The sequence below is a fragment of the Rugosimonospora africana genome, assembly GCF_016862975.1.
Classification (GTDB): domain Bacteria; phylum Actinomycetota; class Actinomycetes; order Mycobacteriales; family Micromonosporaceae; genus Rugosimonospora; species Rugosimonospora africana.
Window position 1 is genome coordinate 1 of record NZ_BONZ01000019.1, and the last position, 42,720, is coordinate 42,720.

Consider the following 42,720-nt stretch of genomic DNA (forward strand, 5'->3'; position numbering starts at 1 on the left):
CCTGCCACATCTTTCAGGACGCGCCCCCAACGGGAATCGGGGCGCGGCCAGCGGCCGCGCCCCGATCGCTCCCAGGCCCTCCCGGGCTGGTGTGGCAGCTGCGATCCCCCGCGACCTTCGGACCGACCCGATACGGACTGGACGCCCGCACCTGGCCGTTGTCTACTGGCCGCGTTTAACCCCCTGCCCGTACCACCGATGCAACGACAGGCTCATCTCGCCCCGCCAACCTCCACCCGCTGGACCTGGCCGTCGCGGCGGCTGGTTCGCCGTCGCTCGACCAGCGGATGAAGGGACCACACAAGCCGCAGTCGCTTCCCGAAGTAGGACCAGATGACGGTACGCGCTGCCCCCCGGAGGCTGTCAACGGGTACCCAGGTATCGGGCACAAGGACACGGCGTGTCGCAGCGGGCGTGTCCGGCCCGGTAGCGCTACGTAGATCGTTAGGTTCGTGGATCCGGGGCGCGGCATGCTGTCCGGATGCACTGCTGCCAGTCCTGCGACAGCCAGGTCGCCATGGAGCCCCGCGACGGGCACGCCGTCTGCCCCGAGTGCGGTCGCGTCGACAGCGCCGCCGCGATCAGGCCGCTGTTCATCGTCACCGGCGCTTCCTGCTCCGGGAAGACTGCCGTGCTCGATCCGCTCACCCGCAGGTTGGCCGGTCGCTGCGTAACCTTCGACGTCGACTGGCTCCTCGACGCCGTGGGCACGCTCAGCGGCGACCAGCCGATCAACTGGCCCGCATTCCGTGACGCGTGGCTGGCCGTTGCCCACGGCGTCGCCCAGTCCGGGATGCCCACCGTGCTGCTCGGCCCGCTCATCCCCGCCCACCTCGAAACGCTGCCCGGGAGGCGCTGGATCGCGGACATCCATTTCCTCACGCTCGACTGCCCCGACGAGTTGCGGCGCGCCCGCATCAACGCCCGCCCTCGCTGGCGAAAGCGCGACATCGACGAACAAGTCGAATTCGGCCGATGGCTCCGTGACAACATCGCCGATCGAGTCGATACCAGCAGCGGAACACCGGAAGACACCGCGGCACGCGTCGTCGCCTGGATCGATCGCCACCTCACGGGCGGGCAGCGCTAGAGCGACGCGAGCCGTACGGCGGGTAGCCGCGAACGCAGCAGAGCGGTCGCCGCATCCGGGTGGTCCCCGGCGAGCAGGCCGGCCACCGCGAGTACCCCGTCAGAGTCGACGACAACCTCCGCCGACCGCGGCGGCGCCCACCCCCCGGCGTGATCCGACAGCGCCGCCGCCAGTACCCGCGCCGCCATTCCCGGCGGCGCGTGCCGCAGCACGCCACCCGAGCCGATCACCAACCGCACGTCCCGCAGGTCCCGGCCGCCGCTTCCACCCGGTCCGCCCCGCGCGTGCCGACGCAGCGCGACGGTCGTCGCCAGCTCAGCGATGCGGGCGTCCACCGCCCACCCCGCCTCGTCGGCGGCGAGCAGCCCCGGGTCCGCCGTTCGCGCCGCCGCGGCCTCGTGCAGCGGGCCGGCTTCGCCGTCCGCGAGCAGCCGCTGCGCGGCGGCCGCCTCGACCACGCCCGCGGCGCCGTGGCGCATGCCGAGGTCGCCCTCCACGGTCCGGCTGCGCCACAGCGTGCCGGCCACCGCGCGCCGCGGTCCGCTGTCCACATCCGCGTCCGGGGTCAGCACGGAGTAGACGTCCGTGGTCGCGCCGCCGACGTCGACCACCGCCAGGTCACCACCGAGCCGGTCGGCCAGCAACTCCACCCCGGTCAGGACGACCTCCGGCGTGGCGCCCCGCACCAGCGACCCGAACCGGCGGCCCCGGGACAGCCGCTTCCCGCCGATGACGTGGCGCAGGAACACCTCCCGGATCGCCGCCCGGGCCGGGCCGGGATCCAGTACCCCGATCCGGGGCAGGACGTTGCCGGTGGCCACCACCGGTACCCCGCCCGCCGACAGCAGCGCCACCACCTCGTCGCTGGCATGTGCGTTGCCCGCCGCCACGACCGGTACCCGCAGCCGGGCCCGGGCCAGCCGCCCGGCGTTGTGCAGCAGCACCTGCGCGTCGCCGCCGTCGGTGCCACCGACCAGCAGGATCACGTCCGGCCGCGACGCGCGCAGCTCGGCGATCCCGGCCGCGTCCAGGTCACCGGCGCACACATGCACCACCCGGGCACCGGCCGACAGCCCGACCCGCTCGCCAGCCGTCGCGGTCACCAGCCGCTCGTACCCGACCACCGCCAACCGCAGCCCGCCACCGGCGCTGGAGCACACCCGCAGCGGGTACCCGGTGCCGCCGGCGGCGGCGACCGCCGCGTCCAGGCCGTCCAGCACGTCGGTACCGGTCGTCGTGCGGTGCGCCGCCGCGCCGGCCAGCTCACCGGTCGCCAGGTCGACGACGAGGACCTTCGTGAACGTCGACCCGACGTCCGCGCAGGCGACCAGCCCGCTCACCGGGCCACCGACCGCGGCCCGATCCCGGCCGCCGGCGACACGGTCAGCGGCACGGCCGGCAGCACGGCGACGACCGTCACGGTACGACGACGATGCCGGTCGCCTCGACCGCCAGCAGTGGCGGGTCCAGCACCTCGGCCGCCGACTCCCGCCGCTCCGGCGTGCCACGGCACACCACCGAACAGGAGAACTCGATCGTCCGGCTGCGGTTGCCGACCCGGACCACCCGGCCGGTCGCCTCCACCACGTCGCCCGCCCGTACCGGGGCCACGAACCGGATCTGCGAGTACCCGGCGAACAGCCCCTCGTCGCCGTCGGTGCGGATGCACAGCTCGGTGGCCACGTCCCCGAACAGGCCCAGCGCGTACGCGCCGTCGACCAGGCCACCCGCGTAGTGCGCGTGCCCGTACGGCACGTACCGCCGGTGGGTCACCACAGTTCCCTCGCTCATCCGGCTGCCACCTTCTCCCGAACCGTTCCGCCCGCCAGGGCGTGCACCAGATAGCTGGCAACCTCGCGGGGCGTCGTACCACGACCGAAGATCCGGTCGACACCCAGCTCGGCCGCCATCAGCTCGTCGAAACGCGGCCCGCCGACCACCAGCAGCGGCCGGCGGCCGGCCGGCAGAGCCTCCCGGAACGCGGCCGACATCTCCCGGGTGTTGTGCATGTGCGCGTCCCGCTGCGTCACCACCTGCGACACCAGCACCGCGTCGGCGCGCTCCGCCGCCGCCCGCTCCACGAGGTCCGGCACACCGACCTGGGCGCCCATGTTGACGACCCGGAACTCCCGGTAGGACTCCAGGCCCTTCTCCCCCGCGATGCCCTTCACGTTCAGGATCGCGTCGATGCCCACGGTGTGCGCGTCCGTACCGATGCACGCGCCGACGACCACCAGCTTGCGGCGCAGCCGCCGCCGTACCAGCGCGTTGACCTCCTTCGCCGCCAGTACCGGGAAGTCCCGCTCCACGACCTGTACGGCGTCCACGTCCACGAGGTGGTTGACCCGGCCGTACACGACGAAGAACGTGTACCCGTCGCCGATCGGCCGCGAGTGCACCACCATCGCCGGGTCCATGCCCATCTTGGCGGCCAGCTGCAACGCAGCACCCTCCGCCCGCCGGTCGGAGGCCACCGGCAGCGTGAACGACAGCTGCACCATCCCGTCGCCGGTGGTGTCCCCGTACGGCCGAACGATCCTGCTCATTCAACCGCCTCGCCGCGCTCGCCGGTCGCATGAGGCACAGCGGCACTGCAACCCTGCGCTCGCTCGCGCTCGCTCATCGTTCCTCCAGGATCTCCGTCGCCGGGTTGTAGTAGTCCGGCTCGTGCCTCGCCACGCCCGCCAGGCCCTTACCGCCGTCCGCCGGGCGCTTCATGATGCCGAACGTGCCGGCCCCGATCGCCTCCAGCAGCCCGTCGTCGACGATCCGGCGCAGCAGCTCCACCGACTCGTCGAGCACCTGGTGCGCCCGGCGCTGGATGAACCCGCCCGGCGCCGGTACGAAGTCCTCGTGCAGCCCGCCGCAGGCGCCCAGCACGTACCGCACGTTGGCCAGCGCCGTGTCCCGGTCGGACAGCCACGGCGTGACCACCGCCTCGGTCATCATCCCGACCAGCAGGATGCTCTGCCCGGTCATGGTGCCGGCCAGGTTGAAGAACCCGTCCAGCAGGTTGCCGCGGAACACGTCGCCGGTCATGTGCTTGGTCGGCGGCATCCACTTCAGCGGCGCCTTCGGGAACAGCTCCCGGGCCAGCAGCGCGTGCGCCAGCTCCAGCCGGAACGAGTCCGGCAGATCCGGATTGATCTCGAACGCGTGCCCCAGGCCCAGCTGCCAGTCCTCGAGCCCCGCCTCCTTCGCGAAGTACTCGTTGAGCAGCTGCGACACCGTCACCGTGTGCGCCTCGTCGACCGCGTCGGCGGTGGTCAGGTAGTTGTCCTCACCGGTGTTGATGATGATCCCGGCCCGGGCGTGGATCTGCCGGGAGAACCGCTGGTCGACGAACGTCCGTACCGGGTTGATGTCGCGGAACAGGATGCCGTACATCGAGTCGTTGAGCATCATGTCCAGCCGCTCCAGCCCGGCCAGCGTCGCGATCTCCGGCATGCACAGTCCGGAGGCGTAATTCGTCAGCCGCACGTACCGGCGCAGTTCCCGCGACGTCTCGTCCAGCGCGGCGCGCATCAGCCGGAAGTTCTCCTGCGTCGCGTACGTGCCGGCGAACCCCTCCCGGGTCGCGCCATCCGGTACGTAGTCCAGCAGCGACTGCCCGGTCGACCGGATCACCGCGATCACGTCCGCCCCTGCCCGGGCCGCCGCCTGGGCCTGCGGGATGTCCTCGTAGATGTCGCCGGTCGCCACGATCAGGTAGATCCACGGCCGGCGCGGCGGATCGCCGTACCGGGTGACCAACCGCTCCCGCTCCGCCCTGCGCCGGTCGATCTGCCGGATCCCGGCCGCGACCGCCTTGCGCGCCGCCCGGCGTGCCGCGGTCGCCGCCGACCCACCGGGCGCCTCGAACCGCACCGAGCCCGCCGCGGCCTTCTGGGCCAGCAGGGTCAGGTCGTGCGTACCCGACGCCGCCAGCGCGTGGAACGCCGGCACCGCCACCCCGTACCCCAGACCGACGTCGGCCACGACCGCGTCCACCAGCCGGTTCACCCAGGGAATGCCGTCCGGGTCCGCGCCCGACACGCCGGCGAGCCGCAGTACCGCCCGCTCCACCGCGACCGTGGTGTGGCTGCGCGCCAGGTCCACCACCGGCTTCCCGGCCCGCCGGGCCAGCTGTCGTGCCTGGCGTACCCGGGCCCGATCCAGGTCAAGCTTGTTCGCTATCAAAGATCACCTCACCACGCAGCACCGTGCGGCGGCACACCGGCAACGCCGGTACCGGATCCTCCGCCCCCGCACCCAGCAACACCGGCAGCCCATCGGCAACCGCTTCCACGTCCCACACCGCGAACGTCGCCGGCGCACCCGGCGCCAGCACACCCTCGTCGTCCCGGCACACCGCACGCCAGCCGCCTCGGGTGTGCGCCGCGAACGCGGTCCGGATGCCCACCCGGTACACCGGGTTGTGGTGGGTCATCGCCGCCCGGACGGTGCCCCACGGATCCAGCGGAGTCACCGGCGAGTCCGACCCGAACGCCAGCGTCACCCCGACCCCGGCCAGCGCCGCGATCGGGTTCGCCCCCATCGACCGGGTCACGCCCAGCCGCTGCGCGTACATCCCGTGCTCGCCGCCCCACAAGCGGTCGAACGCCGGCTGCATGCTCGCCACCACCCCGAACGACACCAGGCCGGCGATCAGCTGCTTGTCCACGATCTCCACGTGCTCGATCCGGTGCCGTGCGTCCCGGATCGCGTCCATCCCGACCTCCGCCGCGGCCAACCCGAACCCGGCCATCACGGTGGCGATCGCCTTGTCGCCGATGGCGTGGAAGCCGCCCTGTACGCCCAGCCGCGTGCAGTCCACCAGGTGCCGCGCGACCTGCTCGGCGCTCAGGTACCCGTGCCCCGACGTGTCCGCGTCCAGGTACGGCACCCGCAGGTGCGCCGTCTGCGAGCCGAGCGCTCCGTCCGCGTACAGGTCGCCACCGGCACCGACCGCGCCCAGTTCCCGCGCCTTGGCCGCCGCGCCCAGCTCGCCCCAGTACCCGTACACCTCGGGCAGCCCCTGGCCGCTGCACGCGAGCACGCTGGTGAAGTCGTCCTCGCTGGAGGTGCCCGGACCGCCGCACTCGTGTACCGCCGCGATGCCCAGCGACGCCGCGTGGCGCAGCGCCACCGACTGAGCTTCACGCCGCTGGGCGACGGTCAGCGAGCCCATCGCCACCTCGCGTACCGCGTGGTGCGCGTCGCGCCGCAACCAGCCCTCGCCGTTCCAGCCGGCCAGCGACTGGTCGGCCTGCACCAGCAGCGGCGTGGACACCACCGCCGAGTGCACGCTGGCCTGAGACAGGTACGCCCGCCGGCCGCCGACCGCCCGGTCCAGCTCGACCGCGGTCGGGGGCTGCCGCACCGACCACCCCGACTCGTCCCAGCCGTGCCCGATGACCACCGCGTCGCCGGGCATCCCGGCCGCGAAGTCAGCCACCCGCCGCAGCACCTCGTCGGCCGAGCCGGTACCCGAGAGGTCCAGGCCCAGCATCGTCACGCCAGTACTGGTGGTGTGCATGTGCGCGTCCACGAACGCCGGGGTGACCAGGGCGCCGTTCAGGTCCACCACCCGGTCGGCGGCCGGCGCGTCGCCGGTCTCGCCCAGCCAGGCGATGGTGCCCCCGCGCACCAGCAGGGCATCCGCCGTGGGATCCCCGGGGCTGTACACGTGCCCGTTGCGGTAGAGGACACCGGGAGCCGAACTGTCGTCGGTGGAGGAGGCGGGGCCGCCCGCGGGCGGCAGGTGATCGCTGCTCATGCCCATCAGTCTGCCGCTGTGCCCGAAGCGCCGCGGCCACCCCCGGCCGGCGTGCCGGTTTCGGTACCCAGCCGGGCCGCGAACAGGTCGCGCACCGCCGGTACGGTACGGACCAGATCCAGCGCGTACTCGGCGTGCCCCGGCAGGTACCCGTTGCCGATCAGCATCGTGACGTCGGCCGCCAGCCCCTCGGCACCCAGTGCCGCGGCGGCGAACGACGTCGCCATGCTGAAGAACACCACCGTGCCGCCCGGCGCGGTGACCAGGATCGCCCCGTGCTCGCAGCCCGGGACGTCGACGCAGACCACGGTGACGTCGACCGGCTCGCCCAGCGCCGCGGACAGCGCCACCGGATTCCGCGCGTCGGCCACCGCGACCCGGTCCGCCAGCCCCGACTCCCGCAGCCGCCGGGCCTCGCCCTCGTCCGGCACCACGCCCACCGTCCGCGCAGCGCCGGCCAGCCGGGCGGCGGCAAGCGACAGGCTCCCGCTCTTGCCCGCACCGCCGATCACCGCGACGCTCGGGCCTCCGGCCCGCGTGGGCGCGCTCTGCCGGACCGGGCCGCCGCCAAGGCCGTCACCGCCAAGGCTCTCGACGGCCGGACTCCGGTTCGGTGCGCCGTCGCGGTACCCGGCCACCACCCGCGCGGTCAGCGCCGGTGCGCCGCACACGTCCAGTACCGCCAGAGCCAGCGTGGCGTCCAGGTCGTCGGGCAGCACCGCGGCGATCGACCGGCCGAACAGGATCGCGTGACCGGAGCACGGCACCTGCTCGCCGTGCCCGTCCCAGCCCGCGAGCCCGTCGGTGACCGCGAGCGGAGTGAGCGTCAGCGACACCAGCGTCGCGACCCGGTCGCCCGGCTTCAGTCCCAGCGGTGAGTCCGGACCGACCTCCTCGACGGTGCCGATGAGCATGCCACCGGAGCCGGTTACCGGATTGTGCATCTTGCCCCGCTTGGCGATGATGCTCAGCACTTCGGCCCGCACCGCGTCACCGTCTCCGCCGTGCTTCGTGGCCAACTGCCGGAAACTCGCCGCGTCCAGGTTGAGTCGCTCGACCGCGATCCGCACCTCGTCGCGACCGATGGCCGGACTCGCGTCCAGCCGGGCGGCCGCCTGCGGCAGCACACCCACCGGCTCGATCACCCGGTGCAGGCCGATCGGTGACGTCATCCAGCCACTCCCGTCTCCGAAACTTTGTTGCACACCCGAAACAAACGAAAGAACTTCCGGTACTCTAATGTGATTACAGAAGATCTTCCACCACTGCCGGCCGCACGTCGAGGGAGGCGTCATGACTTTGATCCGCGAACCCGAGAACGCGACCGACCCGTCACGCTCCGCACCCAACCGCGCGAGAGCATCCGCCGATCAGCCGTACGAGTACCGCCGCCGGGAACTCGTCGAGCCCGACTGGACCCGGCTGCCCGGATGGCGCGACGTGACCCGTGAGCAGTGGGAGTCCGCGCAGTGGCAACGGGCGCACTGCGTCAAGTCCGTGCGCGCGCTGCACGACGTGTTCGGCGACCTGATCGATGACCGCTTCTACGCCGATCTGGAAGCCGACCAGCGCACCAACGCGACCATGTCCATGCTGGTACCACCGCAGATGATCAACACGATGGTGCCGCACTCGGTACCGGACACCCAGCGGCTCTACGCCGACCCGGTGCGCCGCTACATGATCCCGGTCGCGTCCGACCGGCGTGCCGACTGGCCGAGCCACCCGTACGCCAGCCGCGACTCACTCCACGAGCACGACATGTGGGTCGCCGAAGGGCTCACCCACCGGTACCCGACCAAGGTGCTCGCCGAACTGCTCTCCACCTGCCCGCAGTACTGCGGCCACTGCACCCGCATGGACCTGGTCGGCAACTCCACCCCGACGGTGGACAAGCTCCGGTTGTCGCTCAAGCCCACCGACCGGTACGACGGCATGATCAACTATCTGCGTACCCATCCCGGGGTCCGCGATGTCGTGGTCTCCGGCGGCGACGTCGCCAACGTGCCGTGGCGGCACCTCGAGTCGTTCCTCGCCCGGTTGCTGGAAATCGAGACCGTCCGCGACATCCGCCTGGCCACCAAGGCACTGATGGGCCTGCCGCAGCACTGGCTGCAACCGGACGTCGTCGAGGGTCTCGGCCGGATAGCCGCCACCGCCGCCCGGCGTGGCGTCAACCTGGCCATCCACACCCACGTCAACCACGCCAACTCGCTGACCCCGCTGGTCGCCCGCGCCGCTCAGACCGCACTCGAGGTTGGCGTCCGCGACGTGCGCAACCAGGGTGTGCTGATGCGCGGCGTCAACGCGACCGGGATGGACCTGCTCGACCTGTGCTTCGCGCTGCAGGGCGAGGCCGGCATCCTGCCGTACTACTTCTACATGTGCGACATGATCCCGGGCTCGGAACACTGGCGGGTCGCCGTCTGGCAGGCCCAGGAACTGCAGCACGACATCATGGGGTACCTGCCGGGATACGCCACCCCGCGGATCGTGTGCGACGTACCGTTCGTCGGCAAGCGCTGGGTCCACATGGTCACCGAGTACGACCGGGAGCACGGCATCTCGTACTGGACGAAGAACTACCGCACGTCCATCGAGCGCGACGATCCGGACGCGCTGACCCGGCGCTACCCGTACTACGACCCGATCGACACGCTGCCGGCGTCGGGCCAGCGGTGGTGGCGCAAGCAGGAGCGCGACGGCGACTGATCGCTTCGACTGGTCTGGCTCGGCGCGTCTGACACCGCGCCACGACCCAGACCAGTCGTCGACTGGACTGGCTCGGCGCGTCTGGCAGCGCGCCACGACCTGGACCAGTCGCGGTCGCCCGGACACATTCCCAGCACGTGGGGGCCCGGCCAACTGGCCGGGCCCCCACGGTGTGTGTGGGGGGTCAGCGCCCGAGGACGTCCTTCGCGGCGTCCTTGAGGTGCTCGCCGGCCTGCTTCATCCGGCCCGACGCCTTTTCCGAGGCACCCTCGGCCTGAAGCGACTCGTTGTCGGTCTTGTCGCCGACCCACTCCTTGGTCGTGCCCTTCATCTCTTCGGCCTTGTTCCTGGCCTTGTCGTCGTACCCCATCACGGACCTCCCTGTCGTCTGGATGTCCTTGCCGCGTGGACGTCCTCTGGTGCCCGATGGGGTCGTTCGCCAACCGTCCCTTGTGGCGGGTCACACTCCCGCTATGACATCCTAGGACGCTAGGTTGACGGCATAGCGTCGACGACACGGGGTTGAGAACGCCGGTCGAGAACGCCGGGTTGGACCGGGCAGAAGGTTGGGCCGAGCGGAGGTTAGGCCGAGCGCCGGGTTGGACCGCCGGTCCGGCTACACCCGCTCGCGAAGGCCCATCACGATCACCCCTGCCAGCCGGCGGAAGCTCTCGTCCAGGTCCTCCCGGTAGCCGAATCCGCCGGCCGCCTCCAGCGAGGCGAAGCCGTGCACGCTGGAGCGCAGGATGCGGGCGGCGTGGATCGCCTCCGAGCCCTCCAGCCGATACCCCCGCAGCACCGCCAGCACCACGGCCAGCAGGTCCTCCCGTGGATCGACGGTGGGCGGCGGCGAGATCAGAAACCCCGCCCGGTTCGGGAACTCCACCAGGTAGGACCGGTAGGCATCCATCAGCGCCCGGATCGCGTCGTCGCCGGACACCCCGATCACCGCCTCACGGGTCCGGTCGGTCAGGCCGGCCAGCACGACCCGGGCCACCCTCTCCCGCAGGTCCGGCAGGCCGGCGACGTGCTTGTACAGCGACGGCGTGGCCACCCCCGCCGCCTCCGCGACCCGGGCGAGGGTCAATCCGTCCAGGCCCGCGGAGTCGACGATGGACAGCGCCAACTCCACCACCTTCTGCGCGGTCAGGCCGGCTCGCCGAGGCATGTCACTCCTTGGTCAGACGCTGAACTGGTCGGGCGCCCGAGTTGGTCAGACGCCGGAGTTGCTCCGGCGCCGGGTCTGTCGGGCATTGAGCTAACTACATTAGCTTAATGGCTAGAGAAAGCAAACAACCGGGTGACCCGGACCGCTCGCGGGGCATCCGGGACCGGCGCGCCCCGACCATGAACGACAATGGTCGGCGTGGGCGACATCCTTCTGATCCGGCACGGCCAGACCGAGTGGAGCGCGAACGGGCGGCACACGTCGTACACCGATCTCCCGCTGACCGAGCAGGGCGAACAGGAGGCCGAGGCGCTGCGGCCGGCGCTCGCCGGCCGGCGGATCGCCGCCGTGCTGTGCAGCCCGCTGCAACGGACCAGGCGCACCGCCGAGCTGGCCGGACTGCGGATCACCGGTACCGACGACGACCTGGTCGAGTGGAACTACGGCGCCTACGAGGGGATCACCTCGAAGCAGATCCACGCCGACCGGCCGGACTGGAGCCTGTGGCGGCACGGCTGCCCGGACGGGGAGTCGCCGGAGCAGGTCGGCACGCGCGTCGACCGGGCGCTGGCGCGCGCCAGGGACCTGGCCGGCGACGGTGACGTGGTCCTGGTCGGCCACGGCCACTCGCTGCGGGTGTGCGGCGCCCGGTGGATCGGGCTGGCCCCGGCGCACGGTGCCGGGCTGCTGCTGAACACCGCGACCCTGTCCGTGCTCGGCTCCGAACACGGGCTGCCGGCGCTCGCCCGCTGGAACGCGCCGGTGTCCGGCGCCTGACCCGCCCCACCCGCGCGCCGGCTCAGCGGCCGACCGGCGCCGCCCGCCCCTCGTACGGCGTGGACAGCACCACGGTGGTACGGGTCGCGACGTTCACCGCGGTACGGATCTCCTGCAACAGGCGTTCCAGGTCACCCGGGCTCTTCACCCGCACCAGGAGCAGGTAGAAGTCCTCCCCCGCGACCGAGTAGCAGGACTCGATCTCCGGCAGGCCGGACAGCCGCTCCGGGGCGTCGTCGGGCGCCGCCGGGTCGATCGGCCGGATCGCGATGAACGCGGTCAGCGGCAGGCCGATGGCCTCGTAGTCGATCCGGGCGGCGTACCCCTTGATGACACCGCGCTGCTCGAGCCTGCGGACCCGCTGGTGCACCGCGGACACCGACAGCCCGACCCGTTCGGCCAGGTCGGTGTACGACAGCCGGCCGTCCTCGGAAAGGGCGGTGAGAATCGCGCGGTCGATCGCCTCCACGGCGAAGAACCTACCCGCCCGGGCCCGGCCGCGCCGACACCCCGCCGCCGTTGGCCCCGCCGCCCGGCCATGCCGCCCGGCCATGCTGCGCTCTCGGGCTGCCGGGCGCCCCGGTGGGACGCGGGGGGGTGTTTGCCGTTTCGCGCCATCGGGAAGCCAGGAATCGGGCTACGGCCGCGGTGTGCGAGAGGTGCGGTGTGTGAGGTGGGGAGGGCGACATGGTCGATACGGTGAGCAACGATTCGGGTACGACGAGCGGTGGCGCCATCAGGACGAACGTGCCGGCCCGGCTGGATCGGTTGCCCTGGGCCCGATGGCATTGGCTGATCATCATCGGCCTCGGTACCGTCTGGATCCTCGACGGTCTCGAGGTCACCATCGTCGGCAACCTGTCCGGCCAGCTGGCCAAGGCGGGTAGCGGCATACACATCACGGCGAGTCAGGTCAGCGGCTTCGGCGCCGCGTCCTATGTGGCCGGTGCATGCGTCGGCGCGCTGTTCTTCGGGTGGTTGACCGACCGGTTCGGCCGCAAGAAGCTGTTCATGATCACACTGGGCGTGTACCTGACCGCCACCGCGTTGACCGCGCTGTCCTTCGACTCGTGGTGGTTCTTCCTGTTCCGGTTCCTGACCGGCCTGGGCATCGGCGGCGAGTACGCGGCCATCAACTCCGCCATCGACGAGCTGATCCCGGCGCGCCACCGCGGCCGCATCGACCTGGCCATCAACGGCACCTTCTGGCTCGGCGCGGCGATCGGTGCCGTGGTCACCATCCCGGTGCTGAACGACTTCCCGGTCAATGTCGGCTGGCGGCTCGCGTTCGGGCTCGGCGTGGTGCTCGGCCTGGTGATCCTGCTGGTCCGGCGCAACGTGCCGGAGAGCCCGCGCTGGCTGTTCATCCACGGACGCCACCAGGAGGCCGAGGACCTGGTCGCCGACATCGAGCAGAAGGTGGAACGGGAGACCGGAAAGCAGCTCGACGCGCCGGACCGGTACATCACGATCCGCGAGCGCCGGTCCATCGGGCTGTGGACCATCGCCCGTACCCTGTTCGCCAGCTACCCCCGGCGCTCGGTCCTGGGGCTGGCGCTGTTCATCGGACAGGCGTTCCTCTACAACGCGATCACCTTCGGCTTCGCCCAGATCCTGGAGACGTTCTTCAAGGTCCCCTCCGGTTCGACCGGCTGGTACTACCTGATGATCGCGGTCGGCAACCTGCTCGGCCCGCTGCTGCTCGGCCCGCTGTTCGACACCGTGGGGCGGCGAACGATGATCTCCGGCACGTACGTGCTGTCCGGCGTGCTGCTGCTGGGCACCGCGTTGCTGTTCCACTCCGGCTCGCTCAGCGCGCTGGGCCTGACCCTGTGCTGGTGCGTCGTGCTGTTCTTCGCCTCGGCCGGGGCCAGCTCCGCGTACCTGACGGTGAGCGAGGTCTTCCCGATGGAGACCCGGGCGCTGGCCATCGCGGTGTTCTACGCGATCGGTACCGCGGCCGGCGGCATCACCGGCCCGCTGCTGTTCGCCAAGCTGGTGGGTACCGGCAAGGTCGGCGACACGGTCGTGGCGTTCATCATCGGCGCCGTCCTCATGGTGGCGGCCGGGCTCGTCGAGGCGGCCATCGGCGTCAAGGCGGAGCGGCGCAGCCTGGAGGACCTGGCCACCCCGCTGACCGCCGAGGACGCGGAGGTCGACGCGGCGTCCGGGCGGGTCGGACCCCGGCCCGACGGCGGCGGCCTGGCCACCGTTTGAGTCCGGCCACTCAATCGAGTCCTGCCGCATCGAGTCCTGCCGCCGTTTGAGCCCGGTGGCCGGGGGTACCTGACCGCGCCATGAAGGTCAACGCATCGGTCATCTACTACTCGGCCACCGGAATCACCTACCAGATGGCGTTGGCCGCCGCCGACGCCGCCGAGAAGGCCGGCGCCGAGGTGCGCCTGCGCAAGGTCCGTGAACTGGCGCCGGACGAGGCGGTCTCGTCCAACGAGGGCTGGGCCGCCCACCGGCTCGCCACCCAGGAGGTACCCGAGGCCACCCCGGACGACCTCGACTGGGCGCAGGCCGTCATCTTCGGCACTCCGACCCGGTACGGCAACGTGGCCGCACAGCTCAAGCAGTTCATCGACACGACCGGGCCGTTGTGGGCACAGGGCAAGTTGGCCAACAAGGTGTACGCCGGGTTCTGCTCGACCGCGACCGCGCACGGCGGCCAGGAGTCCACCCTGCTGGCCCTGTTCAACACCGTGTACCACTGGGGCGGCATCGTGGTCACCCCCGGGTACACCGAGCCGGGGCAGTTCGTCAGCGGCAACCCGTACGGCGGCTCGCACACCAGCAACAACGGGGAGCTGCCCCCGGATCAGGTGGCGCTGACCGCCACCGCGCTGACCGCGACCCGGGCGGTGACCCTGGCCAAGGCTCTCGCCACCGGCATGACGCAGTCCTGACCGCCGCCCGATCCCGATCGCCGCCCGGCTAATCCCCACCCGACCCCGACCGCCCGGGCCCGGTCCACGGTCAGCCGGTGGCCAGGTCCCGGGAGATCACCAGTCGCTGGATCTGGTTGGTGCCCTCCACGATCTGGAGCACCTTCGCCTCGCGCATGTACCGCTCGACCGGATGGTCGGCCACGTACCCGTACCCGCCGAGCACCTGGACCGCGTCGGTGGTCACGCGCATCGCCGCGTCCGTGGCGAACAGCTTCGCCTTGGCCGCCTCCACCCGGTACGGCAGGCCGGCGTCCTTGAGCCGGGCGGCCGACAGCACCAGCGCGCGGGCCGCGGACACCGCCGTCGCCATGTCGGCGAGCAGGAAGCCCAGCCCCTGGAAGTCGACGATGCGCCGGCCGAACTGCTCCCGCTCGCGGGCGTAGTCGGTCGCGTAGTCCAGCGCCGCCTGGGCCAGGCCGACCGCGCACGCGGCGATGCCCAGCCGGCCGGCGTCCAGCGCCTGCATGGCGATCCGGAAGCCGGTGCCCTCGTCCCCCATCAGCCGGTCGGCTGGAACCCGGGCGTCGTCGAAGACGACCTGGGCGACCGGCGAGGAGCGCAGGCCCATGGTGCGCTCCCGCGCCTGGGGCGCCAGCCCCGGCGTGCCGGCGTGGGCGAGCAGGCAGGAAATGCCGTGGGGGCCCGCCTCGCCGGTACGGCAGAAGACGTTGTAGAAGTCGGCATGCCCGGCGTGCGTGATCCACGACTTGGTTCCGTTGATCAGGTACCCGTCGCCGTCGCGGCGCGCCCGGGTGCTCATCGAGGCCGGGTCGGAACCGCCCGACGGCTCGGACAGGCAGTACGCGCCGAGCAGCTCGCCGCCCAGCATGTCGGGCAGCAGCCGCTTGCGCTGCTCGTCGGTGCCGTGAGTGGCGACCGGGTAGCAGGCCAGCGTGTGCACGCTGACCCCTTCGGCCACCGCGAGCCACCGGGTGGCCAATTCCTCCAGGACCTGGAGGTAGACCTCGTACGGCTGGCCGCCCCCGCCGTGCTCGGTCGGGTACGGCAGGCCGAGCAGGCCGGCCCGGCCCAGGACGCGCAGCAGTTCACGGGGGAACTCGCCGCGGGCCTCGAAGTCGGCGACGCGAGGCGCCAGTTCCCGATCGGCGATCTGTCGTACCAGTTCCAGCAGGTCGTGGGCCTCCTCGGTCGGAAGCACCCGGGGTACCCTGCCAGCCGGCCGCCCCGTGTCCGACCGCCGGCCCGAAAGCTCGGCGCTCACAGCTGTATCAACTCCGTGGGATTCAGATCGGACGAGCCGACGCCGCCACCCACCTGCTGGAGACGACGCCGTTCCGCGCAGATAGCTTAACGCTCGTTTGGGCGCCGGCGGGAGACCGGTCCGGTCACAGGGCCTACGCTGTACCGCGTGTCCCGTCCACTGCTGCTCATCGACGCCGCCAGCCTGTACTTCCGCGCCTACTTCGGCGTGCCGGAGTCCGCCGCCCGCGCGCCGGACGGAAGCCCGGTCAACGCCGTCCGCGGGTTCCTGGACATGCTCGCCACCCTGGTGCGCACCCGCCGGCCGGACCGGATGGTGTGCGCGCTGGATGAGAGCTGGCGCCCGGCCTGGCGGGTCGAGCTGATCCCGTCGTACAAGGCGCACCGGCTGTCCCCGTCCGGCGGCGAGGAGGTGCCCGACGGCCTGGTCGGGCAGGTGCCGGTGATCCTCGACGTACTGGCCGCGCTGGGCATCCCGGCGGTGGGTGTGCCCGGGTACGAGGCTGACGACGTGGTGGGGACGCTCGCCAGCCGGGAACCCGGGCCGGTCGAGGTGGCCTCCGGCGACCGTGACCTGTTCCAGTTGGTCGACGACGAGGTGCCGGTCCGGCTGCTGTACTGCGGCCGGGGCGTGGCCAAGCTGGAGGTGTTCGACGACGAGGCGGTACGGCGGCGCTACGGGGTGCCGGCCGCCGGGTACGCGGACTTCGCCGCCCTGCGCGGCGACCCCAGCGACGGGCTGCCCGGGGTACCCGGCGTCGGCGAGAAGACCGCGGCACGGCTGATCGACCGGTACGGCAGCCTGGCCGCCGTCCTGGCCGCGTTGGACGACCCGGCGGCCGGCTTCGCGGCGGGGCTGCGGACGAAGCTCTCCGCGGCGGCCGACTACCTGGCGGTGGCGCCCAAGGTCGTCGAGGTGGCCCGCGACGCCGCGGTGCCCGGCATCGACACCACGCTGCCCGGCGCGCCGGTCGACCCGGACGGGTTGATGGAGCTGGCGCAGCGGTGGAACCTCGCCGGCCCGATCCGCCGGCTGGTCGACGCGATCGCCGAGACGCCGGGGCAGGCGACCTCCGAGTAGCCGGATCCTCCGGACGGGCCCCTGGCGGACAGGCCAGGCGGACACACCTCGTGGACGCGCCGGGCGGACGGGGCGGGCGGACACGCCGGGCGCGGGCGGACACGCCGGGCGCCCGGGAGCCGGCCCCGACGTGCCCGGCCGGCGCGACGCGTCAGATGTCGGCGGCCGGAACGGCGGCGCCCACCGTCGCGTACGCGAGCACGCCGCGGTTCACCGCCACGATCGCCTCACGGGCGCTGCGGCGTACCCGGGTGGACACCCCGGCCGCGTCGGACAGCTGGCCCAGCAGGTCCACCACCTGCCGGGCCCAGCGCACGAAGTCGCCGGCCGGCATGTCCCCGTCCAGGGTGTGCACGCTCCCGAGCACCTTGGACAGCGGCTCGCCCCGGGCCCACCGGTAGATCGGCCAGACGAAGCCGAAGTCCGGCTCCCGGGTCAGCTCCAGCCCGTGGGCCGCCTCGTCGGTCTCCAGCTCCGACCAGATCTCGACCGTGCGCTCGACCGCGTCGCCGACCGGCCCACGCGGTACCGACGCCCGCTCGTCGCCCTCGCGCCGGGCCTCGTACAGCAGCACGGAGACCGCCGCCGCCAACTCCGCCGCGGACAGCTCCTCCCACACCCCGCGGCGAAGGCACTCCGCCACCAGCAGGTCCGCCTCGGTCCAGACCCGGGCCAGCGTGCGGCCGGCATCCGTCACACCGAGCTTCCCGTCCGTCGAGGCCAGGTAGCCGCGCCGCTCCAGCAGCGCGCAGACCTGGTCGAAGGTGCGGGTCAGCGAACCGGTGCGGCCCGCCACCTTGTCCCGCAGCGACTGGGTGTCCCGGTCGAGCCGGTGCTTGCGCTCCGCCCAGCGGGCGTGCTCCTCCCGGTCCGGGCAGGCGTGGCACGGGTGGGCGCGCAGCTGGTGGCGCAGCCGCTCCAGCTCACGGTCCTCGCCGCCGCCCCGCCGGGCGCTGCGCCGGGCCACCCGGGCATCGACGCCGACCGCGCGCAGCGCCGCCGCCAGGTCACGCCGCTCGGCGGGTGAACGGTGGTTGAAGTGCTTCGGTACCCGTACCCGGGCCAGCGCCTCCACCGGCCCGGCGAACTCCCCGGCCGAGATGCGCCCGGCCCACCGGTCCTCGGTGAGCACCAGCGGGCGCGGCTCGTTGAACCCGCCGCTGCCCGGATCGAGAATCACCGCGAGCCCGGCCCGCCGCCCGGACGGCACCCGGATGACGTCACCGACACGTAGCTTCTCCAGCGACGTGATCGCGGCCGCCCGCCGCTGGTTGGCGTTCTGCCGGGCCTGCGCCCGCTCCCGGTCGCCGATGGCCACCCGGATGTCGAAGTACTCCGCGAAGTCCCCGCGGTCGCACTCCATCTCGGCGGCGTACGCCTGCGCGGTCTCGGTGTTCCGCTGCACCTGGCGGGCCAGGCCGACCACGGACCGGTCCGCCTGGAACTGCGCGAACGACGACTCCAGGAGCTCGCGGGCGCGGTCACCGCCGAGCGTCCCGACCAGGTTGACCGCCATGTTGTACGACGGCCGGAAGCTGGACCGCAACGGGTAGGTACGCGTCGACGCCAGCCCGGCGACGTGCCGCGGATCGACCTCGGGTGCCCACACCACCACGGCGTGCCCCTCGATGTCGATGCCCCGGCGCCCGGCCCGGCCGGTCAGCTGCGTGTACTCCCCCGGCGTCAGGTCCACGTGCGCCTCGCCGTTGAACTTCACCAGCCGTTCCAGCACCACGCACCGGGCCGGCATGTTGATGCCCAGGGCCAGCGTCTCGGTGGCGAACACCGCCTTGACCAGGCCGCGGACGAACAGTTCCTCGACGATCTCCTTGAACGCCGGCAGCATCCCCGCGTGGTGCGCGGCGAGGCCGCGCTCCAGGCCGTCGAGCCACTCCCAGTACCCGAGCACCTGAAGGTCCTCGGAGCTGATGTCGACGGTGCGCGCCTCGGCGACCGCCCGGATCTCCGCCCGTTCGTCCGGCGTCGTCAGCCGCAGCCCGGCCTGCAGGCACTGCTGCACCGCCGCGTCGCAGCCGGCCCGGCTGAAGATGAACAGGATCGCCGGCAGCAGTGCCTCGCGATCGAGCCGCTCCACCACGTCCGCGCGCAGCGGTCCCGGCCACCGGCGGCGCCCCGCCCGGCCGCGCCCCGGGTCGAAGTCCATCCGGCGGACCATCTCCCGGGTGTGCCGCAACAGCTCGGGGTGCACGTCGTGCTTCTGCGCCGCCTCGACGTCGTGGAACAGGTCGAACATCCGCCGCCCGACGAGCATGTGCTGCCACAGCGGTACCGGCCGGTGCTCGCTGACCACCGCCTCGGTCTGGCCGCGCACGGTGACCAGCCAGTCGGCGAACTCCTCCGCGTTGGACACGGTGGCCGACAGCGAGACCAGGGTCACCGACGGGGGCAGGTGGATGATCACCTCTTCCCAGACCGCGCCCCGGAACCGGTCGGCGAGGTAGTGCACCTCGTCCATCACCACGTACGACAGGCCGTTCAGGGCGGACGAGCCGGCGTAGAGCATGTTGCGCAGCACCTCGGTGGTCATCACCACCACCGGAGCGTCGCCGTTGATCGCGTTGTCGCCGGTGAGCAGGCCGACCTTCGCCGCCCCGTGCCGGGCCACCAGGTCGTGGTACTTCTGGTTGGACAGCGCCTTGATCGGCGTGGTGTAGAAGCACTTGCGGCCCTGGACCAGAGCCAGGTGCACGGCGAACTCGCCGACCACCGTCTTGCCCGCCCCGGTCGGCGCGCACACCAGCACCCCGCTGCCCCGTTCCAGCGCCTCGCACGCGTCCCGCTGGAAGGGGTCCAGGCTGAAGCTGAGGCTTGCGGCGAAGTCGGCGAGCGCGGGGCTGCGCGACGTCTCGGCGGCCCGCCGGCGGGCCGCGGCGTACCGCTCGGCGGGGCTGGTCATATCTCAAAGGCTACCGTTCACCCGGGCCGGCGAGGGACGAGGCGTGGGTGCGATGGTCGTGACGCCATGAATGGGGCAGATGCCCCCCTTCCGGATGTTCGGCTCCGCTGGTCGGTCACCCTGCGGTGGCCGTTCGGCCCATCGGTATGGTGCTCGACGTGCCCGATCACGAAGAATCGCCCGCCGACCGTGATCATTTGACCCGGATCCCGCCCGGCGCCGAACCACCGTCCGCCATCCTCTTCGACTTCCACGGCACCCTGATGCAGGTCGAGGACTCGGTGAGCTGGGTCGTCGCGGCCGCGGCCGCCTGCGGTACCGAACTGGACCGGATGCGCGCCACGGTACTGGCCGACCGGCTGGTCACCGCCGGGCGTGCCGGCGGCCCGCTGCCCCACCGGGTGCCGCCACACCTCGCCGAGGTGTGGGCCGAGCGGGACCTGTCCGGGTACGCGCACCGGGAGGCGTACACCGGGCTGGCCCGGACCGTGGACCCGGGCGTGGACGAGCTGGCCGACGACTTCTACGACGCCCTGTACGACCGCGTGCTGGTACCGGAGGGGTGGTTGGCGTACTCGGACACCGTCGACACGCTCAGGGCGCTGCACGGGGCCGGAGTGCCCGTCGCCGTGGTGAGCAACATCGGTTTCGACATCCGGCCGATCGTCACCGCGCACGGCTTCGGCGACCTGTTGGACGCGTACGTGCTGTCCTACGAGGTCGGGCGGTGCAAGCCGGACCGGGCGATCTTCGAGTACGCGTGCGCCGCCCTGGGGGTACCGCCGGAGAAGGCCCTCATGGTCGGCGACACCGCCGCCGACGCGGCGGCGATCCGGGCCGGCTGCCGGGCGTACGTGGTGCCGACCGGCGAGGCGGGTGCGGCCAACGGCCTGGGTGCCGTGCTGAGCCTGACCGGCCTGGCCTGAGCCCGGCGCTGGTCGGCCCCGGCGCGAGTCTGGTCTGAGCCTGGTACGGCCCGCGCCGTGCCCGAGCCGGCGCACCGGCTCGGCGATCGGGCGGTCAGGCGTCGATCGGGCGGTCAGGCCAGCAGTGTCAGGGCGCCGGGCGCGCTGGTGACCGTCACCGGCAGCGGGAAGCTGCGCTCCCCGTCGACGTAGGACACGATGCCCTCGGCACGCAGCTCCACGGTGGCGGCCCGGTACGTGGTGACCAACGGGTGCCCGACGTGGGTGCCCCGGTACACGTGCGGCTTGATACGGGCGAACGCGACCCGGCTCAGACGACCGCCCACCACCACGTCGAGCAGCCCGTCGGTCGGGTCGGCGGCCGGGACGATCCGCATCCCGCCGCCGTAGCAGGCGGTGTTGCCGACCGCGACCAGTACCGCGTCGAGGTGGTGTTCCACGCCGTCGAGGACCAGCGTGTACGGCCGGGGGCGCAGCCGCAGCAGCTCCGCCACGATCGCCACGTCGTACCGCCGGGGCCCCTTGGGGAACCGCATCCGGTTGGCGCGCTCGTTGACGATCGCGTCGAAACCGGCGGCCAGCACCGCACCGAACCAGCGCACGTTGCCCTCGGCGTCGGTCATCCGGGCGAGGTCGACCTTGCGGATGCTCTCCTCCCGCAGCGCCCGGGCGATCGCCGCCGCGGCGGGCAGCGGCTCCCCCGGCAGGCCCAGCTCGACCACGAAGTCGTTGCCGGTGCCGGCCGGTATCGCGCCAAACGGCACCCCGGTCCCGGCGACCGCCTGCAGCCCCAGGTGGATGGTGCCGTCACCGCCGGCGGCGACCAGCGCGCCGGCGCCGGACGCGACGGCGGTGCGGCACGCGGCCAGCGCCTCGTCGGCCGAGGTGGCCGGGAGGACGGTGACCTCCCGGCCGGTGGACCGCAGCTGCTCCAGGACACCGGGCAGCGCGTCGCGGTGCCGCCCCCGGCCAGCGGTCGGGTTCAGCAGTACCGCGACCGGCCCGGGGTCGCTACTGGGTCTCACCGCGATCAGGTCGCGTCGTCGTCGTAGTGGCGGTCCAGCGGACGGGCCGGAGCCACCGGCTCGATCGCCGTGATCGGTTCGCCCGCCTCGACCGGGTCACCGGTGTCGTAGTTCAGCGGGGAGATCTCGTCGTCGCCGACGTCGCCGAACTCGGCCCGGTGCAGGCGGCCGCGCCGCTTGTCGTTGATGTACGCGAACAGCACCGCGCCGAAATACAGGGCGGTCAGGCCGAGCGCGAGCACCGTCATCGTGAACGGGTCGCCGGTCGGGATCGCGATCGCGGAGAACGCGAAGAAGATCAGGATCGCCGGGCGCCACCAGCCGAGCAGCCGCTTCGCCGGGGCGATCCCGGCGATGTTGAACAGCATCACGATGAGCGGGAACTCGAACGCGACACCGAACAGCAGCACCAGGTTCGTGACGAAGCCGATGTACTTCGACAGCTCGAACGTGAACGAGACGTGGGAGCCGCCGAAGTTCAGCAGGAAGTCCAGCGCCCTGGGCAGCATGATGTAGGCCAGCCAGGCACCCAACGCGAACAGCGGCGCGGCCAGGATGACGAACGCGTAGGCCCAGCGCCGCTCGTTGCGGTGCAGGCCCGGCGCGATGAACGCCCACAGCTGGTAGAGCCAGATCGGCGCTCCGATGATCAGGCCGATGATCAGTGCGACCTTGACCTGCAGGGCCAGCGGGCCAGTGGGGTCGATCGCCAGGAATTCACCGCAGGTCTTGCCCGGCGGGGCGGTGGCGTCGCAGTAGGGCTTTTCCAGCAGGTCCAGGACCGGCTTGGAGAAGAACCAGCCCACGACCATGCCGGCGACGATGCCGAGCGCCGCCTTGAACAGGCGGCTGCGCAGCTCGCGCAGGTGGTCCAGCAGCGTCATCGAACCGTCAGCGGCGCGCTGGAACTGCGTCTTGCGCCGCCGACGTACCGGGAGAGCCACGGGGAAGCTCCTCCTCGGAAGGGTCAGTTCTCGCGGACGCGCTCGACCGGGTCGACCACCGGCGTCGGCGAGGGCTGGCTGTCCAGCGGCTGGCGGCCCGACTGGGCCTCGGCCTTCGCGGCCACGTCGTCCTCGGCGAGACCCTTGGTCTCAGCCTTCAGGATCCGCATCGAACGACCCAGCGAACGTGCCGCGTCGGGCAGGCGCTTGGCGCCGAACAGCAGAACCAGCACGACCACCAGAATGGCGATGTGCCACGGCCTGAGCGCACCCATGTGAAGCCACCTCACACTGTCTTGAAATTGACGTGCCCATCCTACGGTCTTCCCGGCCGAAAAGCCTTAGCCGGGCGGTTCGGATCAGTCCTTGCCTTCCGGCGCGGACCCTCCGATCGCGGCGGCTCGCTGCCGAGTCGCCTCCGCACGTGCGCTGACCTCGACTAATCGGGCCTGGAGCGCGTCAGTCGCACCGCGAAGTTTCTGGGCGTCAACGGCGCGTTGTCGAACTTTCACCATAGCGCGCCTCAGTCCCGCGAGCCGCCGTAGCACCGGTAACACCACCAGTACCAGCAGAACCACGCCCAGTGCCACGAGCGCGGCCACTACCCACCAGACCATGGACGAATACCCTAGCTCGATCCGTCCCCGACCGTTGGACCGGCCCGCCCGGGGAACCGGCGGCGCCGGGTCCTAGTCCGGATCGGCGCCGTACGCGGCCAGGGCGGCGTGCGCCTCGCCGCGGACCGCCTCGGCCAGTTCCGCCGGGGCGACCACGGTCACCTCCGGGTCGAGCCCCAGCACCAGCCGGCGGGCCCAGCCCAGGTCGGCGGCGCGCAGGCTGACCAGCCAGTGTTCCGTCGACTCGGCGATGATCTCCTCGCACGGGTAGTACTCGGTGATCCACCGGCTGCCCCGGCCCACCCGCAGGGTGACCAGCGGCAGCTCCGGGGTCGGGGTGAAGACCGCCTCGCTCAGCTGGCTCGGCTGCGCCTGGGGCGGCGGCGCGGCCGGCTCGTCCAACTCGATCAGCCCGTCGATCCGGTCCACCCGGAACAGGCGTACCGCCTCGGCCCGCCGGCACCACGCCTCCAGGTACGCGCGCCCGGCGGCCACCAGTACCCGCATCGGGTCGACCACCCGCTCGGTGAGCACGTCCCGGCTGGCCGTGTAGTAGGTGATCCGCAGCGCCCGGTGGCGCTCGACCGCGCCCCGGATCGTGGCCAGTCGGTCGTCGTTGCCCGGCAGCCGCACCGCGACCGGCGCGTCGGCCAACTCCCCGGCACTCGACTCGATCTTGGCCAGCGCTCGTTCGATCGCGTCGCGCTGGCCCATCCCGGGCGTCTCGGCGAGCATCCGCAGCGCCACCACCAGCGCCAGCGCCTCGTCCGGAGTCAACTTCAGCGGCCGGTCGATGCCGGCGTCGTAGGTGATCGTCACCCGGTCGCCGTCGAACGCCATGTCGATCAGGTCGCCCGGCCCGTAGCCGGGCAGGCCGCACACCCAGAGCAGTTCCAGGTCCTCGCGCAGCTGCCGCTCGGTGACCCCCAGGTCGGCCGCCGCCTCGGCGACCCGGATCCCGGGCCGGGCGAGGAGGTACGGCACCAGGTTGAGCAGCCTGCCGAGCCGGTCCGCGGACGCCGCCGTCGCCATCACGCCACCCCAGCCATCACGCCACCCCAGCCTTCGCGGCACCGTCGTGCCGGGGCTCGGCCGGACCGGCCGGCGGCGGCACCTGGCGACGGGACGCCTCGTCGTGGACGGCCACGATCCGCCGCAGCCGCGCGACGGCCGCGTCCCGTACCTCGGGCGGGTCCAGCACCACGACGTCGGCCCCGTACCCGACCAGCCAGGACGCGAGCCCCTCCGGATCCGAGTACCGCAGGACCGCCACGTCGCCGTCTTCCCCCGACCGCACCTGCTCGGCCCACCGGCGGACCCCGGCACCCCGGCCGGGCCGGATGCGCACCGTCGCCCGCCCGGTCCGCTCCGCGGGGCCGGACCAGTTGGCCACGTACCTGATCAGGTCGACGTTCTCCGGCGGCGCGAACGCGCCCGGGCGGCCGAGGCGCCGGACCGTACCCACGATCCGGGAGAGCCGGAAGCAGCGCTCCGCACCCCGGTCCAGGTCGTGACCGACCACATACCAGCGGCCCCGCCAGCAGACCACGCCCCACGGCTGCAGCCGGCGGGTGGCGGCCGCGTCGTCCTCCGGCGTGCGGTAGTCGAAGGTGACCGCCACCCGGTGGCGCACGGCCGCGGTCAGCGGCTCGAACGCCGCGTCCACGGTGACCACCGGCTCCACGCCGAGCGTCGCGTCCGGGTCGACGTCCACCCCGGCGGCGCGCAGCTTGGCCAGCCCGCTGGAGGCCGCCGCGGCCAGGCCGGCGTGGCGCCACAGCCGGGCCGCGATGCCGACCGCCGCCGCCTCGTCCGGTTCCAGCGGGATGTCCGGCAGCGCGTAGTCCCGGCGCGCGATGCGGTAGCCGGGCTCGGCGTCCAGCACGCTGGACGTCCCCGTCTCCAGCGGCACGCCCAGCTCCCGCAGCTCGGCCTTGTCGCGCTCGAACTTGCGCTGGAAAGCCTCGTGGTCGCGGGGGTCGCCGGGATCGTGCTCGTATCCGGGGACGGTCAGCGCGATCTGCGACGCGGTGAGGAAGCGCCGCGTCGACAGCAGGCAGATCACGAGGTTGACCAGGCGCTCGGTCCGGGTTCGAGACACGCGTACGAAACTAGCAGTGTCCGGGCGGGCTCGGGTCACGGCCGGTCCGGCTCGGTCCGTTCCTGGCGGGAGGAATGGGCGGGTCGCGCTATATTCGCGCGATGATCTGGTGGCGCGGCGGGACGGTCGGCGCGGTACGCCGGCGCTGGCGGGGTGCGGTCGAGCTGGACGTACGGGTCGGCGACCGGGACGTCCGCGCGCTGGCCTACCCGGCGCTGGTGGGCGAACCGGAGCCCGGGGACCGGGTACTGCTCAACGTCGGCGCCCTGGAGATGGGCCTGGGCACCGGCGGGTACGCCCTGGTGGTGGCGCTGCCCGACCGGCTGCCAGCGGACCCACCCGGGTCACTGGACCGCACCTCCGGGCACGCGGTCAAGGCGCGGTACACCCCGCTGCAGCCGATCGTGCTGGCGGTCGAGGAGGAGGCGTCCCCGCACCACGAGGTGGTGGCCGCCGCCACGAGCCTGGACGGCCTGCCGGTGGTCACCGCCGACCTGCACTCGGCGGTACCGGCGATCCTGGCCGGGATCCTCGCCGACCGGCCGGATGCCCGGGTGGCATACCTGATGACCGACGGCGGGGCGCTGCCGGCCTGGTTCTCCCGTACCCTCGACGCCCTGTCCGAGTTGCTGGCCGGCGTGGTGACCGTGGGCCAGGCGTTCGGCGGCGACCTGGAGGCGACCACGCTGCACAGCGGGCTGCTGGCGGCCCGGCACGTCCTGCGCGCCGACGTGGCGGTGGTGGCTCAGGGGCCCGGCAACCTCGGCACCGGTACCGCGTGGGGGTTCTCCGGCGTGGCCACCGGCGAGGCGGTCAACGCCGCCGCGGTGCTCGGCGGTCGCCCGATCGGCTCGCTGCGCATCTCGGAGGCGGATCCCCGGCCGCGCCACGGCGGAGTGTCCCACCACAGCCTCACCGCGTACGGGAAGGTCGCGCTCGCCGCGGCGGACCTGGTCCTGCCGGACGCCCTGCCCGAGCACCTGGCGGCCGGCGTCGAGCGGGCGCTGGCACCGCTGCGCGAGCGGCACCGGGTGGTGACCGTGCCGGTCGCGGGGCTGGACGGGGCACTGCGGGCGCTTCCGGTCAAGCTGTCCACGATGGGCCGGGACCTGGATGCCGACCACACCTACTTCGTGGCCTCGGCGGCGGCCGGCCGGCACGCGGCCGCCCTGCTTCCGGCGCCCGGCGAAACGGCCGGATAGTCACACCGGCCGGAAAGTCGCACGACCGGAAAGTCGCACCGGCCGGGTAATCACGCCCGTCGGGTGGCCGCACCGCCGGACGGGGGGTGCCGGTCGCGCGGAGCGCCGGTCAGACGGGGCGCCGGTCAGGCGAAGATCACCAGCGAGGCCCAGCCGGCGATGATCGCCAGCAGGATCGCGACCATCGCCCAGGTGGGCAGCCAGTACTCGCCGCGGCGGTTGCGCTCGATCTCGGCCACGATGCGGTCGCGGCGCCGCTGCACCGCGCTGCGGCGGGCCTCGGCGCCACGGTAATCGCGCTTCTCGTCCTGCTCCGGCATCACCGGACGAGGGTATCCCCTACATGGAGGCGATCAGCCGCTCGACCCTCTCGTCGTACGCCCGGAACGGGTCCTTGCACAGCACGGTGCGCTGCGCCTGGTCGTTCAGCTTGAGGTGCACCCAGTCGACGGTGAAGTCGCGGCGCTTCTCCTGGGCGTGCTTGATGAACTCGCCCCTCAGCCGGGCCCGGGTGGTCTGCGGCGGCGTCTCCTTGGCCTCGAAGATCTCGATGTCGTTGGCCACCCGGTCGACCTGACCGCGCCGCTCCAGCAGCGCGTAGAGGCCGCGGTTGCGGCGCAGGTCGTGGTAGGCGAGGTCCATCTGGGCGATTCGCGGGTGGGCCAGCGGCAGGTCATGGCGGCGCTGGTAGGACTCCACCAGCTTGAGCTTCGTGATCCAGTCGATCTCGCGGTCGACGTTGCCGTAGTCGCCGGACTCGACCGCGCCGAGCACCCGGCCCCACAGCTCCACGACCCGCTTGGCCACCCCGTCGCCGCCCCGGCGGTCGACGAAGTCGCTGGCCTTGCTGAAGTACTCCTGCTGGATCTCCAGCGCGCTGGCCTCCTTGCCGCTGGCCAGCCGGACCTTGCGGCGCCCGGTGACATCGTGCGAAACCTCCCGGATCGCCCGGATCGGGTTCTCCAGTGTCAGGTCACGCATCACCACGCCGGCTTCGATCATCCGCAGCACGATGTCCGCGCTGCCGACCTTGAGCATCGTGGTGACCTCGTTCATGTTCGAGTCACCCACGATCACGTGCAGCCGGCGGTACCGCTCGGCGTCGGCGTGCGGCTCGTCCCGGGTGTTGATGATCGGCCGGGACCGGGTGGTGGCCGAGGACACCCCTTCCCAGATGTGCTCGGCCCGCTGGGACAGGCAGAACACCGCGCCCCGCGGCGTCTGGAGCACCTTGCCGGCGCCACAGATCAACTGCCGGGTCACCAGGAACGGGATGAGCACGTCGGCCAGCCGGCCGAACTCGCCGTGCCGGGAGACCAGATAGTTCTCGTGGCAGCCGTAGGAGTTGCCGGCGGAGTCGGTGTTGTTCTTGAACAGATAGATCTCGCCAGCGATGCCCTCGTCGTGCAGCCGCTTCTCGGCGTCGACCAGGAGGCCCTCCAGGATCCGTTCGCCGGCCCGGTCATGCATCACCAGATCGGTGACCGAGTCACACTCCGGCGTCGCATATTCCGGGTGCGAGCCCACGTCGAGGTAGAGCCGGGCACCGTTGCGCAGGAAGACGTTGCTGGAACGCCCCCAGGAGACCACCCGCCGGAAGAGGTAGCGTGCCACCTCATCCGGTGACAGCCGCCGCTGGCCACGGTACGTGCAGGTGACTCCGTACTCGGTCTCGAGGCCGAAGATTCGCCTATCCATGAACGAACAGTAGCCGGCTGGAGGCTCAGTTAGTTACTTTGCTACGCAGCGATTCGATGTATCTGACGCAGTTCTCGTAGTCCGGCAGCAATCCGGCCCGCGTGGCCTCCTCCAGACCGGGCGCCGCGCCGTCGCGCGCGGATACCACCGGCGCGTCGGACGGCCAGTCGATCGCCAGCCGCGGGTCCAGCGGATGCACGGCGTGCTCCCGCTCCGGGTTGTAGGTCGTGGAGCACAGGTAGGTCAGGGTGGCGTCCTCCGCGAGGGCGCAGAAGCCGTGACCGAGCCCCTCGGAGAGGTAGACCGCGCGCCGGTCGGCGTCGTCCAGGCGGACCCCCTCCCACTGGCCGAACGTCGGCGACCCGATCCGGACGTCCACCACCACGTCGAGGACCGCGCCGCGCACGCAGGTGACGTACTTCGCCTGCCCGGGCGGTACGTCGGCGAAGTGGATCCCGCGCACCACTCCCGGCGCGGAGACCGACAGGTTCGCCTGCGCGAGTTCGAGCGGGTGCCCCACCTCGGCGGCCAGCTGGTCGAAGCGGTACCACTCCAGGAACAGCCCGCGTGGATCCCCGTGCTGAACGGGCGTGATTTCCCAGGCACCGTCGATGGACAGCGGTCGGAACTTCATGACTTGCGGCTCACCACCACGAACTCGTTGTAGGCAAAGACCCTCCCCGCTACCCGGGGGAACGGGAATGAGTATCGCCGAGCGACGGTCAGGCCCAACTCGCGGGCCAGCGAGGTCGATTCGGTGAAGCCCACGAACCGTACATGCGTCGCGTCGCTAGCATAGCCACGCTCCTGAGGCGTGATGAACACGACCGAGCCTCCGGAACGGACGTACGGCAGGTACCTGCCCACGATGTCCCGCACGCTGTCCTCGGGCAGGTGTTCCAGCACGTGCGCGACCAGCATCGAGTCGAACCGTTCGGGCGTGGAGTATTCGCTTTCCCGGAACGCGTCCGGGGTGAAGGCGGTGAACCCGGCGTCCCGGGCCACCTCGACCGATGTCGGGTTGTGGTCCACCCCCACGCCGTCGCCGCCCAGGTGGCGCAGGTTGCGACCGATACCGCAGCCGACGTCCAGGACGAAACCGAGACGCAGCCTCCGGATGTTCCAGCGGTACGGCGCCTGCGCGTCCAGCATCCGCTTCCAGCGCTGGCCCGCCAGCCGTTGCAGGCGGTGCGCGTAGGCCGCGTCCCGGGTCTGCGCGTTGCGGGTCGCGGCTTCGGCGCCGTACCGCGACGAGCCGTTCCTGGCCTTGTCGCCGCGGTCGAAGTTGGCCTGTGACGCGGGTACCGCGGCCCTCACCGATGGGCGGCGCGGGGCCGGGAGCACACCGGGTATGGGGTCGGATCGGTCAACTAAAGGGGAGTTGGAATCCACATCTGGACAACGAGCGGATCCCGGGATCGGCGCGGCGTCATCACCTGAAATGGCGTCCGCTGGGGGTATCAAGCAGCTTGAGCAGATATGAGCCATATCCGCTTTTCAGCAGCGGCTCGGCGAGGTCGCGCAACTGGTCGTCGGTCAGGAAGCCCTGCGCCCAGGCGGCCTCCTCGATGCAACCGATCTTGAGATCCTGCCGCTGCTCGATCACCCGGACGAACTCGGCCGCCTGGACCAGCGAGTCGAACGTGCCGGTGTCCAGCCAGGCGGTACCCCGGTCGAGGACCGCCACCTTCAGCTGGCCGCGCTGCCGGTACTCCTCGTTGACCGCGGTGATCTCCAGCTCGCCGCGCGCGCTGGGCGTCAGCTTGCCGGCGATGTCGACTACGGCGTTGTCGTAGAAGTAGAGCCCGGGAACCACGTAGTTGGACTTGGGCTTCGCCGGCTTCTCCTCGATCGACAACACCTTGCCGTCGTCGTCGAACTCCACGACGCCGTACTCCCGGGGATTGGCCACCGGGTAGGCGAAGATGCAGCCGCCGGCCACGTCGGCGTTCTCGACCAGCTTCCGGTCCAGGCCCACGCCGTGGAAGATGTTGTCGCCCAAGATGAGGGCGACCGACCCGTCGCCGATGAAGTCCGCCCCGAGCACGAACGCCTGCGCGATGCCGTCCGGCGTCGGCTGCACCGCGTACGACAGCGACAGGCCCCACTGGCTTCCGTCACCGAGCAACCGGCGGAACTGATCCTGGTCCTCGGGAGTCGTGATCACCAGGATCTCGCGGATGCCGGCCATCACCAGTGTGGTCAGCGGGTAATAGATCATGGGCTTGTCGAACACCGGCATGAGCTGCTTGGAGACCGCCCGGGTGATCGGCCAGAGCCGCGAGCCGGTGCCGCCGGCCAGGAGGATGCCACGCACCGGTGGAGCTTAGCCGGGCCTCTCCGCGCTCACCTGGCAGGTCGATGAATCGGATCGGAAAAGATCTTCGACACAACGCTGTGTTATCCGGACGCCACACTCCGTTGCGCGTACGATCCCCCTGACGAAAGCCAATGGCCAGGCGCCGGTACGCATCGAGTCCGGCGGATACGCGAATCCTCTTCGGGCGGTTGATTTCGCATGCCTCAAGCCGTTCTGGAACCGGCCACGCAGCTGCGGCCGCGCTCGCACACGAGCAGGGCGCGACGTGCGCTGGGCCGGCCGGCCGGCCTGATCGTCCTGGCCGCGCTGGTGCCCACCGCCTGCCACCTCCTGCGCGCCGACTGGGTGTTGCCGCCGCTGATCCTGGTCGCGACGGCGAGCCTGCTGCGCGGCGGCCAGACCCTGCTCGACCGGCTCATGTTCGCGCTGATGCTGCTGCTCGGCGCGGCCTGTGCCGGCGGCCTCCTGCTGTCGCTGTGGCCGTGGGGGCTCGCCCCGCCGGCCGTCGGCGGGCTTGCGCTCGCGGTGCTCGTGGTGGTCGGCACGGTACTGGGCCGCCGGCCGAGCCTGCCGCGCCCCCGGCCGGCCGACGCGCTGCCCCTGCTGGCCGGGCTCGGCGGCTTCGCCTACCTGGGAGCGAGCTACCTGCGCGCCGACTTCGCCGGCCGGGTCAACCGGGCCATGGCCGGCGAGGATCTCGGGCGGCACTTCAGCATCTTCGACAGCATCCGGCGGCTGGGCGGGTACCTGTTCCTCGACCCGACCGGGGCCGGAGCGCACGTGTACGACGGCATCATCCGGTACCCGCAGGGCTTCCACTTCATCGCGGCGCTGCTGGACGGCTTCCTGCGCAGCTCGACCGCCCCGGGTACGCCGACCAGCGCCTTCGATCACTTCCTCGGCTTCCACACGGCGGCGTACGGGCTGTTCATGCTGTCCGTGATCTGGGCAGCCGGCTGGGTCGGTGGCCCCCTGGTACGCACCGGTGCCCGACCCCTCGTGCTGTTCGCGTTCCTGACCCCGGTCCTGCTCTACACCGACCTGCTCGCCAACTACGTCTCCGGCTACCCCAGCGAGATCCTCGGGCTGTCGCTGGTCGCCGGCCTCGTCGCGCTGCTGGCACGACCGCTGCCCGGCATCCGGACTCAGCTGCTGCTGGTCGCGGCGGTGCTGGTGGCCATCGGCTTCAGCTACTACCTGTTCCTGCCCGGCGCCGCGCTGGGCACCCTGCTGTGGCTGGTGCACCGGCGGCGGGCGGTGCTCACCCGTCCGGTGTTCACGGCCGCCCTCGCGGTCGTCACCGCGACGCTCGCGCTCGCGCCCGTGGTGCTGGGCATGTTCGTCGGGAAGGCCGCCGACGCGCTGAGCGCCCGGGCCAGCATCCGGGACAGCCGCGACCTGGTCATCGCGCTCACCCTGGCGATCCTCGCCGGCATCCTGTGCCGCCCCGGCGGGCGACCGCGCACCTGGCTGCGCTACGGGCTGGCGGCCGGCGCGATGATGGCGGCGGCCGCCGTGCTCGGCGGGTACCAGGCGATCGTCGACGGCTCCACCGGCTACTACTTCGAGAAGTCGCTGCACGCCGTCGAGGTCACGCTGCTGGTCGGCATCGGGGCGCTGGCGCTGCTGGTACCGCCGCCGGCCCGGCCGGCCTCAGCCACGCCGCGCCGGCACCTGGCCACCGCGCTGCCGGCGGTGCTGCTCGCCGTCTCGCTCGTCGCCGGCCTTGGCGTGGTCCGCGGAGACTCGCCCTTCCGGCCCCGGGTCAACGCGGGGTTCGACAGTTGGGGCCCGGCGTGGACCAAGGGCCGGCTGTCTCCCCGCGGCTCCGGTGCCGCGGTGGCGACCATCCTGCGCGACCACCCGCCCCGCCCGGGCGAGGTCACGCTCGTCTTCGACGCCAACGGCCTGCGCCAGTACGACCTGACGCTGTTCGTCGCCGTGCTGCGGCGCGATGGCACGGCCGGTGTGTTCCGCGCGCTGTACGGCCAGCCCGACAACCTCGTCGACACCAACCGGGCGAGCCTGACCACCATGCTGCTGGACATCCACCAGCCGATCGAGGCGGTGACGATGACCTCCAGGACCGCCGAATTCATCCAGGACATCCGGGTCAAGCATCCGGACCTGGGGTTGCGGCTGGTCGACCTGTCGTGACCGGACTGCGTGTTCCCCGATTCCGGAAGGCCGGTGACCCCGTGCCCCACTGGCAGTGGTCGGTTGACCGCGACACCTCGTCTCCCGGTGCCACCGGTGATTCCGTGGCCGGAGCCCCCGGCGCCGCTGGCGATTCCGTGGCCGGAGCCGGCGCCAGCGGTGAGTCCGTCGCCGGAGCCGGCGCCGCCGGCGATCGTGGTGGCGGTGGCTTCGCCGGCACCGGCCTGCTCGGGACGTTGCGCCCCGCGGCCCCCGGTGCCGACCGGGAGCCGCCCGACCTCCGGCGCCGGCTGTGGTTCGCGCTGGTCACGATCGGCGCCGCCTGGATCTTCGCGCTCGTCGCGCACCTGGCGCACCTCGACGCGGTCACCCTGCTGGTGGTGGTCGTGGCGACCGCGGTGACCCTCCGCAGCCCCGGCTCGCCGCTGGACCGGCTGGTCGTCGCCGTCGCGCTTCTCGCCGGTACCACCTGCGGCGCCGCACTGCTGCTCTCGGTGTGGCCCTGGCACCTGCGGCCGCAGGTACTCGGCGGCTGCGCGCTGACCGGGCTCGCGCTGATCATCGCGGTACGCGGCGAGCTGCCCGCGGTGCGGATCCGGCCCCGGGCCGGCGACCTCGCGGTACTGGCCCCGGCCGGAGTGCTGGCGCTGCCGTTCCTGGCGTCCACGTTCCACGCGAGCCTGCCGGTGCGGCTCGGCAGCGTGCTGCGCGGTGAGGACCTGGCCCGGCACTTCGCCATGTTCGACACCATCCGCCGGGTCGGCGGGTACGTGTTCCTGCATCGCACCGAGGCGTCCGACAGCATCGCCAGCTCCGACCTGGCGTACCCGCAGGGCGCCCACCTGCTCGCCGCCGTACTGGACAACTTCCTGACCTCCTCGGCGACCGTCGGGCGGCCGGTGCCCTCGGTCAGCCACTTCCTCTACTACGACCAGTTGAACTACCTGTTCCTGGCGTTCGCCGTGCTGTGGGCGGCGCACCGGTTGGCGGGACCGGGCGTGCGCCCGCTGGCGTTCGTCCCGATCGGCGGGCTCTGCGTGGCCTACCTGCTGTTCGGCTCCCCGATCACGACGTACACCTACGGCTTCTTCCCGGAGATCACCGGTCTCGGATTCCTGGCCCTGCTGACCGGGGTGCTGGTCCGGCCGTTGCGCTCGGTGCGCGAGCAGGTCGTCGTGGTGACGGCGCTGGTCGTCGCCGTGTCCTACTGCTACTACCTGCTGCTGCCGGTCGTCGTGGTGGGCGTGCTGGGGCACGTCCTGGTGTACCGGCGCCGGCTCCTGCCGGCGTGGCCGTTCGCGGTAGCGGTGGCGGTGGTCGGTGTCGCGGTCTCGGCGGTACCGAGGCTCGAGGCGCACGGCGAGCAGGCGCTGTCCCTTCAGCTGCTACTGCAGGACTTCGGCGTGGTACGGGTGCAGCGCGGCCCCCTGTTGGCGCTTTGCATCCTGGTCGGCGTCGGGGTCGCCGTGACCGGGTCCTGGTGGCGCTCGCCGGCGATCCGGGTCATGGCGGTGACCGGTGCCGGTGCCGTGCTGTTCGCGGCCGGTGTCGGCGGATACGAGGGCGTCCAGGTGGGCCGCACGCTCTACTTCTTCGAGAAGTCCCTGCACACCGTGATCGTGCTGCTGCTGATCGCGAGCGGCGCGGCCGCCGGGCTGGCCCAGCGGGTACTGGACGGGGTGGCCGTCCGGTACCGTGCCGCCCCGCTGGCCTGCGCCGTCGCGCTGGGCCTGGTACCCGTCGCCGGGCTCGGCGGCCTCGACTGGGACCCGCAGCAGCTGGCCGGCGCGGAGTTCCACGATCCGGCGTACGGCACCAGCCCCGGCCGGTTGCTGGTCGGCGGGGCGATCTCGGAGACCGTGCCGGCCCGGACCGCGCTCATCGTCGCGGAGCGGTTCCCCGACCCCGGCGACAAGATCACACTGGTCGCGACCGGCCGGCAGACCGACAACCTGAGCACGTTCTACACCTGGATGATGCAGCGCAACTACGGCCGGGCCTGGCGGCTGTACCCGAGCACGTTCACGGCGCGCACGGCGTACCAGTACCAGGTGCTGGTCCTGACCCACCAGGACCAGCACTTCCGCGTGGTGACGGACAATCCGGTCATCGCGACCAGCCTCGCGTCGCTCGCCATCCTGCGCCCGGACCTGCGGCTCGAGGTCGACGACCTCCGGCAGCTGCACAATTGGTGAGCGTGGTCCGGGTGTCGCCCATCACGGTCCGCTACAATCTCAGCCTCGTGAGAGTCCTCGTCACCGGCGGAGCCGGCTTCATCGGGTCCAACTACGTGCGCGGTGTCCTGTCCGGAAAATACCCGAGCATGGCGGGTGCCCAGGTCACCGTTCTCGACAAGTTGACCTACTCCGGAAACCTGGAGAACCTGGCCGAACACCGGGACGATCCGCGCCTGACGTTCGTCCAGGGCGACATCTGCGACGCGGCGCTGCTGACCGAGCTGCTGCCCGGCCACACCGCCGTGGTGCACTTCGCCGCCGAGTCGCACGTCGACCGCTCGATCCTCGGGGCGGCGCCGTTCGTCACCACCAACGTGCTGGGCACCCAGGTCCTGCTGGACGCCGCGAGGCTGGCCGGGGTGGACCGGTTCGTCCACGTGTCCACCGACGAGGTGTACGGCTCGATCGAGGAGGGTTCCTGGACCGAGTCGTGGCCGCTGGCCCCCAACTCGCCGTACTCGGCGTCCAAGGCCGGCTCGGACCTGCTCGCCCTCGCCGCGTACCGGACCCACGGCCTGGACGTCGTGGTCACCCGCTGCTCCAACAACTACGGGCACTACCAGTTCCCGGAGAAGGTCATCCCGCTGTTCGTCACGAACCTGCTGGACGGCCGGAAGATCCCGCTGTACGGCGACGGCGGCAACATCCGCGACTGGCTGCACGTCGACGACCACTGCCTGGGCATCCAGCTCGCGCTGGAGAAGGGCCGAGGCGGCGAGGTCTACAACATCGGCGGAGGCACCGAGCTGACCAACCGCGAGCTGACCGAGCGGCTGCTGTCCGCGTGCGGCGCGGACTGGAGCAGCGTCGAGCAGGTCACCGACCGCAAGGGACACGACCGCCGATACTCGCTGGACATCAGCAAGATCTCCAATGAGCTGGGATACGCCCCCCAGATCGACTTCGAGTCCGGCCTGGCCGCCACGGTCCGCTTCTACACGGACAACCGGGCCTGGTGGGAGCCGCTGAAGGTGGCGGCGTCGCTGCCCGTCGGGCCGCCCGCGCCGGGCACCGCCCCCGGTGGAAGCGCCGGCTGATGCGGTGGCTGGTCACCGGCGCCAGCGGGATGCTCGCCCGGGACGTGTGCGCGGTTCTCGCCGAGGCCGGCGAGGTCGAGGTGGCCGCGGCGACCCGGGCCGATCTCGACCTGCTCGACCATGAGGCGCTCGCCGCGGCCGTGACCGGCCGAGACGTCGTGATCAACGCGGCGGCGTGGACCGACGTGGACGGCGCGGAGACCGGGGAACAGGCCGCGACGGAGGTCAACGGCGACGCCGTCGCCGACCTGGCCCGGCTGTGCGCGGCCAGCGGCGCGTACCTGTTCCAGCCATCCACCGACTACGTCTTCGCCGGCGACGCGACCAGCCCGTACCGGGAGGAGGCGCCGACCGCGCCGCTCAACGCGTACGGGCGGGGCAAGCTGGTCGGCGAGGAGGCGGTGCTGGCCGAGCTGCCCGAGCGCGGGTACGTGGTCCGGACCGCCTGGCTCTACGCCGCCCACGGCGGCAACTTCGTCGCGACCATGCTCCGGCTCGCGGCGCAGCGTGAGACGCTCGAGGTCGTGGCCGACCAGGAGGGCCAGCCCACCTGGTCGTACGCGCTGGCCACGCAGCTGGTCGCGCTGGCCGGCCGGGCGGTCGCCGGAGACGCCCCGGCGGGGGTCTACCACGGCACCGCCAGCGGGCAGACCACCTGGTACGGGCTGGCCCGCGCGGTCTTCGAGGAGGCCGGTCTCGACCCCGAGCGGGTCCGGCCGACGACAACGGAGAGGTTCCCGCGACCGGCCGCGCGGCCCCGGTACAGTGTGCTCGGACATGACCGGTGGAAGCTGGCAGGTCTTCCCGCACTGCCCGACTGGCGGCACATGCTGTCCACCGCGCTGCCGCACTTCGACCCAGCCCTGATCCGTTCCGCGCAGAGCGCGGCCCTGTGAGGAAGCGGCCCGCGACAGCGGCCACGTGAAAGAGGCATGGTGAAGCTCACGATTCTGACGGCCATCAGCGGTCTGGCCGTTCTGTCGATCATCTTCGAGCTCGTCCGGAGGCGGCAGCTCCGGGAGAAGTACGCGATCCTGTGGGGCCTGGTCGGCATCGTGGTGATCCCACTCGCGATCTTCCCGGGCCTGCTCAACCCGCTGTCCCGCGCGATCGGCGTGGCCAGCGGGGTCAGCCTGGTGCTGTTCCTGGCCGTCGTCTTCCTGCTGGTCGTCTGCATCCACCTGAGCTGGGAGGTCAGCCGGTTGGAGGAGGAGACCCGCACGCTGGCCGAGGACTTGGCGCTGCTGCGCACGGAGATGAGGGAACGGGTCGGGCAATGATCAATGGCAAGCGGGTACTGATCGTCATTCCGGCCTGGAACGAGCAGGCGTCCGTCGCCGACGTCGTCCGCGAGGTACGCGGCGAACTGCCCGGCGTCGGCGTGCTCGTGGTCGACGACGGGTCGAAGGACCGAACCTCCGACATGGCGCGCGACGCCGGGGCGACGGTCGCCCGGCTGCCGTACAACCTCGGGGTCGGCGGCGCGATGCGGCTGGGCTACCGGTACGGGTACGAACACGACTACGACGTGGTCATCCAGGTCGACGCCGACGGGCAGCACGACCCCCGGTACGTGCCGAAGCTGGTCGACGCGCTCGACGACGCCGATTTCGTGATCGGTGCCCGGTTCGCCGGAGAGGGCGACTACACCGTGCACGGCCCGCGCAAGTGGGCGATGACGATGCTGTCCGCGGCCCTGTCCCGGATGAACCACGCGAAACTGTCCGACACCACCTCCGGGTTCCGGGCCGCCAACCGGCGCACGATCGAGCTGTTCGCCTTCTGGTACCCGGTGGAGTATCTCGGCGACACGATCGAGGTGCTGGTCCGGCTGGTGCGCAACGGATACCGGCTCGCCCAGGTACCGGTGACCATGCGCCAGCGCCAGGCCGGTACGCCGAGCCACTCCCCCGTCAAGTCCACGGTCTACCTGGCCCGGGCCGCGCTCATCTTCGCCCTGTCGATGGTCCGCAAGTGAGGCGGCTGCTCGGGCTGCTGCCCCCGGGTACGGTCGCCGTGGGCAGCGGCCTCGCCGTGCTCGGACTCGCCTCGTACGTGCACATCTCGATCGCCAGCCACACCCTGGGCGGCCACAGCAAGGGCTACGGCGCGTTCGCCGTGCTCTGGGCGATCGTGTTCACCATCGGACTGGGCCTGTTCTTCCCGATCGAGCAGGAAGTCACCCGGATCGTCGCGGCGCGGCGGGTGAACGGGGACGGCAACGCGGCCGCGTTCCGCCGGGGAGCGATGCTGTCCCTGGTCCTGTTCCTGGTCGTGTGCGTCCTGCTGGCCGTGTTCGCCCCGCTGATCGCCGACAAGCTGTTCGACGGCGAGCGTGACCTGGTGCCGGTGATGGCCGGCGGCTTCGCCGGGCTGGCGCTGGCGTACCCGACCCGGGGCGTGCTCGCCGGCACCGGCCGGTTCGGCGCGTACGGCGCCCAGCTCGGCATCGATGGCGGCCTGCGGATCGTCCTGGCCGCGGTGTTGGGCGTGCTGGGCGTCAGATCCCCCGTCATGTTCGGGCTCATCCTCCTGGTCGCGCCGGTCATCTCGGTCGTCGCCACGGCCGGCCCGGTCCGCGCCGCGCTGACCCCGGGCAGCCCGCTGTCCTGGCGGACGTTCGGCCGGCGGGTGGCGCCGCTGATGGCCTCGACCCTGCTCGCCCAGGTGGTCGTGAACATCGCGGTGATCAACGCCAAGCTGCTCGCGCCGCACGCGGACGCCCTGACCGGCGCGCTGCTGTCCGCCCTGACGCTGGTGCGCATCCCGCTGTTCGTGTTCGGCTCGTTGCAGGCGTCGCTGCTGCCCGGGCTGTCCAGCGCGGCGGCCAGCGACGACCGGACCGGATTCCGGAAGCTGCTGCTGCGCGCGTGCGGGATCGTGCTCACCCTCGGTGTCGCGGGCGGCGTACCGGCGATCGTGTTCGGGCCGTGGCTGCTGCGCCTGTTGTTCGCGACCAGCGGCGTGCTGGGCGACGGCGACTTCGCGGTACTCGCCGTGGGCACCGCCGCGTACCTGCTCGCCCAGGTGCTCGGTCAGGCGGCCATGGCGCTCGGCCACCACCGCGACCAGACGCTGGCCTGGCTCGGCGGTACGGTCGCGCTGGCCGCGGTCACCGCGCTGCCGATGGACGTGAAGCTGAGGGTCGAGTGGGCGTACACGGTCGGCTCGATCGTGGTGGCGCTGATCCTGGTCGGTACCGTGATCCACCGGACGAACCGGCAGTCCGCCGCGGACCGGGCGGCGCACGTCACCGGCCGGCCGGCGGGGGCCGCGGGGCCCGATCCGGGCACCGGCCCCGGTGCCAGCCTGGCGACCGCCGAACCGCTGGCGCCGGGCCGCTGACGCGAAGTCGCTGACACCGGGCCGCTGACACCAGGCCGCCGTTGGCGGGCCGGTTCCGGCGGCGGTCAGACGCTGACCCGGGCGGTGCGCATCTTCTTCCGCGGTACCCGGTGGCCGCCGGGCGACCGGACCAGCTCACGCTCCTGCGTGGGCGCCTCCGGAGGCCGCCCGGCGAAGCCGACCACCAGGTCGGCGGCGACCAGCACCATCGGCGGAAACGCCAGCGTCAGGTAGAACAGGTGGTCGGCCCGGTTGTTGAACACCACCAGCACCAGGCCGGCCGCGAACGCACCGGCGGCCAGGCACGTCCACTCCTCCCCGCGGCGTACCAGCACGGCGACCAGCGCCAGCACGGCGCACGCCAGGAAGACCCGGTCGCCGGTGATCTGGGTCAGCTCGGGCCGTGCCAGGTGGCGGATCACCCGGCCCAGCCACTCGGTGCTGTTCCAGAACCAGGAGTGCGGGTACTGCGCGTGGCGCCGCGACACCCACAGGTCGGCCAGGACGCTGCCCACGCCCAGCGCGAGGGAGATCAGGCCGTACGGCAGCCACAGCGAACCCCGGCCCCGCAACGCGGCCGCCACGCAGGCCACCAGGACGCCGACGACGAGGATGATGCTGCGGTACTGGACCGCCAGCGCCACGGCGAGCAGGACGGCGAATCCGGCCAGCGGTGCGGCTCGCCACAGTCGACGGCTCCACTTCCCGGACCGCACCGGGGCGTGGTCACCCCGGTGGTGGCCGTCCGGCTGTGCCGTGCCGGTCAGCGGCACGGCCCCGGTCAGCGGTGCCGCGCCGCTCAGTTGCCGTGTCGAGCGCTCGCCCTGACGCCGGCCCGGCTGCGGCCACAGTCCCCCGGGCAGCATCGCCAGGCAGCCGATGATGGCCAGCAGTGCGAGCGAGAACCGCGACGAGCTGATGCTCGCCGAGGCCACCGGGGCGGACAGCACGAGCGCGATCCCCGCGATCCCGCCGGCGACTCTCCCGCTGCGCCGGGCGACGAGCACAACGATGGCCGGTACCGCGACCGTGAACCCGGCCAGCGCGAGGATCTTGTACCCGTGCTGGTGCGGCGAGCGGGCGATCATCACGTACACGACCAGCAGGTACATGGCGGCCAGCAGCGCCCAGCCGGCGACCGGCAACCCGGGTACCCGGGCGAGGAGGACCCGCCAGCGCGACGTCGCGATCCGCTGCCGCCAGGGCGAACAGGTGACCCGCTGCCGCCAACGGGTCCGGTAGCGGCCGGCCGGCCGCTGCGGTTCGGGCACCGGCTCGGCGGACTGCGCTTCGCGGAACGCCACATCCCGGGTCACCGCATCCCGTGCCGGGCCGTCCCCCACCGCGCCGTCCCCTGCCACGCCGTCCCCTACCGCGCCGTCCTGTGTCGCGCCGTCCCCTCCGGCCCCGTCCCGTGCCGCGGCCTCCCGTGCGGCGGCTTCACGCCGGGCCTCCCGCAGGGTGTCCCGCTGCGCCTCCCTCGCCGCGGCGGCGCCGGCGGCACTCTGGGCGACGTCCTCGGGAGCCGTACCGGTCTCCGGCAGCGTCGTGCCCTCCGGCACCGCCTCCGTCGACCAGTGCGGTCGGGTACCGGGCGACGATGTCAGGTCGGCGATCAGTGCCAGGACGCACAGCACCATCAACGGTACGACCGGGACGAAGTACCGGAAGTAGGTCGGATCGACGATCAGCACGGCCAGCGCCAGCGTGGACGCCGACATGCCGATCATCATGCTGCTCAGCTCGCTGCGGAACCGCCAGAACGCGGAGACCACGGCGAACACCACGATGACGATGAGCAGCAGGTCGAACGCCCGCACGTACCGGTAGTCGACGTGCAGCATGTTGCGCAGCACCCGGGGTACCGCGGCGAACCCGTCGGTGTGGAACGCCCGCTCGGTCACCCGCTGGTACCGCTGGGTGAGGCTCAGCGAGTCGCCGCTGTAGAGATGGGAGGCCACGACGTTCTGCGCGGCCAGCGTGCCCGCGGTCAGCACGGAGGACACCACGGCGAACGACAGCCACGGGTTGCGCGCGCGGCGGTCGCGGATGGCTACCAGCACCCAGGTGAGCAGGATCCCGGCCGTGATCGTCACCGCGAACTGGCGGGTGAACAGCCCCAGTTCCAGCAGGATCGCGAACCAGACCAGGTCGCGCCGGCGAGCGCGCCGGGCCAGCGGAAGGCACAGCAAGCCGGCAACGGTGAACATCAGCGCGGTGGCATCGGTCAGCGCGTACAGGCCGAACCGTGACGGCAGCGGCGGAAGCAGGATCAACGCGCCGGCGGCGACGCCCCACCACCGGCCCAACAGCCGGGCGGCGAGGATGGCCAGCAGCGCGACCCCGACCGCGTACGACACCACCGGCACGACCAGCATGCCGTTCGGCCCGAACAGCCAGACGAACGGTGCCGACAGCAGCGGGTACAGGACTCTGGGGCCGACGACCGCCCCGTTGTCGCCGTGGAAGAACGAATGCTCGTACCCGGCCGGCCAGCAGAAGTCACAGGTGATCAGCCCGGACCTGCCGCGCAGGTGGGCCGCCGTACGGTGCGCCGCTTCGGTCTCCGAGTACCCGAGGTACCGGTACGCCCAGGCGAGGTACAGCCGTGAGTCGCTGATCCACAGCGTCTTGGTCAGGTACGTGCTGACCTGCGAGACGAGGAACGCGCCGGCGAGCAGTGCCCAGCCGGCGGGCGGGATCACGGTCCATGGTGCCCGGATCCGCGCGGCGACCGATCGTAGGCGCGGAAACCCGCCCGCCCGAGGGGGGTTGTCCATCCGATCGGCGGTCGCAGATTGATCAACCATTGCTGAAAGACCCTGAATCGTCGTTGAGGCGATCCGGTCTTACCCAGCAACGCGAGCGAGAATCGCATTGTGGCGCAGTTGGCGACCAGTCTGGCTCGGCGCGTGTGGCGCCGTGCCACGACCCGGACCGATCGTCGGGCGGGTTTCGCCGGGCGCGCGAGCAGGCGCAGGGAGGTGTGCGACGACCGCCTCACCCGGTCCGGGCGAGGCTCACCCGGGCATGACCGGCCGAGGCGTGCGGACCGGACGCGTGCGCCGCACCGCAGTGGTGAGTCGAGCCTGGATGGCTTGGTCGCGCAGTAAATCGTCGGTCGCGTCGTTGACGTTCGGCCGCGCCGCAATTCGCCGATTGCCGCGTTTGACCGGTCGGCCGCAGCACAATCGGTCCGTCTCACGTTTGACGGTCGGCCGTGCCGTGATTAGTCGGTCGCGTCATTCACGGTCAGCCGCGCCACAATTCGCCGGTCACGCGTTTTGACGGTCGGTCGCGACACAATTCGTTCCATCGCACGCTTGACGGCCGGCCGCGCCGTAACTCGTCGCTCGCACCGTTGGCCGTCAACCGCACCGCAATTTGCCGGCCGTGTGGTTGATGGCCCGCCGCGCCGCAATCCGTCCGACGC

The 42,720-nt window shown here is 72.0% G+C and carries 38 protein-coding genes; 15 read left to right on the plus strand and 23 right to left on the minus strand.

Features of this window, described 5'->3' with window-relative positions; genetic code table 11:
* The first annotated feature begins 517 nt into the window (after positions 1-517).
* Positions 518-1,090, plus strand: a complete 573-nt coding sequence (locus Raf01_RS10520; protein ID WP_203917599.1) for a DEAD/DEAH box helicase family protein — start codon at positions 518-520, stop codon at positions 1,088-1,090.
* On the opposite strand, the gene Raf01_RS10525 is transcribed toward Raf01_RS10520, so the two are convergent.
* From Raf01_RS10525 to kdd, 6 genes are all read right to left on the minus strand, one after another.
* Positions 1,087-2,430 carry a glutamate mutase L gene (locus tag Raf01_RS10525; RefSeq protein WP_373319519.1) on the minus strand — a complete coding sequence of 448 codons (1,344 nt, stop codon included), beginning with the start codon at positions 2,428-2,430 and terminating at the stop codon, positions 1,087-1,089. The genes Raf01_RS10520 and Raf01_RS10525 overlap by 4 nt on opposite strands.
* Positions 2,431-2,506: 76 nt before the next feature.
* Positions 2,507-2,881: a 3-aminobutyryl-CoA ammonia lyase gene (kal, locus tag Raf01_RS10530; protein ID WP_203917600.1), complete on the minus strand. Its 375-nt coding sequence runs from the start codon at positions 2,879-2,881 to the stop codon at positions 2,507-2,509.
* The gene (gene kamE / locus Raf01_RS10535; protein ID WP_203917601.1) at positions 2,878-3,636 is read right to left on the minus strand and encodes a lysine 5,6-aminomutase subunit beta; all 759 of its coding nucleotides are present in this window, start codon (positions 3,634-3,636) and stop codon (positions 2,878-2,880) included. The genes kal and kamE overlap by 4 nt, the downstream gene beginning before the upstream one ends.
* A 73-nt stretch (positions 3,637-3,709) precedes the next feature.
* On the minus strand, positions 3,710-5,266 hold the full coding sequence (kamD, locus tag Raf01_RS10540) for a lysine 5,6-aminomutase subunit alpha (RefSeq protein ID WP_203917634.1): 1,557 nt from the start codon (positions 5,264-5,266) through the stop codon (positions 3,710-3,712).
* Entirely contained in the window at positions 5,250-6,848 is a 1,599-nt protein-coding gene (locus Raf01_RS10545; RefSeq protein WP_203917602.1) for an amidohydrolase, read from the minus strand. The genes kamD and Raf01_RS10545 overlap by 17 nt, the downstream gene beginning before the upstream one ends.
* A 5-nt stretch (positions 6,849-6,853) precedes the next feature.
* Positions 6,854-8,020, minus strand: a complete 1,167-nt coding sequence (gene kdd / locus Raf01_RS10550; protein WP_203917603.1) for an L-erythro-3,5-diaminohexanoate dehydrogenase — start codon at positions 8,018-8,020, stop codon at positions 6,854-6,856.
* Between the two features lie 121 nt (positions 8,021-8,141).
* On the opposite strand from kdd, the gene Raf01_RS10555 reads away from it, so the two are divergent.
* Complete coding sequence (locus tag Raf01_RS10555; protein WP_203917604.1) at positions 8,142-9,560, plus strand: KamA family radical SAM protein; 1,419 nt, start codon at positions 8,142-8,144, stop codon at positions 9,558-9,560.
* Between the two features lie 184 nt (positions 9,561-9,744).
* On the opposite strand, the gene Raf01_RS10560 is transcribed toward Raf01_RS10555, so the two are convergent.
* Positions 9,745-9,930, minus strand: a complete 186-nt coding sequence (locus Raf01_RS10560) for a CsbD family protein (RefSeq protein ID WP_203917605.1) — start codon at positions 9,928-9,930, stop codon at positions 9,745-9,747.
* Between the two features lie 246 nt (positions 9,931-10,176).
* A complete protein-coding gene (locus Raf01_RS10565) occupies positions 10,177-10,728 on the minus strand; it encodes a TetR/AcrR family transcriptional regulator (RefSeq protein WP_203917606.1) in 552 nt (183 codons plus the stop codon).
* A 198-nt stretch (positions 10,729-10,926) separates the two neighbouring features.
* Between Raf01_RS10565 and Raf01_RS10570 the strand changes: the two genes are divergently transcribed.
* Positions 10,927-11,505 (plus strand): histidine phosphatase family protein, encoded by a 579-nt coding sequence (locus Raf01_RS10570; protein ID WP_203917607.1) that lies wholly within the window; start codon positions 10,927-10,929, stop codon positions 11,503-11,505.
* 22 nt (positions 11,506-11,527) lie between these two features.
* Here the strand turns inward: Raf01_RS10570 and Raf01_RS10575 are convergent, their stop codons facing one another.
* The gene (locus tag Raf01_RS10575) at positions 11,528-11,974 is read right to left on the minus strand and encodes an Lrp/AsnC family transcriptional regulator (protein WP_203917608.1); all 447 of its coding nucleotides are present in this window, start codon (positions 11,972-11,974) and stop codon (positions 11,528-11,530) included.
* Positions 11,975-12,192: 218 nt separating this feature from the next.
* Between Raf01_RS10575 and Raf01_RS10580 the strand changes: the two genes are divergently transcribed.
* Entirely contained in the window at positions 12,193-13,722 is a 1,530-nt protein-coding gene (locus tag Raf01_RS10580; protein WP_203917609.1) for an MFS transporter, read from the plus strand.
* An 80-nt stretch (positions 13,723-13,802) separates the two neighbouring features.
* Entirely contained in the window at positions 13,803-14,417 is a 615-nt protein-coding gene (wrbA, locus tag Raf01_RS10585) for an NAD(P)H:quinone oxidoreductase (protein ID WP_203917610.1), read from the plus strand.
* A gap of 70 nt (positions 14,418-14,487) precedes the next feature.
* Here wrbA and Raf01_RS10590 read toward each other — a convergent pair whose 3' ends face one another.
* On the minus strand, positions 14,488-15,618 hold the full coding sequence (locus Raf01_RS10590; RefSeq protein ID WP_239133511.1) for an acyl-CoA dehydrogenase family protein: 1,131 nt from the start codon (positions 15,616-15,618) through the stop codon (positions 14,488-14,490).
* Positions 15,619-15,828: 210 nt separating this feature from the next.
* On the opposite strand from Raf01_RS10590, the gene Raf01_RS10595 reads away from it, so the two are divergent.
* The gene (locus tag Raf01_RS10595) at positions 15,829-16,761 is read left to right on the plus strand and encodes a 5'-3' exonuclease (protein WP_203917612.1); all 933 of its coding nucleotides are present in this window, start codon (positions 15,829-15,831) and stop codon (positions 16,759-16,761) included.
* 151 nt (positions 16,762-16,912) lie between these two features.
* Here Raf01_RS10595 and Raf01_RS10600 read toward each other — a convergent pair whose 3' ends face one another.
* Complete coding sequence (locus Raf01_RS10600) at positions 16,913-19,678, minus strand: DEAD/DEAH box helicase (RefSeq protein ID WP_203917613.1); 2,766 nt, start codon at positions 19,676-19,678, stop codon at positions 16,913-16,915.
* A 158-nt stretch (positions 19,679-19,836) separates the two neighbouring features.
* Here Raf01_RS10600 and Raf01_RS10605 point away from each other — a divergent pair, with 158 nt between their 5' ends.
* Positions 19,837-20,604, plus strand: a complete 768-nt coding sequence (locus tag Raf01_RS10605) for an HAD-IA family hydrolase (protein ID WP_275412974.1) — start codon at positions 19,837-19,839, stop codon at positions 20,602-20,604.
* Positions 20,605-20,717: 113 nt separating this feature from the next.
* Here the strand turns inward: Raf01_RS10605 and Raf01_RS10610 are convergent, their stop codons facing one another.
* From Raf01_RS10610 to Raf01_RS10630, 5 genes are all read right to left on the minus strand, one after another.
* Positions 20,718-21,638 carry a diacylglycerol kinase family protein gene (locus Raf01_RS10610; protein ID WP_203917636.1) on the minus strand — a complete coding sequence of 307 codons (921 nt, stop codon included), beginning with the start codon at positions 21,636-21,638 and terminating at the stop codon, positions 20,718-20,720.
* Positions 21,635-22,573: a twin-arginine translocase subunit TatC gene (tatC, locus tag Raf01_RS10615; protein WP_203917614.1), complete on the minus strand. Its 939-nt coding sequence runs from the start codon at positions 22,571-22,573 to the stop codon at positions 21,635-21,637. The genes Raf01_RS10610 and tatC overlap by 4 nt, the downstream gene beginning before the upstream one ends.
* Before the next feature lie 23 nt (positions 22,574-22,596).
* A complete protein-coding gene (gene tatA / locus Raf01_RS10620; protein WP_203917615.1) occupies positions 22,597-22,848 on the minus strand; it encodes a Sec-independent protein translocase subunit TatA in 252 nt (83 codons plus the stop codon).
* Positions 22,849-23,262: 414 nt separating this feature from the next.
* The gene (locus Raf01_RS10625) at positions 23,263-24,222 is read right to left on the minus strand and encodes a helix-turn-helix transcriptional regulator (RefSeq protein ID WP_203917616.1); all 960 of its coding nucleotides are present in this window, start codon (positions 24,220-24,222) and stop codon (positions 23,263-23,265) included.
* Positions 24,223-24,238: 16 nt separating this feature from the next.
* The gene (locus tag Raf01_RS10630; RefSeq protein WP_203917617.1) at positions 24,239-25,291 is read right to left on the minus strand and encodes a helix-turn-helix transcriptional regulator; all 1,053 of its coding nucleotides are present in this window, start codon (positions 25,289-25,291) and stop codon (positions 24,239-24,241) included.
* A 101-nt stretch (positions 25,292-25,392) separates the two neighbouring features.
* Here Raf01_RS10630 and Raf01_RS10635 point away from each other — a divergent pair, with 101 nt between their 5' ends.
* Entirely contained in the window at positions 25,393-26,493 is a 1,101-nt protein-coding gene (locus Raf01_RS10635) for a DUF3866 family protein (protein ID WP_203917618.1), read from the plus strand.
* A 125-nt stretch (positions 26,494-26,618) separates the two neighbouring features.
* Here the strand turns inward: Raf01_RS10635 and Raf01_RS10640 are convergent, their stop codons facing one another.
* The 5 genes from Raf01_RS10640 to rfbA all read right to left on the minus strand — a co-directional run bounded on the left by Raf01_RS10640 (position 26,619) and on the right by rfbA (position 30,508).
* Positions 26,619-26,813: a hypothetical protein gene (locus tag Raf01_RS10640; RefSeq protein ID WP_203917619.1), complete on the minus strand. Its 195-nt coding sequence runs from the start codon at positions 26,811-26,813 to the stop codon at positions 26,619-26,621.
* 19 nt (positions 26,814-26,832) lie between these two features.
* Entirely contained in the window at positions 26,833-28,191 is a 1,359-nt protein-coding gene (gene pafA, locus Raf01_RS10645; protein ID WP_203917620.1) for a Pup--protein ligase, read from the minus strand.
* A gap of 25 nt (positions 28,192-28,216) precedes the next feature.
* Positions 28,217-28,825, minus strand: a complete 609-nt coding sequence (locus Raf01_RS10650; protein ID WP_203917621.1) for a dTDP-4-dehydrorhamnose 3,5-epimerase family protein — start codon at positions 28,823-28,825, stop codon at positions 28,217-28,219.
* Complete coding sequence (locus Raf01_RS10655; protein WP_239133513.1) at positions 28,822-29,535, minus strand: class I SAM-dependent methyltransferase; 714 nt, start codon at positions 29,533-29,535, stop codon at positions 28,822-28,824. The genes Raf01_RS10650 and Raf01_RS10655 overlap by 4 nt, the downstream gene beginning before the upstream one ends.
* An 88-nt stretch (positions 29,536-29,623) precedes the next feature.
* Entirely contained in the window at positions 29,624-30,508 is an 885-nt protein-coding gene (rfbA, locus tag Raf01_RS10660) for a glucose-1-phosphate thymidylyltransferase RfbA (protein ID WP_203917623.1), read from the minus strand.
* A gap of 201 nt (positions 30,509-30,709) precedes the next feature.
* On the opposite strand from rfbA, the gene Raf01_RS10665 reads away from it, so the two are divergent.
* From Raf01_RS10665 to Raf01_RS10695, 7 genes are all read left to right on the plus strand, one after another.
* Complete coding sequence (locus Raf01_RS10665; protein ID WP_203917624.1) at positions 30,710-32,668, plus strand: hypothetical protein; 1,959 nt, start codon at positions 30,710-30,712, stop codon at positions 32,666-32,668.
* A 104-nt stretch (positions 32,669-32,772) separates the two neighbouring features.
* Positions 32,773-34,863, plus strand: a complete 2,091-nt coding sequence (locus tag Raf01_RS10670) for a hypothetical protein (RefSeq protein WP_203917625.1) — start codon at positions 32,773-32,775, stop codon at positions 34,861-34,863.
* 47 nt (positions 34,864-34,910) lie between these two features.
* The gene (rfbB, locus tag Raf01_RS10675) at positions 34,911-35,942 is read left to right on the plus strand and encodes a dTDP-glucose 4,6-dehydratase (protein ID WP_203917626.1); all 1,032 of its coding nucleotides are present in this window, start codon (positions 34,911-34,913) and stop codon (positions 35,940-35,942) included.
* Entirely contained in the window at positions 35,942-36,838 is an 897-nt protein-coding gene (rfbD, locus tag Raf01_RS10680; RefSeq protein WP_203917627.1) for a dTDP-4-dehydrorhamnose reductase, read from the plus strand. Before rfbB ends, rfbD begins: the two co-directional genes overlap by 1 nt.
* A gap of 39 nt (positions 36,839-36,877) precedes the next feature.
* Positions 36,878-37,222 carry a DUF2304 domain-containing protein gene (locus tag Raf01_RS10685; protein WP_203917628.1) on the plus strand — a complete coding sequence of 115 codons (345 nt, stop codon included), beginning with the start codon at positions 36,878-36,880 and terminating at the stop codon, positions 37,220-37,222.
* Entirely contained in the window at positions 37,219-37,920 is a 702-nt protein-coding gene (locus Raf01_RS10690) for a glycosyltransferase family 2 protein (protein WP_203917629.1), read from the plus strand. The genes Raf01_RS10685 and Raf01_RS10690 overlap by 4 nt, the downstream gene beginning before the upstream one ends.
* Positions 37,917-39,287, plus strand: coding sequence for a lipopolysaccharide biosynthesis protein (locus tag Raf01_RS10695; protein WP_203917630.1), 1,371 nt, complete (start codon positions 37,917-37,919; stop codon positions 39,285-39,287). Before Raf01_RS10690 ends, Raf01_RS10695 begins: the two co-directional genes overlap by 4 nt.
* A gap of 65 nt (positions 39,288-39,352) precedes the next feature.
* Here Raf01_RS10695 and Raf01_RS10700 read toward each other — a convergent pair whose 3' ends face one another.
* Positions 39,353-42,067, minus strand: coding sequence for a hypothetical protein (locus Raf01_RS10700; protein WP_203917631.1), 2,715 nt, complete (start codon positions 42,065-42,067; stop codon positions 39,353-39,355).
* A gap of 472 nt (positions 42,068-42,539) precedes the next feature.
* Positions 42,540-42,720 (minus strand): hypothetical protein (locus Raf01_RS10705; RefSeq protein WP_203917632.1); only part of this gene is annotated, 181 nt, incomplete at its 5' end.

Coding starts and splice junctions, on each gene's coding strand:
- Raf01_RS10520 (WP_203917599.1), top strand. CDS start 518: ATGGAGCCCCGCGACGGGCACGCCGTCTGCCCCGAGTGCGGTCGCGTC.
- kal (WP_203917600.1), bottom strand. CDS start 2,881: ATGAGCGAGGGAACTGTGGTGACCCACCGGCGGTACGTGCCGTACGGG.
- kamE (WP_203917601.1), bottom strand. CDS start 3,636: ATGAGCAGGATCGTTCGGCCGTACGGGGACACCACCGGCGACGGGATG.
- Raf01_RS10545 (WP_203917602.1), bottom strand. CDS start 6,848: ATGAGCAGCGATCACCTGCCGCCCGCGGGCGGCCCCGCCTCCTCCACC.
- kdd (WP_203917603.1), bottom strand. CDS start 8,020: ATGACGTCACCGATCGGCCTGCACCGGGTGATCGAGCCGGTGGGTGTG.
- Raf01_RS10555 (WP_203917604.1), top strand. CDS start 8,142: ATGACTTTGATCCGCGAACCCGAGAACGCGACCGACCCGTCACGCTCC.
- Raf01_RS10560 (WP_203917605.1), bottom strand. CDS start 9,930: ATGGGGTACGACGACAAGGCCAGGAACAAGGCCGAAGAGATGAAGGGC.
- Raf01_RS10565 (WP_203917606.1), bottom strand. CDS start 10,728: ATGCCTCGGCGAGCCGGCCTGACCGCGCAGAAGGTGGTGGAGTTGGCG.
- Raf01_RS10580 (WP_203917609.1), top strand. CDS start 12,193: ATGGTCGATACGGTGAGCAACGATTCGGGTACGACGAGCGGTGGCGCC.
- wrbA (WP_203917610.1), top strand. CDS start 13,803: ATGAAGGTCAACGCATCGGTCATCTACTACTCGGCCACCGGAATCACC.
- Raf01_RS10600 (WP_203917613.1), bottom strand. CDS start 19,678: ATGACCAGCCCCGCCGAGCGGTACGCCGCGGCCCGCCGGCGGGCCGCC.
- tatA (WP_203917615.1), bottom strand. CDS start 22,848: ATGGGTGCGCTCAGGCCGTGGCACATCGCCATTCTGGTGGTCGTGCTG.
- Raf01_RS10625 (WP_203917616.1), bottom strand. CDS start 24,222: ATGGCGACGGCGGCGTCCGCGGACCGGCTCGGCAGGCTGCTCAACCTG.
- Raf01_RS10635 (WP_203917618.1), top strand. CDS start 25,393: ATGATCTGGTGGCGCGGCGGGACGGTCGGCGCGGTACGCCGGCGCTGG.
- Raf01_RS10640 (WP_203917619.1), bottom strand. CDS start 26,813: ATGCCGGAGCAGGACGAGAAGCGCGATTACCGTGGCGCCGAGGCCCGC.
- pafA (WP_203917620.1), bottom strand. CDS start 28,191: ATGGATAGGCGAATCTTCGGCCTCGAGACCGAGTACGGAGTCACCTGC.
- Raf01_RS10650 (WP_203917621.1), bottom strand. CDS start 28,825: ATGAAGTTCCGACCGCTGTCCATCGACGGTGCCTGGGAAATCACGCCC.
- Raf01_RS10665 (WP_203917624.1), top strand. CDS start 30,710: ATGCCTCAAGCCGTTCTGGAACCGGCCACGCAGCTGCGGCCGCGCTCG.
- rfbD (WP_203917627.1), top strand. CDS start 35,942: ATGCGGTGGCTGGTCACCGGCGCCAGCGGGATGCTCGCCCGGGACGTG.
- Raf01_RS10690 (WP_203917629.1), top strand. CDS start 37,219: ATGATCAATGGCAAGCGGGTACTGATCGTCATTCCGGCCTGGAACGAG.
- Raf01_RS10700 (WP_203917631.1), bottom strand. CDS start 42,067: ATGGACAACCCCCCTCGGGCGGGCGGGTTTCCGCGCCTACGATCGGTC.